Annotated in this window: 50 protein-coding genes (1 of these 50 cut by a window edge); 22 read left to right on the top strand and 28 right to left on the bottom strand. The window is 39.3% G+C overall.

Annotated features, from left to right (window positions below):
- The 3 genes in view from mfd to VUI23_RS09150 are tightly spaced (at most 2 nt apart) and all read left to right on the top strand, a layout consistent with a single transcriptional unit that may run on beyond the window.
- On the top strand, positions 1-17 hold the final stretch of the coding sequence (mfd, locus tag VUI23_RS09160) for a transcription-repair coupling factor (protein WP_216047285.1). 3,475 nt of this gene lie to the left of the window's left edge; the window shows 17 of its 3,492 coding nt (coding positions 3,476-3,492); its start codon lies off the left edge, out of view; the stop codon is at positions 15-17.
- A complete protein-coding gene (locus VUI23_RS09155) occupies positions 14-1,411 on the top strand; it encodes a CsiV family protein (RefSeq protein WP_342807960.1) in 1,398 nt (465 codons plus the stop codon). Before mfd ends, VUI23_RS09155 begins: the two co-directional genes overlap by 4 nt.
- A gap of 2 nt (positions 1,412-1,413) precedes the next feature.
- Positions 1,414-1,941, top strand: coding sequence for a cob(I)yrinic acid a,c-diamide adenosyltransferase (locus tag VUI23_RS09150; protein WP_216047287.1), 528 nt, complete (start codon positions 1,414-1,416; stop codon positions 1,939-1,941).
- A gap of 10 nt (positions 1,942-1,951) precedes the next feature.
- On the opposite strand, the gene VUI23_RS09145 is transcribed toward VUI23_RS09150, so the two are convergent.
- Complete coding sequence (locus VUI23_RS09145; protein WP_216047288.1) at positions 1,952-3,331, bottom strand: SLC13 family permease; 1,380 nt, start codon at positions 3,329-3,331, stop codon at positions 1,952-1,954.
- A complete protein-coding gene (nagZ, locus tag VUI23_RS09140; protein ID WP_342807958.1) occupies positions 3,321-4,334 on the bottom strand; it encodes a beta-N-acetylhexosaminidase in 1,014 nt (337 codons plus the stop codon). Before nagZ ends, VUI23_RS09145 begins: the two co-directional genes overlap by 11 nt.
- Before the next feature lie 199 nt (positions 4,335-4,533).
- On the opposite strand from nagZ, the gene VUI23_RS09135 reads away from it, so the two are divergent.
- Together VUI23_RS09135 and VUI23_RS09130 are read left to right on the top strand one after the other, a co-directional pair.
- A complete protein-coding gene (locus VUI23_RS09135; RefSeq protein ID WP_342807956.1) occupies positions 4,534-5,970 on the top strand; it encodes an MFS transporter in 1,437 nt (478 codons plus the stop codon).
- Between the two features lie 397 nt (positions 5,971-6,367).
- Complete coding sequence (locus tag VUI23_RS09130) at positions 6,368-8,986, top strand: EAL domain-containing protein (RefSeq protein ID WP_342807954.1); 2,619 nt, start codon at positions 6,368-6,370, stop codon at positions 8,984-8,986.
- 40 nt (positions 8,987-9,026) lie between these two features.
- Here the strand turns inward: VUI23_RS09130 and VUI23_RS09125 are convergent, their stop codons facing one another.
- The 10 genes from VUI23_RS09125 to thrS all read right to left on the bottom strand — a co-directional run bounded on the left by VUI23_RS09125 (position 9,027) and on the right by thrS (position 19,309).
- The gene (locus VUI23_RS09125) at positions 9,027-9,593 is read right to left on the bottom strand and encodes a hypothetical protein (RefSeq protein ID WP_342807952.1); all 567 of its coding nucleotides are present in this window, start codon (positions 9,591-9,593) and stop codon (positions 9,027-9,029) included.
- 128 nt (positions 9,594-9,721) lie between these two features.
- The gene (locus VUI23_RS09120; protein ID WP_216047293.1) at positions 9,722-10,021 is read right to left on the bottom strand and encodes an integration host factor subunit alpha; all 300 of its coding nucleotides are present in this window, start codon (positions 10,019-10,021) and stop codon (positions 9,722-9,724) included.
- Positions 10,022-10,025: 4 nt separating this feature from the next.
- Positions 10,026-12,413, bottom strand: a complete 2,388-nt coding sequence (gene pheT / locus VUI23_RS09115; protein ID WP_342807950.1) for a phenylalanine--tRNA ligase subunit beta — start codon at positions 12,411-12,413, stop codon at positions 10,026-10,028.
- 14 nt (positions 12,414-12,427) lie between these two features.
- Entirely contained in the window at positions 12,428-13,408 is a 981-nt protein-coding gene (gene pheS / locus VUI23_RS09110; protein ID WP_216047295.1) for a phenylalanine--tRNA ligase subunit alpha, read from the bottom strand.
- 328 nt (positions 13,409-13,736) lie between these two features.
- Entirely contained in the window at positions 13,737-15,590 is a 1,854-nt protein-coding gene (locus tag VUI23_RS09105; RefSeq protein ID WP_216047296.1) for a ferrous iron transporter B, read from the bottom strand.
- Between the two features lie 70 nt (positions 15,591-15,660).
- The gene (locus VUI23_RS09100) at positions 15,661-15,897 is read right to left on the bottom strand and encodes a FeoA family protein (protein ID WP_342807948.1); all 237 of its coding nucleotides are present in this window, start codon (positions 15,895-15,897) and stop codon (positions 15,661-15,663) included.
- A 222-nt stretch (positions 15,898-16,119) separates the two neighbouring features.
- Entirely contained in the window at positions 16,120-16,476 is a 357-nt protein-coding gene (gene rplT, locus VUI23_RS09095) for a 50S ribosomal protein L20 (protein ID WP_216047298.1), read from the bottom strand.
- A gap of 18 nt (positions 16,477-16,494) precedes the next feature.
- Positions 16,495-16,692: a 50S ribosomal protein L35 gene (gene rpmI / locus VUI23_RS09090; protein WP_216047299.1), complete on the bottom strand. Its 198-nt coding sequence runs from the start codon at positions 16,690-16,692 to the stop codon at positions 16,495-16,497.
- Between the two features lie 141 nt (positions 16,693-16,833).
- Positions 16,834-17,388 carry a translation initiation factor IF-3 gene (infC, locus tag VUI23_RS09085; RefSeq protein ID WP_216047300.1) on the bottom strand — a complete coding sequence of 185 codons (555 nt, stop codon included), beginning with the start codon at positions 17,386-17,388 and terminating at the stop codon, positions 16,834-16,836.
- A gap of 4 nt (positions 17,389-17,392) precedes the next feature.
- Positions 17,393-19,309: a threonine--tRNA ligase gene (thrS, locus tag VUI23_RS09080; RefSeq protein WP_216047301.1), complete on the bottom strand. Its 1,917-nt coding sequence runs from the start codon at positions 19,307-19,309 to the stop codon at positions 17,393-17,395.
- A 183-nt stretch (positions 19,310-19,492) separates the two neighbouring features.
- Between thrS and VUI23_RS09075 the strand changes: the two genes are divergently transcribed.
- From VUI23_RS09075 to VUI23_RS09050, 6 genes are all read left to right on the top strand, one after another.
- A complete protein-coding gene (locus VUI23_RS09075) occupies positions 19,493-20,164 on the top strand; it encodes an START domain-containing protein (RefSeq protein ID WP_216047302.1) in 672 nt (223 codons plus the stop codon).
- A gap of 103 nt (positions 20,165-20,267) precedes the next feature.
- Positions 20,268-21,128, top strand: a complete 861-nt coding sequence (locus VUI23_RS09070; protein WP_216047303.1) for a fructosamine kinase family protein — start codon at positions 20,268-20,270, stop codon at positions 21,126-21,128.
- Positions 21,129-21,223: 95 nt separating this feature from the next.
- Positions 21,224-21,967: a pteridine reductase gene (locus tag VUI23_RS09065; protein WP_342807946.1), complete on the top strand. Its 744-nt coding sequence runs from the start codon at positions 21,224-21,226 to the stop codon at positions 21,965-21,967.
- Between the two features lie 8 nt (positions 21,968-21,975).
- Positions 21,976-22,188, top strand: a complete 213-nt coding sequence (locus VUI23_RS09060; RefSeq protein WP_216047305.1) for a CPXCG motif-containing cysteine-rich protein — start codon at positions 21,976-21,978, stop codon at positions 22,186-22,188.
- A gap of 96 nt (positions 22,189-22,284) precedes the next feature.
- Positions 22,285-23,289, top strand: a complete 1,005-nt coding sequence (locus tag VUI23_RS09055) for a DUF3080 family protein (RefSeq protein WP_342807944.1) — start codon at positions 22,285-22,287, stop codon at positions 23,287-23,289.
- Positions 23,290-23,826: 537 nt separating this feature from the next.
- On the top strand, positions 23,827-23,964 hold the full coding sequence (locus tag VUI23_RS09050) for an entericidin A/B family lipoprotein (RefSeq protein ID WP_216047307.1): 138 nt from the start codon (positions 23,827-23,829) through the stop codon (positions 23,962-23,964).
- 99 nt (positions 23,965-24,063) lie between these two features.
- Here VUI23_RS09050 and VUI23_RS09045 read toward each other — a convergent pair whose 3' ends face one another.
- On the bottom strand, positions 24,064-24,984 hold the full coding sequence (locus tag VUI23_RS09045) for an alpha-E domain-containing protein (protein WP_342807942.1): 921 nt from the start codon (positions 24,982-24,984) through the stop codon (positions 24,064-24,066).
- 1 nt (position 24,985) lies between these two features.
- A complete protein-coding gene (locus VUI23_RS09040) occupies positions 24,986-26,440 on the bottom strand; it encodes a circularly permuted type 2 ATP-grasp protein (protein ID WP_216047309.1) in 1,455 nt (484 codons plus the stop codon).
- A gap of 194 nt (positions 26,441-26,634) precedes the next feature.
- On the opposite strand from VUI23_RS09040, the gene VUI23_RS09035 reads away from it, so the two are divergent.
- Entirely contained in the window at positions 26,635-27,369 is a 735-nt protein-coding gene (locus VUI23_RS09035) for a peptidase (protein WP_216047310.1), read from the top strand.
- Positions 27,370-27,456: 87 nt separating this feature from the next.
- On the opposite strand, the gene VUI23_RS09030 is transcribed toward VUI23_RS09035, so the two are convergent.
- The 3 genes from VUI23_RS09030 to VUI23_RS09020 all read right to left on the bottom strand — a co-directional run bounded on the left by VUI23_RS09030 (position 27,457) and on the right by VUI23_RS09020 (position 29,746).
- Positions 27,457-28,566, bottom strand: coding sequence for a putative zinc-binding metallopeptidase (locus VUI23_RS09030; protein WP_216047311.1), 1,110 nt, complete (start codon positions 28,564-28,566; stop codon positions 27,457-27,459).
- 296 nt (positions 28,567-28,862) lie between these two features.
- Positions 28,863-29,318, bottom strand: coding sequence for a hypothetical protein (locus VUI23_RS09025; RefSeq protein WP_216047312.1), 456 nt, complete (start codon positions 29,316-29,318; stop codon positions 28,863-28,865).
- Between the two features lie 23 nt (positions 29,319-29,341).
- Entirely contained in the window at positions 29,342-29,746 is a 405-nt protein-coding gene (locus VUI23_RS09020) for a hypothetical protein (protein WP_342807940.1), read from the bottom strand.
- A 964-nt stretch (positions 29,747-30,710) separates the two neighbouring features.
- On the opposite strand from VUI23_RS09020, the gene VUI23_RS09015 reads away from it, so the two are divergent.
- The 3 genes from VUI23_RS09015 to kduD all read left to right on the top strand — a co-directional run bounded on the left by VUI23_RS09015 (position 30,711) and on the right by kduD (position 33,429).
- Positions 30,711-31,508: a DeoR/GlpR family DNA-binding transcription regulator gene (locus VUI23_RS09015; protein ID WP_342807938.1), complete on the top strand. Its 798-nt coding sequence runs from the start codon at positions 30,711-30,713 to the stop codon at positions 31,506-31,508.
- Between the two features lie 311 nt (positions 31,509-31,819).
- Positions 31,820-32,650 (top strand): 5-dehydro-4-deoxy-D-glucuronate isomerase, encoded by an 831-nt coding sequence (kduI, locus tag VUI23_RS09010; RefSeq protein WP_342807936.1) that lies wholly within the window; start codon positions 31,820-31,822, stop codon positions 32,648-32,650.
- Between the two features lie 14 nt (positions 32,651-32,664).
- Positions 32,665-33,429: a 2-dehydro-3-deoxy-D-gluconate 5-dehydrogenase KduD gene (gene kduD / locus VUI23_RS09005; protein WP_342807934.1), complete on the top strand. Its 765-nt coding sequence runs from the start codon at positions 32,665-32,667 to the stop codon at positions 33,427-33,429.
- Between the two features lie 234 nt (positions 33,430-33,663).
- Here the strand turns inward: kduD and VUI23_RS09000 are convergent, their stop codons facing one another.
- Genes VUI23_RS09000 through VUI23_RS08990 form a run of 3 tightly spaced genes read right to left on the bottom strand, consistent with a single transcriptional unit; the run spans position 33,664 to position 36,484 of the window.
- The gene (locus tag VUI23_RS09000) at positions 33,664-34,956 is read right to left on the bottom strand and encodes a TRAP transporter large permease (RefSeq protein WP_342807932.1); all 1,293 of its coding nucleotides are present in this window, start codon (positions 34,954-34,956) and stop codon (positions 33,664-33,666) included.
- Positions 34,957-34,985: 29 nt separating this feature from the next.
- Positions 34,986-35,483, bottom strand: coding sequence for a TRAP transporter small permease (locus VUI23_RS08995; protein ID WP_342807930.1), 498 nt, complete (start codon positions 35,481-35,483; stop codon positions 34,986-34,988).
- Positions 35,480-36,484: a TRAP transporter substrate-binding protein gene (locus VUI23_RS08990; protein ID WP_342807928.1), complete on the bottom strand. Its 1,005-nt coding sequence runs from the start codon at positions 36,482-36,484 to the stop codon at positions 35,480-35,482. Before VUI23_RS08990 ends, VUI23_RS08995 begins: the two co-directional genes overlap by 4 nt.
- A gap of 309 nt (positions 36,485-36,793) precedes the next feature.
- Here VUI23_RS08990 and VUI23_RS08985 point away from each other — a divergent pair, with 309 nt between their 5' ends.
- From VUI23_RS08985 to VUI23_RS08975, 3 genes are all read left to right on the top strand, one after another.
- Positions 36,794-37,591 carry a DeoR/GlpR family DNA-binding transcription regulator gene (locus VUI23_RS08985; RefSeq protein ID WP_342807926.1) on the top strand — a complete coding sequence of 266 codons (798 nt, stop codon included), beginning with the start codon at positions 36,794-36,796 and terminating at the stop codon, positions 37,589-37,591.
- Between the two features lie 131 nt (positions 37,592-37,722).
- A complete protein-coding gene (locus tag VUI23_RS08980) occupies positions 37,723-40,779 on the top strand; it encodes a TonB-dependent receptor (RefSeq protein ID WP_342807925.1) in 3,057 nt (1,018 codons plus the stop codon).
- A 374-nt stretch (positions 40,780-41,153) separates the two neighbouring features.
- On the top strand, positions 41,154-42,551 hold the full coding sequence (locus VUI23_RS08975; RefSeq protein ID WP_342807924.1) for an FGGY family carbohydrate kinase: 1,398 nt from the start codon (positions 41,154-41,156) through the stop codon (positions 42,549-42,551).
- Between the two features lie 164 nt (positions 42,552-42,715).
- Here VUI23_RS08975 and VUI23_RS08970 read toward each other — a convergent pair whose 3' ends face one another.
- From VUI23_RS08970 to VUI23_RS08960, 3 genes are read right to left on the bottom strand one after another with little or no spacing between them, the layout of a single operon-like run.
- On the bottom strand, positions 42,716-44,089 hold the full coding sequence (locus VUI23_RS08970; RefSeq protein WP_342808267.1) for an NAD(P)(+) transhydrogenase (Re/Si-specific) subunit beta: 1,374 nt from the start codon (positions 44,087-44,089) through the stop codon (positions 42,716-42,718).
- A gap of 18 nt (positions 44,090-44,107) precedes the next feature.
- Entirely contained in the window at positions 44,108-44,383 is a 276-nt protein-coding gene (locus tag VUI23_RS08965) for an NAD(P) transhydrogenase subunit alpha (RefSeq protein ID WP_342807923.1), read from the bottom strand.
- The gene (locus tag VUI23_RS08960; RefSeq protein WP_342807921.1) at positions 44,383-45,531 is read right to left on the bottom strand and encodes an NAD(P) transhydrogenase subunit alpha; all 1,149 of its coding nucleotides are present in this window, start codon (positions 45,529-45,531) and stop codon (positions 44,383-44,385) included. The genes VUI23_RS08965 and VUI23_RS08960 overlap by 1 nt, the downstream gene beginning before the upstream one ends.
- 707 nt (positions 45,532-46,238) lie before the next feature.
- Here VUI23_RS08960 and VUI23_RS08955 point away from each other — a divergent pair.
- Positions 46,239-47,909: a glycosyl hydrolase family 28-related protein gene (locus tag VUI23_RS08955; RefSeq protein ID WP_342807918.1), complete on the top strand. Its 1,671-nt coding sequence runs from the start codon at positions 46,239-46,241 to the stop codon at positions 47,907-47,909.
- 80 nt (positions 47,910-47,989) lie between these two features.
- On the opposite strand, the gene VUI23_RS08950 is transcribed toward VUI23_RS08955, so the two are convergent.
- Entirely contained in the window at positions 47,990-48,628 is a 639-nt protein-coding gene (locus VUI23_RS08950; protein WP_342807916.1) for an RpiB/LacA/LacB family sugar-phosphate isomerase, read from the bottom strand.
- A 236-nt stretch (positions 48,629-48,864) separates the two neighbouring features.
- Positions 48,865-50,235: a BNR repeat-containing protein gene (locus VUI23_RS08945; RefSeq protein WP_342807914.1), complete on the bottom strand. Its 1,371-nt coding sequence runs from the start codon at positions 50,233-50,235 to the stop codon at positions 48,865-48,867.
- A 239-nt stretch (positions 50,236-50,474) separates the two neighbouring features.
- Between VUI23_RS08945 and VUI23_RS08940 the strand changes: the two genes are divergently transcribed.
- The 3 genes from VUI23_RS08940 (at position 50,475) to VUI23_RS08930 (ending at position 53,284) form a co-directional block, all read left to right on the top strand.
- Positions 50,475-51,404: a hypothetical protein gene (locus VUI23_RS08940; protein ID WP_342807912.1), complete on the top strand. Its 930-nt coding sequence runs from the start codon at positions 50,475-50,477 to the stop codon at positions 51,402-51,404.
- Between the two features lie 24 nt (positions 51,405-51,428).
- Positions 51,429-52,598, top strand: a complete 1,170-nt coding sequence (locus VUI23_RS08935) for a hypothetical protein (protein ID WP_342807910.1) — start codon at positions 51,429-51,431, stop codon at positions 52,596-52,598.
- Between the two features lie 188 nt (positions 52,599-52,786).
- Positions 52,787-53,284, top strand: a complete 498-nt coding sequence (locus VUI23_RS08930; RefSeq protein WP_342807908.1) for a YgjV family protein — start codon at positions 52,787-52,789, stop codon at positions 53,282-53,284.
- A 79-nt stretch (positions 53,285-53,363) separates the two neighbouring features.
- Here the strand turns inward: VUI23_RS08930 and VUI23_RS08925 are convergent, their stop codons facing one another.
- The 3 genes from VUI23_RS08925 to VUI23_RS08915 all read right to left on the bottom strand — a co-directional run bounded on the left by VUI23_RS08925 (position 53,364) and on the right by VUI23_RS08915 (position 57,587).
- A complete protein-coding gene (locus VUI23_RS08925) occupies positions 53,364-54,836 on the bottom strand; it encodes a sulfatase (RefSeq protein ID WP_342807906.1) in 1,473 nt (490 codons plus the stop codon).
- Positions 54,837-54,914: 78 nt separating this feature from the next.
- On the bottom strand, positions 54,915-56,330 hold the full coding sequence (locus VUI23_RS08920; protein ID WP_342807904.1) for a cellulase family glycosylhydrolase: 1,416 nt from the start codon (positions 56,328-56,330) through the stop codon (positions 54,915-54,917).
- 111 nt (positions 56,331-56,441) lie between these two features.
- The gene (locus VUI23_RS08915) at positions 56,442-57,587 is read right to left on the bottom strand and encodes an alpha-hydroxy acid oxidase (protein ID WP_342807902.1); all 1,146 of its coding nucleotides are present in this window, start codon (positions 57,585-57,587) and stop codon (positions 56,442-56,444) included.
- Positions 57,588-57,671: the final 84 nt, after the last annotated feature.

Raw genomic sequence — 57,671 nt, 5'->3', positions numbered from 1 at the left:
AGGTAAAAGCCGCATGAAAGGTAAACTAAATCTGTTCTCTGTACAAAAGCGTTTTAATCTAGGCAAATCTTCTGGGCGTCTAGTAATCTTAACTTGGCTTTTTATGTCGATGAGTTTTGTCGCCAATAGCCAAGAAAAAGAATGGTGGTTCGACGTTGAAGTCATCATCTATAAACGCAATATAGACCCAGCATCCATTGTTGAAAAATTTCCAGGCAAGTTGCTAAAAGGAACATCTAATCACGGGTTTGAAAACTTGTATGACTATTTATATCCTGATTTAGAAGGAATTTTTACTGGTCTTCCCTTATGCTTCTCTGATTCGCAGCAACAGCAAGAAATTAGTTCAAAAATCATAATGGATGATAGTTTTGGACAATTCGAAGCATTTGATAAAACTCAGTTCACACTTTCCAGCGATGAGACTGCAAATGATACTGTGGTTGATGCAAACCCAGGGTTAGACGGCTCAAATGCCACTGGCTCTTTAGCTTATTTGGATGTTTGGCAATTAGATTTCCAGTTAGAGCCGATACATTTACCAGAAAAACTATTGTGTCGATTGCCTGATGAAAAACCGCTTAAACCTTTTATTGAAAAAGTACCTACCCTAATCAGTAATAGTGAAGATCCCAGTTTACGCCATACCCAATTATTGTCTGCGGACAGTTTTCAATTAAATGAGTTGGCAAGAGACATAAACCGACAGAGAGGATTAACCACTTTGTTGCATATGGGATGGCGGCAACAAACGCTTTTTGGCCAAGATAATGGACTTGCACTTCACCTATTTGCTGGCAAAAATTACGGCAAAGAATATGATCCTTCAACGGGAAATCGACTTCCGGATGAAAATTTAGACGCATCTTCAATCAATATGCTGACATCATCACTAACAGAGCAAGACAGCAATCTAAGCACTGCTGATTTAACCTCCATTGATCTTGCACAAACGAGTCAGCAAGCAGACTTAATTGAACAAATAAAACTAGCGTTAAATAATGAAAATTTTGAATTTAACGAGCCGACTATTGACATCCTCGACGAACCCTCCGTTGAAGATATAAATACGCCAACTAATGTGAACGATATCTGGGAACTAGATGGTACGGTAAAAGTGTTTTTACGCTATATTCAGCGTACTCCGTATCTGCATATCGATAGCAATATAGATTTTCGTGCTCCCGTTTTTGATTCTCCTGCTTACCTTAGAGAACAAGCGGCCGCAAAACAGGTACAGGAATCGTTACCAAAACCGGATCGTTTACAAAGTTATCCGTTTAACCAATTACGTCGTGTGATTAGTAATCAAGTGCACTATTTTGACCATCCAATGTTCGGAATGATTATTCAAATAAGACGTTATGATTTACCCGCTTCTTTTGATAAGCAAAAAACTACAGAGCAATAAACTTGAAAATATATACTAAAACAGGTGACACCGGTAAAACCCAAATTTATGCAGACAAAGTGGTTCGTTTAGATAAGAGTGATGAGGTATTAGAATGTTACGGCACTTTAGATGAGCTGAATGCGCATATAGGGATGTTGATAAGCAACACTATGTGCCCTGTCATCACTGCGCAAACTGAGCTGTTAACGGATATTCAGAAAAACCTGTTTCAAATCGGTTTCGCTATTTCAGCCAATGCAACTTTAACAGATAAAGATGTGCAGGCAATAGAAACCAATATTGACAGTTTGCAAGCTGAACTCCCCCCTCAAACCCACTTTATTTTGCCAGGTGGTCATCCAGTCGCTGCACAAGCTCAAATATGTCGAACGGTAACCAGAAGAGCAGAAAGACGCATGGTTGGGTTACTTTCAAATTACCCCGTACCTGAAGCGTGCTTGCAATATCTGAATCGCTTATCTGACTATTTATTTGTCCTGGCCAGGGCCGTCAACCACCACTATGTAATAGACGAAATAAAGGTTTAGTCAGGTTAACTTAGAAAGTAAAAACAGTTACACCCGTGATGACCAAAGCAGCAATAATATTTAGCATCACTCCTTCTCTGGCCATGGTTTTAATACTGAACTTTCCGGTACCATAAACAATAGCATTGGGAGCTGTGGCCACCGGAAGCATAAATGCGCAACTTGCACTCATTGCAGCTGGCATCATCAATAATGCTGGATCTATGCCTGCAGCTACTCCTGCGGTAGCTAAAATAGGCATCAATAGTGTTGCCGTAGCTGTATTCGAGGTTATCTCGGTTAAAAATGTCACAAAAAGACACACCGACAGAACCAACAATGGAACTGGCAATTGTGACAAACCATTCAACCAGCCGCCCATAACCTCACTCAATCCTGATGCGGAAAATGCTTTAGCAATACAAATCCCGCCAGCAAACAACAGTAACATTCCCCATGGAATATCATTCGCTGTGGGCCAATCCAAAAGCGTTTCTTTTTTACCTTGTTTATCCAAGTTGCCATTAGGAACTAGGAACATTAATACAACGCCAAAAAGGGCAATACTGCTATCGCCAACATAAGGCATATTAAACCAATCTGTCCAATAAGGTCTTAAGACCCAAGCCAGAGCAACAATCGAAAATACAATTAACACGCGTTTTTCGGCTACCTGCCAGCTTCCTACTTTAGGTAAATGGCAATCATCCATGGTCTTAAGGCCTCGAGTTAACCATAAAGCCATCAAGGGTATAGCGATTATTACAACAGGCACCCCAGTCTTCATCCATTGAAGGAAATCAATTTCATGTCCTTGTACTTCTGAATAGACGCTCATGAAAATAATATTAGGGGGTGTACCAATCGGCGTGCCTACCCCTCCCAAACTTGCGGAATAGGCAATTCCCAACAACAAGGCGACAACAATCTTTTGTTGTTTAATATGGGGAACGATGGCTAAAACAATGGGTAACAACATTAAGGTTGTGGCCGTGTTTGAAATCCACATACTTAGAATAGCTGCCGTTAGCATAAAACCAAGAACTAAACGTCGCGGACTTTGACTGCCCGTCATCCTCAACATATACAGTGCAAGTCGGCTATGAACGTTAGATCGCTCTAACGATTTAGACAACATGAATGCTCCCATCAATAATAAAATGACATGGCTGCCCAGAGCAGATGCAGCGTCTTTATGGGTAATCACCCCCGCCATAGGGAAAGCAAAAAAAGGAATAAGTGATGTTGCCGGAATTGGCAGTGCCTCTGATACCCACAAAGTAGCAATGAATAAGGTTATAGATGCAGTAATGGCAATAATGTGGCTTTGTTGTAATGAAAAGTATAAACCCGCATAGACTGCAATAGATACAACAAATGCAGCACCAATAACCGGATAATTAACTTTCATTAAATTGACCTAAGGTTTTTAATGCCATTTGGTATTTCGCCGTTTTTTGTAACTCAGAAAAACCTGGAAAAGGCCCCTTACGCATACTTTTCACTCGCCCTGTTGATTGGTAATCACTGGGTAAACCATCGATGACTTGGGCTGCTTCATTAGGACTGTTACACACCAATGTCATATCACAGCCTGCATTTAAACCGGCTTGCGCACGCTCTACGATTGAGCCCAATTGCACCGCACCTTGCATCGATAAATCATCAGTGAACACTACGCCGTTAAAGCCAAGTTGTTGACGTAAAATTTGCCCAACCCAAATAGGAGAAAAGCCAGCAGGTAAAGCATCTACCGCAGGATAGATAACGTGGGCTGGCATCACCGCATCTAGCAAACCTTGTTGATGTAACTTATCAAAAACAGTCATATCAAGCTGAAATATCTGTTCTTTACTGCGTTTATCTACCGGCATTGCAATATGTGAATCTTCCTTAACATTGCCATGGCCTGGAAAATGTTTTCCAGTGCACTTCATACCAGCACTGTGCATGCCATGAATAAAGGCGCTGGCAAGTGAGACAATATGTGTTGGATCTTGATGAAAACTGCGATTTCCGATGACATCAGATACGCCATGAATATCTAAAACTGGTGCAAAACTAATATCGATATCAAATGCAAGTAACTCAGCAGCCATTAGCCAACCAAAGGTATTTGCTTGTGTCAGCATCAACTCAGAGATCTTGGCGTCAGCCGCACAAAAGCTGCCCATTGCCGGTATCGCACTGAAACCTTCACGAAAGCGTTGTACCCTGCCCCCTTCATGATCAACAGCAATTAACAGGTCGTTACGCGCATTTTTTCGTAGCTCACTAACCAACTCTTTAAGTTGTTTCTGATCATGGTAATTTCGTGAAAATAGTATGATTCCGCCTACCAGCGGATGATCTAAGATGTCTTTTTCTTCGGGTGATATTTCATACCCACTGACATCCAGCATTATTGGTCCCATTGGGCTCTCATTAATAATTCAATTGGATGAACAAAACTATATAAGAATGAATGACATAACTAAAGTGAAAATCACTTTTCTTGTGTTATGCCGCTATTTTGAGTTTTGCATACGTATGTTTCTATCAAAAGCAAACGCTTAGGTTACAATAATGTTAACAGCAGAGTTTTATCTCAAATAATAAAAATAAGAGAATAGTATGCTAGCGGCACAAAAAAATCTTAGTAATGGTTTTTACACCCTCCTTAGTTTACCAGCAAGTGCTATGGGGTTTGCACTATCAGTGCAAATAGCCGCGTTAAGTTGGATATTAACAACCCAGTATGGTTTAGATTTACACGATGTTGGATTTGTCTGGGCAGCAGGGCCAATTGCAGGGATCCTAGGGCAAGTAGTCGTTGGCGCAATTAGCGATAACATATGGTTCTGGGGAGGCCGAAGACGGCCATTTATCATCATTGGTGGTGTACTTGCCTCTTTAAGTTTATTAGCTTTACCCAATATCGGTATTATTTCTGCTGCACTCAATATTGAAGCCATTTTAGGTATTGCCGTTCTTATAGCGTTGACACTAGATTTATCAATCAACATAAGCTTCAACCCTACTCGCTCCATAATCGCGGACGTAACTCCTAAAGGACATGAGCGCACTAAAGGCTATACATGGATGCAAACCGTATCCGGTTCATTCGGTGTTTTGGCCTATGTGATAGGTACATTTTGGAATAATTACGCGCTAATTTATGTGGGCGTTGGCTTAGTATTAGTGATGTCTATTTTGCCACCGCTGTTTGTTACCGAATCCCGTTCTTTACAGCAAACTGAATCAGCCACTCCTCACCCAAAATTAGGCTTTTGGAATGGCTGTAAAGTGATTGAGCCGCTATGGGGGTTTATTCTTTACTCGGTGTACGCGTTTACAGTAAAAATCGCTAATATAGATATTCATCACTATTGGATAGAAGCAATCTGCTTAGTGATAACCTTGGCATTAATTTTAAAAACCCTCATCAGTAAAGAAGTCCAGAATCCCGATGGCACCAGTGAACAGGGATTTAAAAAAGTGTTGGCCGCTCATGCGTTCACATGGCTGGGGGTACAGTCGATGTTTATCTATATTATTGGCTTTATTAAACAGAACCTACCGGAATTAACAGATAACCAAACAGGTCAGGTTATCAGCGCAGGCTTTCTTATTTTAAGTGTGGTTTCAGCAATTTTACCGGCGTTATTGTTAGAGCCATTGGCTAAAAAATTAGGCCGAGTGAAAATACATACTTACTGCATTGCATCGATGTCTTTAGCATATTTTGTGCTGTCTCAAGTTGGCGAAAGCAAATTAAGTATTTATATAATGATGGCGTTTTTAGGGATCGGATGGGCCGCAACTATCAGCCTGCCTTTCGCAATAATGTCGCAAAAAGTACATGCTGCAAAAATGGGCTTGTTCATGGGTTTATTTAATCTATCAGTGGTTCTCCCTCAATTAGTTTCCAGTTTAGGAATAGGAAAATATATAAATCAAGTGGACAACAAAGACTCACTATTTGTGATTTGCGGTGTTTGTCTTCTAATTTCCGCTTTAGCTTGGCTATTTATTAAGGACGATTTACCCCAAGATTTAAAGATAAAGTAAATTAAAAAACCTTAATGGAACTAATGCCCTTGCTCTTGAGAGAGGTATCCTCAATCGCCTGAATCTCAACCTCGCGAACGTGATTTTTCTATCAAGTAGAGTTCGAGAATATCTATTTCCTATCGCTTATGCTAATTTTTATAGAACCAATGTATAATTACTAAAATTTCGATGGCAGTTATAATTGTAAAGAGAATCAATTATTCGTAAACCCTGTCGATTTATTTTTAACTTTATAAATATGCTCACGGACAATATCACTTCGAAATTATTGAGAAAGACTCAAATCAAATTCAAATTGAGCAATCGAAGCCAAAACTATTGTTAAATCGTTATACAGGTCAGCAGAACTAAACAGGCATCTCTTGTTAAAATTGTCTGACTAGGAGTTTGTAACATGACATCGAAAAATAGTAAAAAGGCACCTCCTTTAAGTAAATTTTTTGAAAAACCCAGTGAGATTGAAAAGTATTTTAATGCTGCTTTCAATATCACTGGAGATCCCATTTTCGTTAAAGATGAAGAGTGCAGATTGTTACTTGTGAATGATGCATTTTGTAAAATATTCGGGGTAACAAGAAAAGAAGCTTTGGGTAAAACCCTTGCAGAAAAAGTAACAGCAAAAGAACGCCAACACTTTTTAGCCGTCGACAAAAAAGTATTACTAACTGGGGATGAAATTCTATGCGAAGAAACGTTAACAATATTGGGGGCCGAAGAAAAAACCGTACTGACTAAAAAAAACCGATTTACCGACTCTCAGGGCAAACATTTTTTAGTCGGTATCATTCACGATATCAGTCAACGAAAACAGGCTGAATTGCGGGTCAAGTCAAGTCGTCACGTGTTAGAGCTGATTTCTCGAGGTAAACCTTTAAGCGAAATACTGCACGCTATAGTACAGGTCGTTGAACAAGAAAATCCCAATATGCTTTGTAGTGTTCTGTTATTAGATGAATCACAAAAACATTTAGTTATTGGCACTGCAAATGGCCTACCTCAATTTTACAATGACGCTATTAACGGCATAGAGATAGGTATTGGAGTGGGTTCTTGTGGAACCGCAGCGTTTACCAACAAACGGGTGGTAGTAGATGATATTAATTGCCATCCATATTGGGCTCCCTATAAAGAACTCGCAAAAGAAGCTGGATTAGGCGCATGTTGGTCAGAGCCCATACGTTCAACTACTGGAACAGTGCTAGGTACATTTGCCATTTATCATCATGCTCCACACCAACCGACTGACGCAGATCTTTTGCTGATTGAGCAAACCGCGAGTTTGGCAAGTATCGCCATTGAGAAAAAACAAGCCGAAGAAAAGCTGGAACGAGCAGCCAGCGTATTTACCCATGCCCAAGAAGGCATCATGATCACCGATGCCAATGTTAAAATTATTGAAATTAACGAAGCATTTACGCACATTACCGGATATACACTTCAGGATGTGCAAGGAAAGGAGCCCAGTATTTTGCGCTCTAATCGCCACTCTACGGAGTTTTACGATGAAATGTGGGAAACCATTGAAACTCAAGGTCATTGGCGTGGCGAAATTTGGAGTCAACGTAAAAATGGCGACATATATCCAGAATTAGTGACCATTAGTGCGGTAAAAAACTCCACAGGCAATGTTCAGCATTACGTATCTTTATCCACCGATATTACGCCAATGAAAGCATATCAAGGACAACTAGAACGTATTGCCCACTATGATGCTTTGACGAATCTTCCAAATCGCGTATTACTTGCAGATAGATTGAGCCAAGCGACCATGCAGTGCGAACGACGCAACCAATCGTTAGCCGTAGCATTTATGGATTTAGATGGTTTCAAAGCCATCAATGACACCTACGGACACAATGTAGGAGATGAACTGCTTATCGCCGTTTCCCAACGTATGAAAGAAGCCTTGCGCGAGGGAGATACTCTGGCTCGAATCGGAGGAGATGAATTTATTGCAGTGATGGTTGATTTACAGAAATTTGAAGATACTGAACTGATTTTAAAACGTCTTTTGAAAGCGGCATCAGATCCTGTAAATGTAGGCGATGCGTTGATGCAAGTTTCAGCCAGTATTGGCGTCACCCTTTATCCCCACGACAATGTAGATTCCGATCAACTCATTCGTCATGCCGACCAAGCTATGTATATCGCCAAACAAGCAGGTAAAAATCGATTTCATTTGTTTGATACAGCAGAAGATATTGCACTCAACACACAACGCGAAAGTATTGAAAATGTTCATATCGCTTTGCAAAAAGACGAATTCGTACTGCATTATCAACCAAAGGTCAACATGCGAACCGGTGAGGTTATTGGAGCTGAAGCATTAATACGTTGGCAACACCGAGTGAATGGTTTGATACCGCCTTTAGCATTCTTACCTTTAATAGAAGGTCATGTAATTAGTTTAAAATTGGGGGAATGGGTTATCGACAGCGCTTTGTCGCAAATACACCAATGGCAAAAAATAGGCTTAGATATTCCGATAAGTGTAAACATTAGTGCTTATCAATTACAACAAAATAATTTCACAACTCGTTTAGCTGCATTGTTGAGCGCCCACCCAGAAGTCAATCCAAATCGATTAGAACTGGAGATACTTGAAACCAGCGCTTTACACGATACTAGCCTCGTATCCACAACAATGAATACATGCCAAGAACTAGGCGTCCGATTTGCGATTGACGACTTCGGCACTGGATACTCTTCACTTACCTATCTCAAGCGATTACCAGCATATTTAATCAAAATAGATCAAAGTTTTGTACGAGATATGTTGGAGGACACTGATGACTTAGCGATTGTTCAAGGCGTGGTAGGTTTAGCGAATGCTTTCCAACGAAAAGTGATCGCCGAAGGTGTAGAAAGCATTGAGCATGGAAAGGCCCTTGTAAAACTGGGTTGCGAACTAGCTCAAGGTTACGGTATAGCTAAACCCATGGTAGCTGAAAAGATACCGGATTGGATTTCAAAATGGCAATCAGAAAACGCTTGGCATCTTAAAGTTAACTAGCATTCTTCCATCACGCTAATTAAGCAATGGTTTTCTGCGCTTATTGCCGGGCAATCCACTGTTCTTTAGCCAATTGTAAATACAATTCAACATCCCCACTCTCGCCTGCTAACTGTTCAGCTAATGCATGAATTTGACTATCTCGAGTTTCAATTAGATTATCTGAACGCTCAAACAAGTCTTGCGCTTCTGGGTAATCGAGTTTCAACTGTTGGATATCTTGAAATGAAAGATAATGTTGTTGGAATTTTTTCACAAAAATTTGTCTACTGGCTAAAAACTGCATAAATCGCAATCCATTATCACCAGAGATTAAGGATACTTCAGTTGCAGGCAAATTAGCGGCTACTGCGATTTCAATGGCTTTTTCCTGTAGCGTTTTAGCAAGCTCAATGTCATTATTTTCAACAGCTTGTTGCATCCCCAGTTTAAACTCATCATTGTTTAAAATATCTTTGTATGAGTATTGTTTAATATCTTCCGACTGATTCTGAGATGGATGATTAGGTAAATCAGCCCTTAAAACAGTTTCAGGTTGATTTAACTGCGTTAAGGCGATAACTGCCGCAACAATTAACGCTGCAACCAGTAAGAGTTTTTTGGCCATTTAAATTACTATTTAGATTAAGTGATCAGATTCAGTAAATTCCAGATTTTAACCAGCTTTTTAGGAGGTTTATCCGGTAATGAAACTGTCTCACACCCTTATAAAAATAAGGGTGTGAAATACTCGATTTAAGAGTTTGAAGGTTCCGTATTTTCCACACGACTTTTGAGTTTTTGACCTGGTCTGAAGGTCACTACTCTGCGTGCTTTAATGGGAATATCTTCCCCGGTTTTAGGGTTTCTACCAGGACGTTCATTTTTTTCACGTAAATCAAAGTTACCGAAGCCGGACAATTTTACTTGCTCTCCGTCTTCAAGTGCTTCTCTTACTTCCTCAAAAAATGATTCAACAAGATCTTTAGCATCCCGCTTATTAATTCCCAATTTTTCGAACAAATGCTCAGCCATTTCAGCTTTGGTTAACGCCATAAAGTCAATCCCTCAATGATGCCCCGAACTTTTCTGCTAACTGGGACAGAATGTCTTCAACTACCGCTTGAATATCATTTTCTTCAAGCGTTCTTGTTTGGTCCTGTAGAGTAAGAGAGATTGCCAAGCTTTTATAACCGGCCTCTATTCCCTTGCCTCTGTACACATCGAATAAGTTTAGGCCAACTAGTTGATTTCCGCCAAATTTTTCGATGTAAGAAATTATTTCACCTACAACTTTATCTTCCTCTACAACGATAGCAATGTCACGCCTATTAGCAGGAAATTTTGAAATTTCTTCAGCTAATGGCAGTTTTTTGCCTCCAATTGCATTGAAATCAAGCTCGAAAACGAACGTTTTGCCGTTTAACCCCAATATTTTGGTAAATTTAGGATGCACAGCACCGACATATCCGACCAACTCTTGATCACGATAAATTTGTGCACATTGGCCTGGGTGAAGAGCTGAATGCTGGGCCGCTTTAAAACTAAACTCAGAAAGATTAGCTGTAGTTTGCAACAAAGCTTCTACATCCGCTTTAACATCGTAGAAGTCAACAGCACGGTCTTCCATATTCCAATGTTCATTGTTGCGATTACCACATATCACACCACCAACAACAACTTCTTGTCTTACACCGGTTTTCTCATTCTCATCAGGTACGAATCTCAAACCTGTTTCAAATAATCTGACACGACTTTGTTGACGTTTTTGGTTGTAAGACACAGACTGCAATAGTCCTGTCCACAAACTAACACGCATTGCAGACATATCAGCAGAAATAGGATGAGGCAACTGCATACCTAAGGCGTCAGGGAATAAAGCACTTTGCACTTTAGGATCCACGAATGAATAGGTTATCGCTTCTTGGTAATCTCGCTCTACCAACGTTTGTTTTAGTCTGTCTAAAGTAAGGTTTTGTTCCTTATGGACCGACATTTTTAACTTAGCAGTAGGCGCTATTGTTGGAATACTATTGTATCCATAGACTCTGGCAATCTCTTCAATCAGATCTTCTTCGATGCTGATATCAAATCGATAAGCAGGTACAACAACCGTCCACTTATTATCGGAGAAGCTAACGTCTAAACCTAAACGAGTTAGGATATCGGTCACCTTCGCGTCTTCTACATGGATTCCAAGAATACGCGTCAGACGCGATGCTCGCAGTTGAATAGTCTTTTGTGTTGGAAGATGCTCTTGGCTAACAGACTCAGTTATTGGTCCAGCTTCACCACCAACAATATCCAAAAGAAGTTGGGTCGCTCGCTCCATTGCCACTCTTTGTAGCTGTGGATCTACGCCACGCTCGTAGCGGTGTGATGCATCAGTATGCAAACCGTATTGACGGGCTTTGCCCATAATCGCGTCAGGCGCAAAAAATGCACTTTCTAAAAATATATTCTTAGACTCATTTGTGACACCGGATTCTAAACCACCGAAAATCCCAGCCATTGCTAATGCTTTACGTTGATCAGCAATCACCAGTGTATTGGTTTTTAGCTTAGTTTCGTTGCCATCCAGAAGCGTTAATTTTTCATTTTCACTGGCAAAACGGACAACAATATCACCATCCAATTTATCCAAATCAAACGCGTGCATTGGGTGACCCAGTTCAAGTAAAACGTAATTTGTTACGTCTACCACGGGATCAATACTACGAATACCGCTACGTCTAAGTTTCTCTTGCATCCACAAAGGTGACTTTGCTGCAAGGTTTATGTTTTTTAATACCCGGCCTAAATATCTTGGGCACGCTTCAGGTGCGACAAGTTGGATTTCTCGAGTATCCTCAATTTTACTATCAACGCCTTCTATTTTTGGTGCGTTCACTTCAACCTGATTCAACACACCTACTTCCCGCGCTACCCCTCTGATACCAAGGCAATCCGCTCGGTTAGGTGTTAAATCGACTTCAATAGTGACATCGTCCAATTGTAGATAGTCACGAATATCCTGACCAATTGGCGCATCACTAGGAAGCTCTACAATACCGTCATGATCATCGCTAATACCTAACTCAGAAAAACTACAAAGCATACCAAACGAAGGCTCACCTCGTAATTTCGCCTTTTTAATTTTAAAGTTACCTGGTAGTACGGCGCCAACAGTTGCTACAGCAACTTTGATGCCCTGTCGACAATTCGGTGCACCACAAACGATATCAATTAACTCGTCTTCTCCGATGTTAATTTTTGTCACTCGTAACTTGTCTGCATTAGGGTGTTGTCCACACTCAACAACTTCGCCCACTAATACACCTGAAAACTCGCCTGCAACCGGGTCAACTGCATCAACTTCTAAACCGGCCATACTAAGTTGTTCTGATAATTGTTGTGTTGATATTGCTGGATTAACCCACTCTCTCAACCACTTTTCACTGAATTTCATTTTATCGAGTCCCCTTAATTAAACTGCTTGAGGAAACGAAGATCGTTCTCAAAAAAGGCACGAAGATCGTTCACACCGTAACGCAACATGGTAAGACGTTCGACTCCCATGCCAAAAGCAAATCCAGTGTATTCTTCTGGGTCTATGTTAACCGCTCTAAGTACATTTGGATGAACCATGCCGCAACCCAGTACTTCTAACCATTTGCCGTTTTGTCCCATCACATCAACTTCCGCTGAAGGCTCTGTAAAAGGAAAATAAGAAGGACGGAAACGCACCTGTAAATCGGCTTCAAAGAAATTATTTAAAAAGTCATGAAGTACACCTTTAAGTTCCGCAAAACTGACATTTTTATCCACCATTAACCCTTCCACCTGATGAAACATAGGCGTATGAGTTTGATCGTAATCATTACGATATACACGACCTGGAGAGATAATACGTAGCGGTGGCTTTTCTACTTCCATGGTACGAATTTGCACACCTGATGTTTGCGTACGCAGCATTACATCAGGATTAAAATAGAAGGTATCATGATCAGCACGAGCTGGATGATTAGCGGGTATATTCAAAGCATCAAAATTATGGAAACCGTCTTCCACTTCGGGCCCTGATTTCACGGTGAAACCTAGTTCTCCAAAGAAACTTTCAATTCGGCGTATAGTTCTGCTTACTGGGTGCAGCCCGCCGAGATTTTCAGTTCTGCCTGGTAGAGTGACATCAATTGTTTCACCGGCTAATTTAGCGTTCAGCTCAGCATCTCGCAAGTATTCGCCGCGAACTGAAATAAGCCCTTGAATCTTTTGCTTAGCTAAGTTTATTTTTTGTCCGGCAATTGGACGCTCTTCAGCTGATAACTTACCAAGTCCTTTGAGCAAATCGGTCATATGACCCTTTTTACCCATAAACTCTACTCGCACTGCGTCTAATGTTGCCGCATCTTGTGCATCGTTAATTTTAATTTGTGCCTGTTCAATTATGGCGTCGAGATCCATAGCTTCCTCGAATTGGAATTTTACTTAATAAATTAAAGGCCTATCTTCACAAACCTGCTAATGGTACTTCAAAAAAAGAACCGGCAATTCTACACGAAATCAGCCCCTTATAGCTAGAGTCTGGCTGTGATTGATCAACAAATTTTTATTAATTTTGAAAAATGCTAAGTAAATATGCATCAGAGAAGCCCGTTGGGGCAATGAAAGAGTTTTGAATGGGAAAATGTTACTAATAAGTGACTGGTGATCAGACTCTTTTTTAACTTCTAAACCCCACAAAGATTCACTAAATAAGCGTCACTTTGTGAGGTAATGTAAATTTACAGTTTTAGAAAATGTTATATACGATAAACGCCATCAAATATGCGAGGGCTCCATAACCCACAACTAAACCCCAAGCGATCTTTTGACTGCCAGTTTCGGCTTTAATAGTTGCAACAGTGGCAACACATTGCAGTGCAATAACGTAAAACATTAACAGCCCCATGCCTGCGGCAAAGGTTAGCCCATCGTTTTGGATGTTGGCAGCTAAGCCAGCAATATTCTCATCTGCCCCTTCAATACCAAACAATGTTCCTAAGGTACCAACAAATACTTCACGGGCAAGAAATGACATCAAAATAGCCACGCCATATCGCCAATCGATACCAAGAGGTTCAAATAAAGGCTCAATAAAATGACCTATATGGCCTAAGTATGAATTTTCTAAACCGCCCTCATGAATAGGGAAATACCCCAAAATCCAAATCCCCACCGAAACCATGAAAATCACGGGTGCTGCGCGTCGAATAAAATACTTAGCGCTATTTAGCACGCGATACATCAGTGGTTTCCAGTGCGGCAAACGATAACTTGGTAACTCCAAGATAAAAGGCATTTCGCTTTTATCACTGTCGGCGAAATGCATTTTATCCATCACAAAACTTACGATTAATGCCGTCACTATGCCAGTCATGTAAAGACCAAAGAACACCATCCCTTGAGTATTTACCAATCCGCCAAGATATTGGACTTGCGGGATAAATACTGCGATTAATAAAGCATACACGGGCAAACGAGCTGAACAGGACATTAAAGGAATGGTCATCATCGTAATTAGACGCTTACGTGGTGACTCAATTGTTCGAGCGGCCATTATTGCAGGGATGGCACAGGCATGTCCCGATAAGTAAGGAATAAAACTTCGACCTGATAAACCAAAGAAGCTTAAGGGTTTATGACAAATCAATGCCGCACGGGCTAAATATCCACTGTCTTCTAACAACCCAATAATAAAGGTTAACACCATAATTTGTGGAACAAAAACTAAGAAAGAGCCTACCCCACCAAATATAGCGTCATTTAAGAAGTCATTAAAAATACCTTCAGGCAGCATCTCACTGACAAAACTGGCAAGGATTCCTATACCACTTTCAACCGCGTCCATAAGTGGTGTTGCCCAAGTAAAGATACTTTGGAATAACAAAAACATAATTGCCATGAAAGCAACACCGCCTAACCAATTATGTAATAGAAATTGATCTATCTGGTTCTGTTGTTTCAGCACTACGTTGGCATTCATGCCGAACTTATAAGCTAGCTGACGGCTTCGCTTGATAACGTCATCATGATTATCATTTACTATTTTCGGTATCGTGCTCTGGTGTTTTTCAACTAGTTCAGGTAACGCTTGTTGAAACTCAGACAGTCCAATCAATGTTTTCGCAGATAATGCAAAAACCGGTGAGCCTAGCTCTGTTGATAGACCTTGCACATCGATTTCATGTCCAAAACGCAATGCGTCGTCGATCATGTTGATGACAAATACAAAACCTTTGTTGTGCTTTTTTGCTAAAGCTTGAATTTGCAGTCCAAATACCAAGCTGCGCTCTAGTCTAGAGGCATCTAAGACACACACAATTAAACTAGTTTCATCGCTATCGAGAGCTTTATAAATCGCATCTACTGCCACTTGCTCGTCTTGAGAGAAACTATGTAGTGAATAAGTTCCAGGGAAATCTACAATCGTTAGATCTTTCATCTTACCTGATTTCAGCTCTACTGTGACGCCAGGAAAGTTAGCCACTTTTTGCTGCAATCCCGTTAATTGGTTGAACAGTAAGCTTTTACCGCTATTTGGTCGTCCAATTAAAACAACTTTCTGTTGAGCATTATTAATATTATCTGAAACAGTTGAAGACACTACGGGTACCTGTTTAGTGAGAATTTAGTAAAGTAGAAAATAACGAGCTAACGAGTTAGACGAAATTGAGCTATATTTTAATTTTAATATTTTGCGCTATTTCTTTATCAATTGACAAGATTGCACCACCCAATTCCACAACTTTTGGACCGTTAAATGGACATTGCTTTAAACATACGATTATCTCACCGTCACAAAAGCCCATTTCTTTAAGCCTATTACTCATAGCAACCGAAAGACCACTTTGTAATCCAACGATTTCGGCGTTTTTTTTAGTAGGAAGTTCCCACACTGTATTTTGCAACATGACTTACTGACCACAAATGAGAATTATTTTCATTTATTATCTTATAAAGTACTAGTAAAAGGCAAGGTTTGAATAGCCTGCTTTGAGATTTTTTAAGCGATAAAGTGCATATCTAATTATTAACCCGAATAATCAGTACAATTTATATTCAGCCAAAACGAAAAAAGGCGAACCATCCTGGTTCGCCTTTTCCCGAAAGAACTTAAACTTAATTGTTAAAAATTAAGCCAATGCGCCTTTTGCTGCATCAACCAATGCAGTAAATGCGCCTTTATCATGCACAGCGATGTCAGCAAGGATCTTACGATCGATTTCGACAGACGCTTTCTTCAGACCGTTAATGAAACGGCTGTAAGACATGCCATTTTGACGTGCCGCAGCATTAATACGTGCAATCCATAATTGACGGAATTGACGCTTACGCTGACGACGGTCACGGTATGCATATTGACCTGCTTTTGTTACTGCCTGGACAGCAACGCGATAAACTCGACTACGAGCTCCGTAATAACCTTTGGCTTGCTTTAGTACCTTCTTATGACGGGCACGGGCAACTACACCACGTTTTACTCTTGCCATTTTTTAGTCTCCTGTGCTTTAAACGTAAGGTAACATGCGTTGAATCAACGCAGTGTCAGCTGAATGGGCTAATTTCTTGCCACGCAAGTGACGTTTACGCTTAGAGCTCTTCTTGGTCAAAATGTGACGCAAGTGAGACTGCTTACTTTTGAAACGACCTGAAGCGGTTTTTTTAAAACGCTTGGCTGCTCCACTATTGGATTTCATTTTAGGCATTGCTAAAACTCCGCATTGTTAAGACCACACTTGAGGACATGCATTGCATGACTACTCTGGGGTCGTTGTTTCAACATAGCAGCAAGGTGAACTTAAGGTGCAGATCCGATTTTACGGTCCTTAGTTACTTGTAAACCTTTACTACTTCTTAATTGGGGCGAGCACCATGATCATTTGACGACCTTCCACTCTATGAGGGAAAGATTCGCAATTAGCAATGTCTTCTAAATCCGCGCGCACGCGTTTTAGTTGTTCAATGCCGATCTCTTGGTGGGCCATTTCACGTCCGCGAAAACGAATCGTTACCTTGGCCTTATCACCTCCTTCTAGAAAGCGACGCAGGTTGCGCAGTTTTACCTGGTAGTCGCCTTCATCAGTGCCAGGGCGAAATTTAATCTCCTTGACCTGAATTTGCTTTTGTTTTTTCTTCTGCTCTTTTTGAGCTTTACTCTTCTCGAAAAGGAACTTTCCGTAATCCATTACCTTACATACAGGCGGCTCAGCGTTCGGACTTATCTCTACTAGATCCAAACTAGCTTGGTCGGCGAGAGTTTGAGCTTCTCCTAGAGATACTATCCCTAGCTGTTCACCTTCTTTACCAATTAAGCGAACTTCTGTCGCTGTGATTTCTTCATTGATGTTGGCTTTATCGCCTTGAGCCTTATTATTAGCGCCTTTAATATGTCGTTCCTCCACGAAATTAATCTAATTGCTTAGATGTGACCTGTTGATTAATCAACTCCATAAACCCTTCTATTGAGAATTTACCGAGGTCATCACCCTTGCGAGAGCGCACCGCTACTTCGTTTGCTTCCATTTCTTTGTCGCCTACGACTAATAAAAATGGAACACGTCTAAGAGTGTGCTCGCGGATTTTAAAGCCTATCTTCTCATTTCTCAAGTCCGACTTCGATCTAATTCCATTTTGTTGTAATTTTTTCGCTACATTTGCAGCATATTCACCCTGTTTATCGGTGATATTCATCACCACAACCTGAGTTGGAGCTAACCAAGTCGGATACAAGCCAGCATACTCTTCAGTCAAAATACCGATAAAACGTTCAAGTGAACCTAATGTTGCACGGTGAATCATGACAGGCACTTTACGTTCCCCATCTTCGGCAACATAAGTAGCACCTAAACGACCAGGCATTGAGAAATCAAGTTGCACGGTACCACATTGCCAAGCACGGTCTAAGCAATCATGTAAGGTAAATTCAATTTTGGGGCCGTAAAAAGCACCTTCACCTGGTAAATACTGAAAATCGATATTCTTTGAGGTCAATGCATCGGCAAGCTTTTGTTCGGCTTTATCCCAAACTTCGTCTGAGCCCACGCGTTTTTCAGGACGTGTGGATAATTTCACTACAATTTTATCAAAGCCAAAGACTTTGTAAACTTCGTAAATCATATCAATACAACTTGCCACTTCGGCCTGTATCTGATCTTCGGTGCAGAAAATATGTGCGTCATCTTGGGTGAATCCACGTACGCGCATCAGGCCGTGTAAAGCACCAGATGGTTCGTTACGGTGACAACAACCAAATTCAGCCATACGCAAAGGTAGGTCACGGTATGATTTCAAACCTTGATTAAATATTTGTACGTGTCCCGGGCAGTTCATCGGCTTGATAGCATATTCACGCTTCTCAGACTCTGTGGTAAACATATGCTCAGAGTATTTTTCCCAATGACCAGATTTTTCCCACAAAACGCGGTCCATCATCAGTGGGCCTTTTACTTCACCAAAACCATATTCACGTTGTTTTATGCGAATATATTTTTCTAGCTCAGTGTAAATACTCCAACCATCGTTGTGCCAGAACACCATTCCAGGCGCTTCTTCTTGCCAATGGAACAAATCTAATGCTTTACCAATTTTACGGTGATCACGCTTTTCAGCTTCTTCTAAACGATTGAGGTAAGCTTTCAGTTGTTTTTTATCAGCCCAAGCTGTGCCATAAATGCGCTGCAACATTTTATTGTCACTATTACCACGCCAATAAGCTCCAGCCACTTTCATTAACTTGAAATGTTGACAAAAACGCATGTTAGGTACATGAGGACCGCGACACATATCGACATATTCTTCGTGATGGTATAGTCCTGGACTGTCATCTTTGCTGATGTTTTCATCCAAGATTTCTATTTTATAAGTCTCACCACGAGCTTCAAAGGTATCTCTTGCTTGCTGCCAACTTACTTTCTTCTTAACCACGTCATAACTGGTTTTCGCCAGCTCTAACATACGCTTTTCCAGCTTGACTAGATCGTCATCATTTAATGAATGTTCCATGTCGATATCGTAATAAAAACCGTTATCGATTGTTGGACCTATGGCCATTTTGACGTCAGGATAGAGCTGTTTGATGGCGTGACCAATCAAATGTGCACAAGAGTGACGGATGATTTCTAATCCCTCTTCGTCTCTGGCAGTAATAATCTGTAGACTGGCATCTTCAGTGATCATGTCGACGGCGTCCACCAGCTCGCCATTTATTTTTCCAGCAATAGTAGCTTTCGCTAGCCCTGGTCCAATATCATTGGCTACATCTAATACAGAAACGGAATTTTCGAACTGGCGTTGACTGCCATCAGGAAGAGTAATTGTTAGCATTGAATAATCCTTTACACAGTGGTGACACCTACCAAGCGCCACGTGTGAATTATAAAGTTATTTTTCGGTTCTAAGTGTATAAACAATAAAAAACACCCAGCGGAGGGTGTTTAAACAACTTAAACCGAAAAATGAATAAGTTAATAAAAAATCAACCCTGCTACGATCAGGGAGAAGGAACACATGATACCTAAAATGTTACTGCCGATGCAATCAGTACGGACATATAATGCATGTATAAAATACGCATTACTGTGTTTATCATTGTTGCTGCATGTTCAAACCTTTGCCAAGCCATCAAGGGAAAATTGGTTGTTAGCAAAACAAACAGAGCATATCAAGATTCACACTGTTGAAGATGTCAGCGGTTACGTTTGGCTCAAAGCAACGATTACAGTCAAGGGCGTGCCCGAAGATTTTTTAACACTTCTGGATAATACCGCAATCGCCGCTAGCTGGATTGATAATTGCGAAAAAGTCGAACTTCTTGCCTCCCCCTCGCCTGTAGAGAAAATCGTCAAAACGACTTTCAACGCACCTTGGCCAGCCAAAGACCGTGAAATGATAACCAAGTCATTTACCGAAATTGATTCAGCAACTCACACAATAAGGATTCAAGTACAAGACTACTCTGAATATTATCCGCCCAACAACACACTTGTTCGGATACAAAATGTGCGCGGTAATTGGCGAATAACCGCAACATCAAAAAATACTATGCAAATTGAATACATCGGATATGGTGAACCCTCTGGAAATCTCCCTATCTGGCTAGCAAATAAGTTAGTTGTATCTTCGATGTTTAAAACTTTTCATAATCTGGGGGAAATATTCGGTGCGCCTACAAGGTTTTAACATTACAAAAAGTTATAACGTGTACTTTTTAATAATGAAAAATACCTTCAATTATTTGCAAGTGATCCATACTCAGGTTTTATAGCTAAATTAAGTCAAACTTATGTGGCATTTTGTTAGCGATCAAATTAGTCAAATATTAAATCAAGAATTTATTTGTGACGATATCCGAGAGATCACTGAAGGAGACTCTCATAGCGCTTACCGCATTACAGATGGACACAAACGTTTTTTTGTTAAGCTCAATGATGAGGACAAAATATCGAATTTCAGTGCCGAAGCTGAAGGGCTAGAGCACCTTGCACAAGCCAATATTATTAAGGTGCCGAAAGTCATCTGTTTTGGTGTTTGTGAAAATAAAAGTTATCTGGTTTTAGAGTATCTTCGGTTAGTCGCAGGCAATGAAAAAAACTGGTTCGATTTAGGTTCAAAATTAGCCACCATGCATCAAACTCAAACACAAAAAATGTATGGTTGGCAGGAAGATAACTTTATAGGTTTAACTCCTCAACCGAATCGTTGGTCGAAAAAGTGGGCGCAATTTTTTGCCGAACAACGTATCGGTTATATGCTTCAACTTTTAGCAGAAAACGGTCATCACATTGCAGCCATCGATGATGTGGTTGAATCTGTCGAAAAATTGTTACACGGGCATAATCCTCCAGCCTCTATGCTACACGGCGACCTGTGGATTGGTAACACAGGCTTCCAGCATGATTCACCGGTGGTATTTGACCCAGCGTTCTATTTTGGCGATAGGGAGACAGATATTGCGATGACAGAATTATTTAATAAATTTCCAGTTACCTTTTATCAAGGCTATAACTCGATTTGGCCGCTTACGGAGCATTATGCTTACAGAAAGCAGGTTTACCAGTTGTATCATATTCTCAACCATGCATTGTTGTTTGGGGGAAATTATTTGCAAACCGCAAAATCACTGCTTAGGAATATGCAAGGATGAAGGACTTGCTTAAACTCAGAACTAAAACCGGACTTGTGTCAAAAATCTATCCCAGCTAGTCTTTGTTATCTTCATAAACGATTAAACTAGGTATCATGGAAAACAAAGTAGTATTTATCACTGGCAGTGCCAAACGTCTTGGGGCTTACACGGCTAAATTTCTGCATAATTTAGGCTATCGAATTGTGCTGCATTGCCATCATTCTGTGGAACAAGTTGAAGCATTGTCCAAGCAATTGAATAGCAAACGAGCAGATTCAGTAAAATGGGTACAAGGTAATTTGTGTGAACTGGAAGCGTTAAACAAAATTGCCCAGTCAGCTGTCGACGCTTTTGGTCGCATTGATGTGTTGATTAACAACGCATCCGCCTTCTACCCTACTCCCCTAGGAGACTTTGTAGCACAAGATTGGCAAGCTCTAATGGGCAGTAACGCTCAAGCCCCGCTATTCCTAATTCAAAAATTACAAAAACAACTTGCACAAAATCAAGGTGTTGTGATCAATATGGTGGATATTCATGCACAACGTCCATTGTCAGGCCATACTATATACTGCATGGCGAAAGCGGCTTTGGTGACGCTAACCCAATCACTTGCACAAGAATTAGCACCTGATGTTCGTATTAACGGTGTAGCCCCTGGGGCAATTTTGTGGCCGGACACGGCCCTCCCAGAAAACGAAAAAAATGCGATACTGTCTCAGATCCCATTAGGCCGTTTAGGTTGTGAAAAAGACATTTCTGAAGCAATCGCATTTCTAATTTCGGCTCCTTATATTACAGGCCAGATATTGGCAGTTGACGGAGGTCGAAGTATCGCGAACCCTAGTGTCGCATAGGAGAATGAATGACTACTGAAGTGTTTGAAACTGAACAAACTATTGCTTGTCCAGAGTGCGGTCATCACTTGCATATAAGTGTAGATTACAGCAATGGTGATCAGGACTTCTTTGAAGAGTGCCCCAACTGCTGTCACGAGTTTCACGTTAAGCTCCATATTGATGAGCTTAATCGCAAACTTCAAATCAATATCAATTCAGATGATGAGCAGTTGTATTGACCTCAATTATTAAATTAGGTTGAGGTTTTAATTTTTTAGAGGCCCATCAAATTTGCTGGGCTTAAATATACAAACAAACAGCAAAAGGTGGTTTATTTGTCATCAATACCCTTGCTGCCGCTATTTTGTAGCCTCATTTTGGTAAATGCATGCGGCCAGTCATCGATTCAATCGAGTTTTACTGAATATCAAAACCAAGTTGGCGAAGAGCTCAACATTTCAATTCTATTAAACACTGAAAACCCTAGTCTTCATTATCCATCATCGCAACAGATGAAATTAGATATTCCTGAGACGACAATGAATTTACGAGACTTTTATGCTTTGAAGCATTGTCCTGTATTCACCTTAATTGCACAACGAAACACAGCACTAGGTAAGGTTCAATTGCCATCCCAACGCTTCGCTTACGAAGTTAAATTAATTCAAGGGCTTAATGAATGTCTTCAGCAAACTGATGACGAACAACAACAGCAGCAGTTAACCCAGTGGCTTGAGGACAAATATCAAACACTACCAAAAGTGTGGGCGCAAATGGTCCTTAGCAGTGCTGAAATCAGACGCTCGTTGAGTACCAATTCAACGCTATTTACACAAATAAGTAACGAGCAACTGCGATCATATCAAGCTTCGCTAAGTTTAATAGTTAACTTATACTCCCCTACGATGACAGACATTGATGGATTAGAAGCAGCATTAAATACGCTACGACAACAACCACTGCCTGCACAAATTTGGTATACACAAAATCAACTGAGCTTTTGGCTTAACAATCTGGCTGATAGATTACAAAGTGAGTTTGCTAAGATATCTTGTCAATCCGCTTCCTCTGCTGAACAGATAGCAAATCTGAAGCTAATCTACGAGCAAAACTTCATCGCAGATATCCTCCCCGTTATAGGTCGTTTAGCGGAGGTTCACCACATGTTAGAACCTAACTTCAAGACTTTACGTAATAACCCAGTATTATTGGAGCCTTTCAAAAAATTTTTAATACAAAGAAAATTAGAATCAGAAAATTATCTCAATGCACGGCATAAACACGAGAAAGTCTGGCAAAATTTATTTATCAAATGCAATAGTACCAATCAAAAAGTCTAGCCCAACACAAACAACTGTATATAATCACAGTTATGATGACTCATAATATTCGATACTCAAAACGCACTTGCTTTATTTATAAACAGAATCAGTTGCTTGGTAAAATTCAATTTCAGCGAGATGCAAAAATCGGGATTTGGAGAGTGACTTATTTATCGGCAGATTTACCAGTGAATAGTGATGATCGACCATCTGATATTCATGCCAAACTGTGTAGCTTAGAACTGTCTTGGCGGTGGGGTAAAATTTATCACTGCTACAACCAATTACGATTTTAAGAATTTACCCCAATCAACTACTGGCAGATCATCGTTTTAGACTGAATTTCGATCTCATTTTTCATAATAAGCCTGTGTAAATTATTCCATAGAATAAGAATATTTGGCTAAAAGCAACTCTCCCAACCTAAATAAAATTGAGTAAATGACATTAAATTCAAATACTTACAAATTGGCATTAAACTCGCTTAGTTCAGTATAACGTAGTGCTTTAAATCCCATTTATAGACTTGTTATCAAAACACAGTGAGGCAACATTATGACTTTACAATCAAAAATTAAAATTATTCTTACCTTGACGTTAATGCTAGTGATGCTAACAGGTTGTGCAACTGTTGAAGGTGCAGGCAAAGATATAGAAAGTGCGGGTGATGCCATACAAGAGGCCGCCAATTAAAATTACCGAGACAAACGGCTCAACATTTTATCAATGTTGAGCCGTTTTTAAATCTAACCTTGCAACATCACTAATGCAGTAGTGCTTTAACTTCAATGCTTAAAAATAAGTTTCATCAATTTTGTTATACACATTAATCAAGCCTAATTGCATTTCATCAATAAATTCATGTAATTTATCCTGAATTAACAATTGCGGATTAGCTTCCAATAATTGCTTTTCAACCTTGGATATCATCTCCACACATTGCTCGTAATTAGGTAATTCTCGCAAACAATATTCGACTTGATTTAAGGTATGAATCAAGGCTCTGGGGAAACGATTTTCCAACATCAGGAATTTCAGCACATCAGGTCGTCGAATTTTGAGTCGAACCTCTCGACGATACATTTGATAAGCAGTAAGCGACTTTAATACACTCATCCACTGTAAATTCTCCAGTGCTGATTGCTCAGTTTCCATATCCTGAACTAAAGACGCAGAACGAACATCAATAATTCGAGTGGTCATATCAGCTCGCTCCAAATTACGTCCAATACGTAAAAATTGATATGCCTCATCTCGTGTCATCGTACTAACAAGAATCCCCGTGATCTTTTGATTGGATTCAATTATTTCCGTTAAATACTCATATCGAGAGCGTCGAGCTATGGCTTTTTGACGATTAGCATAGGCGAACAAGTAAAGTTCGTTAATCTGCTCCCAAGCCTCTCTAGGAATAATTTCACGAATCGTTCTTGCATTCTCTCTGGCGGCACTTAACGAGTTTACAATTGAGCCCAAATTTTTGCTATCACCTACCATAAAGTTCAAAACGTTTCGTTCGTTCGCTTCTTGGTACTTTGCGTAAAACTCTTCTCGGTTCGAGACAATATCAACAAGCGGTTCCCAGCCTAAAACAATGCTTTTGGGAAGATCTAAAAGTAGGTTAAAATTAACATTAATTAATCGTGCGGTGTTTTCTGCTCGCTCCAGATAACGCCCCATCCAGCATAAATTACTCGCGACACGTGACAACATATTAATTGCCCTCCATATCAACAATCCATGTATCTTTACTACCACCACCTTGTGATGAGTTCACCACAGTAGAGCCTTTAATCATGGCGACTCTGGTCAAGCCCCCCATGGTTACTTTGATATCTTGCCCACTTAATATAAAGGGTCTTAAATCTAAATGACGTCCTTCAGCTTTGTTATCTATCAAAGTAGGCGCAGTGGATAACAACAGCATTGGCTGAGCTACATAATTACGCGGATCTTTTTTGATTAATTGTCGGAATTTTTGATGCTCTCGTTTAGATGCATGTGGACCAATCAACATACCATATCCACCAGATTCATTGGCCGGTTTTACAACCATTTTTTCAATATTTTCTAACACATATTCACGTTCTTCTGGATTAACGCAACGATAGGTTGGCACATTCGGTAGCAGAGCGTCTTCATTAAGATAATATTTAATAATTTCAGGTACATAACTGTAGACAACTTTATCATCAGCGACCCCTGAACCCGGTGCGTTGGCCAAACCAACATTGCCTTTTTTCCAAGCTCGCATAATCCCAGGAATACCTAACGTTGAGTCAGGATGGAATACTTCTGGGTCAATATACCAGTCGTCAATTCGGCGATATATTACGTCCACACGATTTAATCCATTGATGGTTCGCATGTAGACGCAATCATCTTCTTTCACAACTAAATCATCACCCGTTACCAATTCAGCACCCATTTGTTGCGCCAAATAAGCATGTTCAAAATAGGCTGAATTATATATACCGGGAGTTAACACCACTATTTCCGGCTCTTTCACATCTCGTGGTGACAGACTGGCCAACATGTCATATAAATCTGAAGGGTAATTATCAATGGGAAGAATATTGTATTTTTCGAACATTTCTGGAAAAACGCGCTTCATAACTTGTCGATTTTCCAACATATAGGAAACACCAGAGGGAACACGAAGGTTGTCTTCTAACACATATACGGTTCCGTTGTGATCTCGCACCAGGTCTGAGCCACAAATATGCGCCCAAATGCCCTGCGGTGGCTTCACACCAATACAATCTTTCAAAAAGTTTTTAGATTTTTTTAATAAGTTCGCCGGAAAAACACCGTCTTTGATAATGTTTTGATCATTGTATAAGTCATCAATAAACATATTCAGTGCTTTTACACGTTGTTTAAGGCCTAGTTCAATTTGCTGCCATTCTTTGAGTTCAATTAGGCGAGGTATAATGTCGAAAGGCCATGCGCGGTCTATGGAACCCTCTTCATCGTTATAGATTCTAAACGTTATGCCCATAACCTGAATGGCAGAATCGGATGCGGCTTTATATTCTTTTAGTTCGTTATCAGACAACCCCTTGAGGTAGTCACACAAATCTTTCGCATACTCTCTCGGTTTAGATCGCCCCTGAATCAGCTCGTCATAAAATTGACCTATTGCATAGTTTCCCCATCTAATCGCCATAGATCCTCCAGACTTACTTATTATTGTTGTTTAATCTTAGTTTACTCACATAGTTAAGCTTTTGTCAGGTGTAAATTTAAAATTTTATTGTTTTTAAATTCGCCACAGTTCAAAATAACTGCGCTGCATTATATGAGCAAGTTTTTTCTCAATAACAAGATGTTTTAACGTTAAATAAATCAAAGAGAAGCCAATTGACTTACTGTTTAGCTATTGCCCTGAATAAAGGTTTAGTATTCGCCTCGGACTCCCGTACCAATGCTGGCGTCGATTATGTTGCCACTTACAGTAAGATGTCCAGCTTCGTATTTCCTGACAATCGAACAATCGTACTATTAACTTCAGGTAGCTTAGCCACATCTCAAGCGGTAATAAATGCCATAAAACGTGACTTATCAGATCCCAACGCTGATTTTGATATCAGTCAAGGGAACTACCTCCATGAAGTAGCTCAGTACATTGGAGATTTAAGTCAACAAGAACAAAAACGACATGCTGATGCCATGGAAAAGTCAAAAACCAGTAATGAATCAAGCTTTTTACTCGGTGGTCAAATCAAAGGTAAAAAGAGTGAAATATTTTTGATATATCCCCAAGGCAATTATATTTCGGCATCTGACGAAACCCCCTTTTTACAAATTGGCGAGAATAAATATGGGAAGCCAATATTAGATCGTATTATTACGCCCTCAACATCATTAGAAGATGCCGCTAGATGCGCTATCGTTTCACTAGATTCAACGATTCGCAGTAACATATCCGTTGGACCACCAATTGAATTAGCGATTCATCGAACAGACCAGATAGAAGAGCCTTATCACAACGTATTGACGACAAATAGTAACATGTACAGATCAGTACAAAAGCAGTGGAATGAAGGTTTAAAAAGAGCGTTCGAAAATCTTCCTCGCTTCGACTGGGAAAAATAACCATCAAAAGGCTCAATTAATCTTTCAAGCGAAGGTTAACTGCGTTTAACTAGGCTTTTAACCAACTAAGAGACAGACCACGATTGATTACGCAGCACCCTTGCTCAAACTGGTCATCTCAGAATCTAATACGACTTCATGGATGAAGCGTAATTTATCCAATGCCGAAATGGAAATCACAAAAGGATAAGCATCATCAAGACCCATGCTTCTATTCAAGGCGTTTAATACCTTGGTCAATTGACACCAATCGTTGAAAAGATGGGTGAATGAGGTAGAAGTATAAATTTGATCAATCACGCTATCCATGTTTGGAATTGGACTGGCAATTTTATTGCCAGAAATTGAGAAGTCATAATCGTTAGCGGTTTCTAACGTATCTAGCATATGTAAATAGTGCGCCCATGTTTCAGCCCAATCTTCCCAAGGGTGCATACTTGCATAAGCACTTATCCAAACATTTTGCCAGTTTTCGTTAGGCCCCTTTGCATAATAGGTTTCCATCGACTTCACGTAATCTAGACGTTCATCACCAAATAATCTTCGAAATTCATCTATTTTATCGCTGTCAGATATTAACCTATCCCAATAATAATGGCCTGATTCATGTCGGAAGTGACCAAGCAAAGTGCGATAGCGTTCATTCATTTTTTCACGCATATCAACGCGCGCACTATCATCGGCTTCATTAAGATTAATCGTAATCAAACCATTGGCATGACCTGTAGTAACAAAACTCTTTACGGTTAGTTCATTGCCAAATGAATCTTGAGTTTTATCACGCAAAAACGCAAACCCCAATCCATTTATTGGGTCTTTTGTACGATCAACGAGGGGTAAATTAAGTTTCAGCAAGGTATATAACAAACGCCTTTTTGCGAGCTCCATTTTTGCCCATAGCACTCTATTTTCTACATCATCCAGATCTGGAATCACTTCATTAAGTCGGCATGAAACACAATAATCATGCGAATCTTCAAGGGGAACCATCCAGTTGCAAACATTGTGCTCTGAATAATTTTTACACTTTTTAAATAACAAACCATTACTGGAAGCCTGCAAATTACCATACTGGTTAGTTGTAAAAGCGCTAAGTCTGTTGTCTTGTGGAATAAAACCTAGCATTAACCCGCACGATACGCACTGAACGTTCGCGAAATGCAAAGTATTACCACATTGGCATGTAAATGTTTTCAAAAAAGTGTCCTAGATATAACTTCAACCTAAACTGAATATTCAATTTTAGTACAATATCGATAGCCGAGTATTAGAACCCGCATGAGTCAGAATAGCAATCCCACAGAGCATAATGCAGCAGTCACTATCAATGACAAAAGGATATCCTTTAGAGTTGAAAATCTAGATAAAATTTAAACAAAGCAAAGTGTTATGTAGAATAGAAGAATTGCGTTTTAGTGAATAAAAGTGCCTGCAAAATTCATTGAAAGCACATTATTTATCTTCAACACGTTGAAACCTAAAAGGTTATTAAATTAATGTAATTGAGAAGCTGACATACTTGAAAAATAACTATGATTCTCGACTAAGTTCGAGTTGGCCTCTAATAATGCCGTTTCACAATGTTTGAAAAAGGCCACTTTTGCCCCGTAACCTTCTGCACAAGCAATTGCTCGATTGAGCTTTTGTCGAATTTTACGTAAAAATACACAAGCCTTATCGGTTTCCCCTAAAGCGGAATATGAAGAAGCTAACATAATGGCAATAGCGGTCATTTTTGTAGTCAATTGTGGAGACTCTAATCGGCTATCAAAAATAATTTCCGTTGTTTCTAGGGCTGTGCCTAAAAATGGAATCACGTTCTGATATTGTCCTCGGTGAAATAGACTCTCCGCGTAATCGGTTAATTCATTCACCTTTTGAAACGCTTCTTTAGGATGATCTTCCACCCATATTTGGTGACTCGGACAAACAAATTGGAAATTTGACATACTAAAACCCCTCTGGATTTTGCTTATTTTCGTGATGGATTAAAAGAAAAGATTTGAGAACCACTGGCTTTCGAAATGCTTGGGTCAGTGTTGTGCGTATACTCAATAAAATAATGATAAAGCGTAGAAATATCCGCCATTTTTCGCTGATATTGCTGCTTTTCTAATAATTCGAATAACAAAGGTTTGAGACGTTGGATCATACGAAAACAATATTTACGCCATGCTATGCTTAGCAAAGTATCACAAACCACATTTAATAAAGTATCAACAATGCGTAAATGCGCAGCTTTAGTCTCCTTGCTATCAGACATTGCTTTCGCCCTTTCCAATCCTGCATGAACATATCGATTTATAATTTCAAACTCAGCATCTTCAGAAGGTTTTGTCACTGCCATTTCTAAACACGAAAAAGTAAAACAATACATACCCACAAACCTTATTGATAATCATTATCATTTAGGTTAAGGTATTTATAGGAAGCAGTCAACGTCAATCAGCAAAAAACCAACTTTTCAGTAAGTAAACTCACTTAACAAATTGATTTTTTTTGAGAATAATAATTTTAAAAAATTAAAGGCATAATAAATACATTAGATTTAAAAGTAGTTTCGACTTGTATTTTGAGCCCCTCACTTAGCATCAACAAAGCTCAAAGCTCAGCTAAACAACTCGTTAGTACATGTCATCAGTCAATCATAATTTCTAACCTTTCCGATAACATCAGAAGTAAGTATCGGAATTGCTCACTACCCATCACATCCAGATGTTATAGAAAACTAATTATTAAAGCGGTTTATGCTATGTAAAGCTAAATATCATTTGGGGTGGCAGTAATTAACCAAAATTAATACCGAAGCTTTATATTTGATATTCTAACTAATCCAAAACAGCAGGCCATTGTATGCGCAATTTTGACCTTATCTAAATTGTAAATTTGTAGCTGAAGGAAGTGAAAAAAAACAGGCTAACAGCGTAATCCCGCGCAGATCTAGAAAACGACTAATCGATAAACAACCTCAATTACAAAGGTGCGCCCGCATAGACTCAAACTCCCCCAGCCATATCAAAGGATAATATATTGGGCTCATTGTCTTTGCTAGTCACTGTGAATGGTTAAAATGTAACTAAAAAAAAGAGGAGGATAAGTAAAGGCAAAGCAAATACAAAAGAATTTGAACAGAGCTTGTTTAAATTCTCTCAAAAATTTGAATACGGATGATGGTTATTTGTTTAAATCGTACTTATATCAAAAGTAACAAATAGCAACCAAACAAATAATTATCATAATTTTAGAAAGTTTGTTCGCATATATAAAAAATATTTTCACTTTATGTCATTAACTGTCAAACTAGGTTAACATATGGATATTTAGATACAAAGGTTAACAAAATGCTTGAAAAACAAAGACATCATTTGCTCATTGAATTGCTAGCTGAAATGGGCTACGCATCTGTTCCTGTTCTATCTAGTAAATTAAAAGCCTCTGAAGCAACTATCCGTCGCGATATAACCAAACTTTCAAAAAGAAAAGCATTAACTAAAATCAGAGGTGGTGCTCAGTCGAATAATGTTTCGTCACATTCCCATGAGCGTAGGCACCTTAAGGGCTCTGTATTTCTCGCAGACACTGAGCAAAACAAAGAAATTAAAGCGCTTATTGCTGATAAGGCAGTATCATTGTGTGAAGAAGGTGAATCGATCATAATTAATGGTGGAAGTAGCACCTTCATGATGAAAAATGCGCTTGCTACGCGCCATTTAAATATTCTGACGAACTCTTTTGCTTTAGCTCATGAGTTAGCCGAAAATTCTGACAACCAAGTAACCCTGCCTGGTGGTGAGTTATATAGAAAACAAAGTATCATTTTAAGTTCGTTTGAGAACGATGGAATTTCTAATTATCACGGTAGTAAAATGTTCATGGGTACGCCTGCTATAGGTGAGTTTGGCTTGATGGAAACAGACCCCATGCTAGTGCTTTCAGAACAGAAGCTATTAAAGCAAGCCGATCAACTGATTGTTTTAGCGGATAGTTCTAAGATTGGTAAACGAAGTTCTTTGATTTTATGTTCTCTTGATAAAGTTGATGTTCTTATTACGGATAGCAACGTTGAACCTCGATTCTTAGAGTTATTTGAAAAGCATGAAATTCAAGTAATTACAGTTTCTGTGCCAAAGAACAAATAGTAGCATTTGACTGTTCAAACCAATCCTCTACACGTTGTTTTGATGATTACAGTTTTGATCATCCAAAAGCTTAGTTAACAGCTCTCACCAATAGTGCTTTAAGTAGCACTTTCAAGGATTTAATATCCTCACCACCTCAAATGACACACTTTGCTTTAAATTAATCACATATGACTGTATATTAACAGTATTGACCTAGGTGCAACCGTGTTACTTTGAGATTGAATATTGACTAGCCAATATTAGCTAATTGTAAAAGAGCAACACGAATTTCCACTATTTTAAATGCTTTAAATATACGAGGAGTTGATATGGACTTAAGAGTTTCAGCAGACAATATCAGATATAAACGGATGACTAGTAGTGAACTAAGAAGTAGTTTTTTAGTCGACAACTTATTTAAAATTGATGAAGTCCCAATGACTTACTCAGACATTGACAGAGGTGTTGTGGCATCAGCCGTGCCAGTTAACAAGAAGCTAGAGCTCCCTGTGCATAAAGAGCTGGCGTGCAGCTACTTCACACAAAGAAGAGAGATTGGCGTTTTAAATATTGGTGGTGCAGGAAAAATAATCATCAATGAAAAAGAATATAAACTAGCATTTGAGGATAGTTTATATATTGGTCGAGGGAATGAGAACATCACGTTTGAAAGTGAAGATAGTAGTCAACCTGCAAAATTCTATATTGTCAGTTACCCAGCACACAAGGCTTATCCGACTAAACTTATTACCAAGTCCATGGCAAAAAAAATCGATATGGGATCTCTCGAAGAATCAAATAAACGCACAATTTATCAGGCGATTAGCCCTGACAACGTTGACACTTGCCAAATTGTGATGGGCTTTACGAGTCTGGATCCCGGTAGTGTATGGAATACTATGGCTCCGCACACACACAGAAGAAGAAGCGAATATTACATGTACTATACACTGAGCCCAGAAAGTATCGTTTTCCACTTTATGGGCGAGGCTGATAATGTGCGTCCTTTGGTCATGCGAAACGAGCAAGTAGCTTTATCTCCGAGCTGGTCAATTCATAGTGGTTGTGGAACAAATGCATATACATTTTGTTGGTCGATGGGAGGAGAGAACCAAGAGTTTACCGACATGGATCACCTCACTGTGAATGAAATTTTTTAATTGGAGTTAGTTTGATGAGTAATATGTTTGATTTAAGCGGCAAGGTTGCATTGGTTACTGGAGCTAGTAGAGGTTTAGGACAGGCTATTGCACTTGGCTTAGCAAAAGCCGGTGCTGATATTATTGCGGTAGCCTCAAAAAAAGAAAATGTAGCAGACACATTAGCTGAAATCGAAAAGCTAGGTACCTGCAAAGTCGTTGCATTGGGATGTGAACAAGATAAACCAGAGCAAGTTAAAAAACTTGTAGATGATGCTATCGCTGCTTTTGGTAAAGTTGACATTTTAGTCAATAATGCTGGCACGATAAGACGAGCACCAGCAGAAGATTTTTCAGATGAGGATTGGGATTTGGTAATGGAAGCAAACATTAACGGTGTGTTTAGACTTTCTAGAGGCATAGGCAAACATATGTTGGCAAATGGTAGTGGAAAAATCATCAATATTGCATCTTTACTCAGTTTTTCTGGCGGCATTACGGTCCCGGCATATAGCGCCTCTAAAGGAGCGGTAATGCAACTGACTAAAGCGCTGGCAAATGAATGGGCCGCAAAAGGACTTAACGTGAATGCTATAGCCCCTGGGTATTTTGCAACAGACAATACCTCCGCTTTAAGAGCTGACAAAGAGCGTAATGAAGCAATATCAGCTAGGATCCCTGCAGGACGATGGGGAGAGCCTGAAGATTTAGCAGGTGCAGCAATATTTTTAGCCTCGTCTGCATCGGATTACGTAAATGGTCATACACTGTTAGTCGATGGCGGTTGGATGGCTCGGTAAAAGATCATCTGCTAATGTTTAGCTTTGTATGTTTGTTACCAAAACAAACATACAAAGCGCTATGACCTTCCCTATGTGTTTAAACTTCCCAACCCGTAAACTTAGTTACCTAACCTTAAGTCATTGCGAAATAACCCCTTATGAAGCGGATTGAAAAACTGAACTAATGCACTTTCATATGTAATTAATTCAGTGTCTGTTACCCATCAATGATTAAATAATCAGTTGATTGTTCTAAATTAGGCCAAGAAGTTTAGGTAAGAATTCACTAATGGATGGGAAGATAGTCACAAGCACAAGTGCTGCAATCATAGCCAAATAAAGAGGAATAATAGGCCGTATTATTTCGGTGATGTTCACTTTGGCAATACTACAACCGATAAATAAAACACTACCCACCGGCGGAGAGCATAATCCAATTGATAAGTTTAATATCATCATAATGCCAAAATGCAATGGTGATATCCCGAGGTTTTCAACAACGGGCAGTAAAATAGGTGTGAATATTAGTACCGCAGGAGTCATGTCCATAAAAGTACCAATAACGAGAAGAATTAAGTTAATGATCAACAAAACGATTAAAGGATTATCTGACAAAGTTAACAATAATTGGCTTATATTTTGGGGAATGGATTCATAGGTCATTAACCAAGACATTGCCGACGATGAGCCAATTAGTAGCATGACAATTGAAGTGGTAATTACCGACTTAATCAAAATAGGATATAAATCACTTATCTTTAGTTCCCGATAAATAACCACAGACAAAATCAACGAATATAGAACTGCGACGACACCTGCTTCGGTTGGCGTAAATACCCCTCCAATAATTCCACCAATAATCACAAAAACAAGCAACAAACTGGGCAATGCCCCCATAAAAGATGGCCAAAAAGGATCAATTGCTTCTTTTTCTAATGGCTTAATTTTGTTACGTTTAACATAGAGTGCACACGCCAGCATTAGCAATAAGGCGACAAGTATTCCGGGTAAATATCCGGCGATGAACAAAGCAGCAATTGAAACTCCACCACTGGCTAATGAGTATATAATCAATATATTACTTGGCGGGATTAACATACCCGTGGTGGCCGCAGTAACAGTGACGGCAGCACTAAATGGGCGGTTATAGCCCTCCTTTTCCATTGCCGGGATCATAAAACCTCCTACGGCTGAAGTCGCAGCAACAGAAGATCCCGAAATAGAACCAAATAAGGCACAAGAAATAACGTTTACATAGGCAAGTCCACCAGGCAATCTACCTACTAAGGTTTTGGCAAAGTTAACTAACCTAGCTGCAATCCCCCCCTGCCCCATCAAATATCCGGATAAGATAAAATATGGAATTGCAAGCAATGCAAAACTGTCAATGCCCACAGCCAAACGCTGAGCTATTGTAGTAATGGCGGGTAATGTATCGATTGTAAACAGCATAGTGACGAGCGTCGCAAAAATAATCGCCAGAGCAATCGGTAGATTGATAATAAGTAGAATCGTAAATACTAAGAATAAAATTAAGCTAATCACTTTGGTTTTCCCTAAAAACGATCAAATTATTATTGCGCATCATCAACTTTGGTATCAGTTGGTGCAAAAATAAAAGAGATACTGTAAATAAAAAATATCAGCCCACTGAGAGGGATTGCGACGTAGACATAGGCCATTGGCATGTTCAACACTGGCGATTGCTGACCTAACACCCAAGTCAGCCAAACCAAGTGACTTCCACCACAAATTAAGATCACAACGGAGAATATAGCCACCAAAAAACAGTTAAAGCGAAAAACTCTTAACGCGTTCTTTGCAGATAACTTGCGAACCAGAATATCGAGCCCTAAATGCGCGTGCAGTTTATAGGCATAGGCCGCCCCCAATAAACTGAGCCAAATAAGTAAAAACCTTGCAACCTCTTCGGTAAAAGAACTCGGTTTTGGCAATATAAAACGAGTAATTACCTGCCATGCGACATCGACAACCAATATCACCATAATAAAAGCCAATAACCTGCTTAGTAAATAATCAAGCTTTTCAAGCACAAAATTTACTTGCATCATGGCAGTTCCCCTATCAACTTGATTTCATCTACTAATTTAATTATTTCTACATCTTTTAAGTTATCGTAGATGGGTTTAACACTCTCTTGAAAAGGCTTCTTATCAGCGACAATAATTTCTACCCCAGCATCTTTTACCGCTTTCAACGATTGTTCCGTAGATTCCTTCCATAAAACCCGTTGATAATCCGTTGCTTCACTCATTGCTTGGGACAACCATCCCTGTTGTTGGCTATTTAAGTTATTCCAAATGTGAGTACCAATAATAATTACATCCGGTATGGAGGTATGTTCGTCCAATAAATAGTATTTACTGACTTCGAAATGTTTTGAAAAGTAAAAGCTAGGCGGATTATTTTCTGCACCATCCACAACCCCTTGTTGAAGCGCGGTGTATAATTCACCGAAACTGACCGGAGTTGCCGAACCACCAATCGTATTCACCATATCTACTGCAGATTGACTGTTCATTACTCTAATTTTCATACCATTCAGGTCAGTTGGCGTTTTTATTAATTTATCAGAAGAATAGAAACTCCTGCTTCCAGCATCAAAATATCCCAGGCCTTTAATGCGGAACGCTGTACCTTCATTTAATAAACGTTTGCCTACTTCACTATTTAAAGTATCCCAATAATGTTTATTATCATTAAACAGATACGGTAAGCTAAAAACCTTCATTTTAGGTACAAATGCTTCGAGAGGACTGGCCGATACTTTTGTCATGCCCAAACTTCCAATTTGAACCAACTCAAGTATTTCTCTCTCTGTACCTAATTGGCCGGAAGGAAAAATTTTGAGTTTCATTTCACCTGAAGATAACTCCTGCAACCTTTCATCCATATGGATAAGCGCAAGATGAACTGGATGATTAACATCTAATGTATGAGCAAGAGGAATGACTGTTGTGGAATCGTATAGTTTTGAACACGACGAAATCATCAGCAACACAGGCACCAACAAACTAAAACATTTGTAATTAATTGCCCTTTTTCTAGGCATGTAATACCCCTTCATACAGATAACTCAAATGGTATTGTCTGCAACTTCATATTGATTAGGTTGCAAATCAATCAACTAATTTCATTAAAATCATTGGTCAAAATGATGGTTAATATTAGTTTAATGACAAAATACACGATTGTAAATGACTTGTTACTTCCATATTTGAATTAGTTTGACTATATTTGATTTTAATAGGTGAGATTTTCCTTAACGTTACTGACGGATTACACGTTGTAATTAGACGTTAAGCGCTATTTTTAAACTTAATAATTAACCGATGTTGGGACACAGTGGGATATTAGACGAATGTTAGAAAAACACAGGCAGCAACTCATAAAAGAGGTTTTAGCAAAACAACAATTTGTGAGTGTAAAAAACCTAACGCAACAATTACAGGTTTCAGAGGCAACTATCAGGAGAGATATAAATAAGCTATCTAAAACCGGAGTAGTAAAAAAGATTCAGGGAGGTGTGGAATCCATAGAGCACTTATATGACAAACAAGTATTAGGACCGTCCAGCTTTTCAGCCGCTAAAGAGAAAAGAACCTTAGCAAAAAAACAGATAGCAAAAAAAGCAGCGCAACTGTGTAAAAATGGCGACTCATTAATAATTAGTGGCGGTCTCTCAACACACATGATGGCTGAGTTTCTTATTGATTTGAGACTCAACATATTAACGAATTCATTAGAATTGGCTAATTACCTGACTACAAATAGTGAAAGCCGAATTTCCCTACCAAGTGGGGAAATATATAGAGAGCAAGGAATTTTATTAAGCTCGTACGAGAATGATGGGTCTGAATATTATCACGGCAGTATGATGTTTATGGGTACATCGGGCATAGGAAAATACGGCGTGATGGAATCTGATCCCTTATTAATCAGGTCTGAGCAAAAATTAAAAAAGCGTACTGAAAAGCTCATTGTGCTTGCCGACAGTGATAAAATAGGTAAAAGATCAAAATATATTTTATGCCCATTAACAGAAGTAGATATTTTGATAACAGATTCTGGTATCGATAAAGAACTAATTTCCTTTTTTGAATCCTTTGGAATTGAAGTACTCATTGCTGAAAGCACTAATAAGAACGTAAAAGGTTAGTAACTTCAAATAACCGTAAGCAACAAATGACGACCTAATATGATCTAATTGTATTTAATTTGTTTGTTATTTGTTATTTTTGTGCATATATTTATTGCTCCACCAACGTTAATGCTAAAACGGAGCGAAAAATGGAAGCAAACACGCACAAAAAGAAATTGGGTATTGCACTTGCTGTCGCATCAGCACTATATGGAACGTCGATAACATCGATAGCACAAACTACTGGCACAGAAACAGAAAAATCAGATGACTCAGAGACTGAAATAATAGAAGTTTCTGGTATCAGAAGCGCATTGGCGAGTGCGCTTTACGAGAAAAGAAATGCCGCTAACCTAAAAGAAGTGATTCAGGCTGATGATATAGGCAAACTCCCAGATAATAATCTTGCTGAAGTACTTGAAAATATTACAGGTGTGCAAATTGATAGAACAAATGGTGTTGGTACGGGAGTACAGATACGCGGAACTAACGCAAACCGTGTAGAAATTAATGGCGTATCTACGGTTACTTCAGGCAGTGGACGAACGGGTATTAGTTTTGATGATTTACCTGCCGCACTTATCGCGTCTTTAGAAGTAACTAAAGCGTCAACAGCGAAAACAGTTGAAGGCTCAGTGGGCGGGACTATTAACTTACGCACATTAAGAGGGAACAGCCTAAAAAAACGCTTAATGCAATTTAGAATACAAGCAGAAAATAGTGATTTGGCAGATAGCACGGTACCCAGAATTTCCGGAACATTTGGCAACAATTGGGAGACCGATTTTGGTAAAGTGGGTATTGTTCTAACTGGTAGCTATGCCGAGCAAGATGTTGCTTCCGCAAACCCACGATTTGACCGCGACAGAGTAGTATTATCAGATTCAGGATTAGCAAGTGCTGAATCATTTCCATTTTTAAGAACCCAGTTCCTAGACCAGCCACTTAATGCGGCTGATTATGAAACCAAAAACTTAACCGCATCCTTTGAGCTTGAAAAATCATCTAACTTAAAATTTTATTTTGATGCAACCCTAAACGACCAAGAACGTGCACAAAAGAACTCGCGCGCTTTCTTTTCAGGTACGGGTGGTAATCCAGTTATTAATGCAACTACAAATACTGGTTTCGAGAGTATAGATTTAGGTAGCGTTGATGGCCGTTACGGCACTTTAGATCTTGGTACAGTACAGGTGGTTACCAGTGGGATTTTGGGTGTAGGCTCTGAACAAGTCGGCGGTTTAGAGCGAATAGATCCAAATTTGCGCACGAGTAACCAGAATTCTACTCGTCTTACAGAAAGCACTGTGTTTGCATTGGGAAGTGAGTGGACCGGAGACATGTATACACTTGTCGCAGAAGTATCATATTCAGATTCAGAAACACATAGTCCTTCGCTCAATTCTGAGCTCGATTTTATTAACCCACATAGCACCCAGCCTGGACCTGATACCTTTAACGATAATGGTACACCTGCAATATTTAATATTGCTAACAATACCTTTGAATTCGGCATTGCACCAGGTTTAGCCGAAACGCCTTCAAGCGCCGAACTACTAGATCCTAGTAATTACGCAATACGCAGCATTGGCCAAGGTTTGGGCGGACGTAAAGGAAGTGAAGGGGCTGCTCGAATTGATTTCACTTACGATGTATCTGAAATAAATTCATTTTTTTATGATGTTGATTTGGGAGTTCGCTGGAACAAAACTTCCAACTCGAATAATAGCATATCGTCAAGTAACAGCTTCGGTAACTGGAATCGTCCAAGAGCTGATTTGTTTGCAGATATTGTGCTTCCAGGCGCAAATAACTTTAATGATGCAGATGGTCGAACCCTATTTATACCTGATTACTTAATTATAGATAACGATGTATCGTTTAATAATCCTCAATTAGTACTCGATACTATAAACCAAGCGATTACTGCCAATAACGCATTATATGGTGAGGAAGTTAACCCGCAATTAGCCACACCACAAATACAGATATCGTCATTTTTTGATATAGAGGAAACAACGACAGCTTTATATGCTCAAGGCAACTACAACCTTGAATTAGGTGACACTATTTTAAGAGGGAATGTTGGTTTGCGCTATGTAACTACTGATATTGAATCACGTGGAACAAGTGAAATAAATGGTGAAGTAGTGCCTAGTACTGAATCGACGAGCTACAACTTTCTACTTCCAAGAATAAACCTAGCAGCTGAATTAACTGAGCAACTCGTTGTACGAGCTGGAATAGGTAAAGATATACGTCGACCAGACTTTGATTCATTATCAACATCTACTACTTTTGGCACAAGTGCATCTGGGATTGTTAACGTAGGCAACCCAGCACTGGAGCCTGAACAAATTTGGTCATACGACTTATCTATGGAGTATTATTTTACAAATTCTAGTTTTGTAAGTATTGGTGCATTTCATAAAGAGCGTGAAAACCTAATTACCAGTATTCAAGATCAGCCTGCAGAACCGATAGGGGAAACTGGACAAATTGAACGTGATGTAACTGCTCCTTGTGAAGGAGGCGGAATTTTCAATCCAAACGTACCGGCTGAAAACTATAACGTATTTTCCAGTCGAACCGACACAACCGGTATTTGTGTAATCAAGCGTAGCCAAATTAATGCTAGTGGCACAGAGACACAATCTGGAATTGAAATTGCCGGTCAATTTGATTTGAGCGGATATGAAGATGAATTAGGATGGGCTTCGGGTTTTGGTATAATCGCCAACTATACGTATCAGAAATCAGGTGAAGCTCTTGATGAGTTCCGTGATGCAACCAATCCGATCAACCAATTATTAGGTAGAACCGATACCAATAACAGCACTGCAACATTAGCTGATGACGTAGTGACAGAGCGCATTACTTTAGATAATTTATCTGAAAATGCGTACAACATTACAGCATTTTATGACAAATACGGTTTAAATGTACGTATGCGGTATACTTGGAGAGATGCATTTACGCAGTCTGAAAATGTCATGCGATTTAACCTTCCTCCGGTAATAGGTGCTCGAGGTCAACTTAATATGAGTGTCAATTACGATATCAACGAAATGATCTCTGTGGGTGTTGAAGGGGTCAATTTAACTCGCGAGGATCGTACAAAATGGTGTTTTAACGAAGATACCTTATTGTGCGAACAAAGCTTAACCGACCGCCGAGTTACTCTCGGGATGACGGTAAAACTCTAAACACCAACGTTAGATCATCCGTTGTAATAAAAGACTTAATTGCTTAATGGCTCTTAAGTCTTTTTTGTATTTAAAACGACAAATCAATATTAACTTAAAGTGATTTATAAAGTTAACTAAGTAATCAATACGCTAATCTTACTCCACTACCTTAACCACTGTTTATATATTGAGGCTACACAAACGCCATCGCATTTTGCCACTCCAACACCTCCAAAAACAATCAAATTATTGCAAAACAAATCACCTAGAGTTAACATGTTGTACAATTGAATGAGTGATTTCGCTATTAAGTATTACACAATTGTTAAAAATTAATAATTGACCATAAAATCGCTTATATATAACAAGTAAAATAGAAACGGAAAATTGATATGTATTACAGCTTAATTCTCGACATTGGGAAGACAAACGTTAAATTGCACCTTCTCGATGAGAACCGAAAATCCGTATTTAGTGAATCTAGAGCTAATAATATATTGTCAAAAGGTAAGTTTCCGCATGCAGATGTTGATGGTATTTTTGATTGGATGGCGTCAGTTTGTCAGCGATTGACAGCCCAATTCGAAATTACCGCATTCTCAGTCACTACACATGGAGCAACAGCTGCACTGATTGATAGAAATAGCGAGGCATCATCTAATGGTTTAGTTTTACCTGTTCTTGATTACGAATATTCAGGTATTGGTTATGCTGAATACGATGATTTAAGACCTGAATTTTCTGAAAGTTTATCGCCAAAACTCCCTGCAGGTTTAAATCTAGGTAAACAATTATTTTGGCTACAAAAAAGATACCCAGATGCATTTAGCAAATGCACTGATATTTTAATGTATCCACAATATTGGGTTTGGAGATTAACCGGGCAGCGATGCACTGAAGTTACATCCTTGGGTTGCCATACCGATTTATGGGCACCATTAGCCAACGACTATTCAAGTTTAGTGAAAAAAATGAAGTGGCAAACGCTCTTTCCTGAGATTGTTCCAGCCTGGCAAAATATCGGAAAAGTTAGCCCTTCCGCAGCAAAACTAACAGGTCTTAGTACATCCTGTGAAGTTTTCGCAGGTATCCATGATAGTAACGCAAGCTTTTTACGCTACAAAATACGTCAAAACGATAAACCTTTCACGGTTATATCAACCGGCACGTGGACAGTGTTGATGAGCTCAGGAACCTCTACCTCTTGTTTATCCGCAAAACGCGATATGCTTGGTAATGTGGATGCAATGTCGTCCCCTATTCCATGTGCTCGATTTATGGGTGGACGAGAGTTTGAAAAAATCTGCGCCATGTTAGGTGGCGCTTTTGGTGATCCTGTAGAGTCTTCGGTGTTGCAAGAGCTAATCAATAAAGAAGTTATGGCAATTCCTGACTTTAGTGGAGGAAGCGGTCCATTTGGTGGGCATACCCCGGCCTTTATAGGTGAAATTGAACCAAAGCAAGGAACCGAAACGGCTACGTTATATTGTGCACTAATGATCGATTTTCAATTAGACTTATTGCAATCAAAAAGCGATATTTATATTGAAGGAGCCTTTCTACAAAACCCATTGCTGTGCTCGATAATAGCGCAGTTGCGCCCAGGACAACCTGTTTGGCTTTCTGCAGATAACACCGGAACCGTGCAAGGTTGTGCTTCATTAATTGACTGGCAGAAAATATCCAGCAACTCACCGTTAAAAATAGACCTAAAACCGGCAGTTCCAACACGATTGACGAATTTGAAAAACTATAGAGATCTTTGGCGAGAGCGAGTTCAAAATAGTTAACAGACTAACCTTCATTTTAGTAAGTCTACCTTAACCATTTAATAATTATGAGGTAAAGGGTATAAGCAACGTTATACCCTAATCTCCTCAGCGCGTGGTTACTAATTTTTTTATTATTAATATCCATTCATATGTCACAAAACATAAATACATAGTCGTGACGCCTAGTCGGAAAACTGTCTGATAATCGTATTAATAGTATCTTTTGCATCACCAAATATCATACGTGCATTGGATTTGAAGAATAATGGATTATCTACACCAGCAAAACCCGAAGACATTCCTCGTTTCAGGATAAAAACATTTTTTGCTAAATCTGCATTTATTACAGGCATTCCGTAAATAGGGCTCCCTTCCATATCTCTTGCTGCAGGATTAACTACATCATTCGCGCCAATAACAATAGCGACATCAAAGTTTTCCATACGAGCGTTTACTTCATCCATTTCCAATAACACTTCGTAAGGCACATCGGCCTCGGCGAGTAATACATTCATGTGCCCAGGCATGCGTCCGGCAACGGGGTGAATGCCATATACAACTTCAGCATCGTTTTCTTCTAACAATACCTGAAGTTCTTTCATAGCATGTTGAGCTTGAGCAACCGCCATACCATATCCAGGTATAACCAAAATTGACTGTGCAGCCTCCAACACGAAGAATGCATCTTCGGCCACAATGGGGGTCACTTCACCTTCAATTTCAATTTTATTTGATGCGTTGTTTTTAAAACCAGAGAATAAAACATTGCTTAAAGACCTATTCATTGCTTTACACATTATACTTGTCAAAATTATACCACTTGCACCAACCAACGCCCCAGCAACAATGAGTAAGTTGTTATTAATTGCCAATCCAGCTGCACATGCAGCCAACCCTGAATAACTATTGAGTAAAGAAATAACTACTGGCATATCAGCGCCACCAATTGGCAACACCAACATTACTCCGAGTACGAGACAAAGAATTGAAAAGCAGATAACAAACTCAATGTTTTCTGGCGCGACCACAACTACGCCTGCCAATGCACATATACTGACTAAAATAAGAACATTAATAATTGCTTGTCCTTTGAAAACAGTAGCACCACTGCTTACAAGCTTAGGTATTTCACCACTTAGCTTTGCCCAAGCGATAATACTTCCGCTAAAGGTAATACTGCCAATCGCGACTGCTATTAACATAATGGCCAAAATATAGGTTTCTATCTTTTCTCCAGCCCAAAAAACGGCTAATGCGACTAATAAACTAGCCATCCCCCCCACTCCATTGAGTATTGATACCATTTCCGGCATTTTGGTCATTTCAACGCGCTTTGCCATAACTGCACCAATTAAACTTCCTAAAATGAGCGATACTGCTATCCACTCGTAGGAGATAATTTGCTGATCCAATAGAGTCGCAACAATAGCAACTAACATTCCTAAAGCTGACAATGTATTCCCTTTTCTTGCCGACGAAGGATGACTTAATAGTTTTAGGCCAAATACAAATAAGACCACACAAGCAATGTAGATTGCGTTTATCATAAATTCCATACTTTCCACGATGCGTCCTTATTTACCTTTAAACATTGCTAACATACGGTCTGTTACCATATAACCGCCAACAACATTAATTGTTGCCAGCATTACTGATACACACGCGAAAACTTTAGTAACAATCGTAAACTCACCTCCGGCATATGCTAATGCCCCCACTAAAGTAATACCTGAAATTGCGTTAGCGCCTGACATTAAAGGGGTATGTAAAGTTGCTGGAACTTTACGAATAAGCTCAAATCCTAAAAATATGGCGAGTACTAAAATGGTCGATAAATATATAAGTGACATTAGTTGCACTCCTGTGTAAGTAAGGCTTTTATACTTGGATTAATTAATTGGCCTTTATGAGTGATTAGTGCTGTTTGCAGAATCTCATCACTTAAGTCGAGTACTGGCCGTTTTTCCTCCTCGTTCCAGAATTCCATCAATAGCGCTTGTAAGTTATTGGCATACATTTGACTCGCATGGAAGGCTACGTTGCTACTCCAGTTCCCCATACCAATTATAGTAACCCCCTCATAAACAACGTTTTCTCCTGCGACAGTTCCCTCAACGTTTCCGCCAGATTCCGCAGCCATATCAACAATGACACTACCGGCTCTCATTTGACGAATAACGTCTTTTTTAATTAGTAAAGGCGGTTTTCGTCCAAATAGCTGTGCGGTAGTGATAACGACATCGGCGTCTTTAATGCAGTCGGCTTGTGCTTTTTGTTGTAATTCAATCTGCTGTTGGCTTAGGGCATTTGCATAACCTTGTTCGTTCTGGCCAGTTTCACCTAAATCTATTTCTAGAAATTTGGCACCTAATGAACGAACCTGTTCTGCAACAGTTTCACGAGTATCATAAGCAATAACAGACGCACCCAATCTTTTTGCTGTAGCAATGGCTTGTAAGCCTGCAACTCCAGCGCCAATAACAAATACTTTTGTAGGTTTAATCGTGCCTGAGGGTGTCATCATCATAGGAAAGACTTTAGGTAAAGCAAACATTGCTTGGGCAACCATTACATAACCAGCTAAACTGGCTTGTGAGCTCAATGCATCCATTTTCTGACACCGACTACTTCTAGGTATAAGCTCCATACTCAGCGCTGAGCGTCCCGATTTTTGTAGCCAAGTGATATGATCCAAGGCGTTAAAGGGATCTAGAAAGCTAATACAGCATGCACTAGTTTTACTTAGCTCCAACTCTTCCTTCATTAAAGGATGTATCGAAAGTATAAAATCAGCATCGTTAAAAAGCCGTGCTCTATCAGTCTCAACTTTTGCTCCAACCTCAGCGTATTCAGCATCAGAAATATGGAGTTTTTCACCAATTCCGCTCTCAACACAAACATTCATACCGAGCTTTACAAACGCTTTAACATTACTGGGTAAACAACTACATCGCTTCTCGTTATCTACCTGTTCTTTAACAAACACTACCGTGCTCATCGCGTCTCCTTAGTTAACTATTAACTGTAATTTATATGTTTACTCGCTTTACAGGCACGAGCCGACCTCCTGACCGTAGCCAAGATTCTCTGTCGGAGTATTTAGTTGTTAGAAATTTTATTTATTTCTTTTGTTATTAGTCATTGTTAATTTTCAAGCAACTGCTTGCTGAAAACTTTAAGTAAAAGTTGACACTCAAGCTCTACTGTCATCTTTCAAGCATTAGACAATAAACCTAAATGACTCGAAATGCAATATTTTGACTGAATATGATAGATTAACATATTCTAATTTTCTCACTCAGTTTTGGAAATCTATAACAAGAATATTGCTGATAAGTTAATCAAAAAGTAGAGAAGACCATTAGATTTGCATAGAATTTAACGGTTAACTTAGTGGAAAATAAAATTTAATAGGAATAAAGCAGAGAGTTTTTCAAAGTTTGAATTAGTTAAATTAGTCCCTCCCCCCCTTCTTCATACTATTCAAAGCGAATAAAAGATTGTTATTGACTACTATTGACTATAATCTATTGTGAACATTACGTTAACAAGATGTTTATAGATTAATGTTCTCTACTCCTAACTATCTTTCACCAAAAAATATCGCTGCAAAGCAGTTTCATAAGTAGTTGGCAGTACAAGTCCGAAAATGTGAATGTTTTATCGCTTTACTTAATGAATAGGCTGATGAAAAGGAACGATACAATGAAAGTTTATATTAATAAGATTTCGCCAATGATTATGGCGACTGTGTTACTTATCTTTTCAAATATAGTAACCGCTCAGACTATTCCTGAAATATTGAATAACTCTGAACATTTTTTACCTGATTTTTCTTATGCTGGTTATAAATTTGGTATGGAAGAAATTCCAAACACCACACCAGTGGTAATCCATGTTACTGACTATGGAGCGATAGCAGACGACGAATTGGACGATACCCACGCAATAATAAAGGCCATTGAGGCAGCAAATAATATTGAGAGCCCAGTAACCGTGCGGTTCCCTAAAGGAAAATTTATCATCACTGAAATTATCGAAATAACGCGTAGTGACTTTGTATTACAAGGAGCTGGGCGAGGAGATTCTGGAACCATTCTTTATTTTCCAAGACCTCTAAAAATGGTAGATGATGGCGGTAGACTGAATGAAATTCGAGAATACCTTGTCAAAAATAACAAACGTCAAATCGAAAAAAAACATAACCTCAACGTATTATATTCAGAATATTCATGGACAGCTGGCTTCATTTGGGTGGGTGAAAAAAACAGATTAGGATTCAACTATTTAGACGAGTATAGTGAAAAACCACCGGTTTCATTGTCGGCTGGACTTGAAGGACAACAAGGACAACGCGAAATAAGAGTAGAAGACGGTAAACAATTTAAGGTTGGACAACGTATTCAAGTCCTTTGGCATAACCGTCAAGGTAAAGATGGCGCGCTTATTAAGTCTTTATACAAAGATACAAAAGTTAAAATTGGCTCTCGTCATTGGACGAGGTCAGAATATCCGCTGGTACAGCAGCGAACTGTTATCGAACACGTAAATGGAAACTTAATTACTATAGCCGATACCTTGTTACACAATATCAACTCAACATTACCCACAAATATAGCTGCTTGGTCACCACTTGAAAATATTGGGATTGAAGATTTTAAATTTGAATTTCCGAATGCGCCGTATTTTGGCCATCATGTTGAACAAGGATACAACGGCATATATTTAGTAGGGTTAGCTGACAGTTGGGCACGTAATATACGCTTTATTAATGCCGATAGTGCGGTTATAACCTACGATAGTGCTAATTTAACGATCAGTGATATAGTTACTTCAGGAAAGCGCCAAGCTCACTATGCTGTGCATATGGGTAACGTACATAATGTTCTCGCCCAAAACATTCAAATATTTAATCCGGTAACTCACTCGTTAACCTTTAATACGCAATCTACACGTTGTGTATATAAGGATTCTGAGGTATTTGTACAACCAAATTTAGATCAACATGCCGGTGCTAACCACCAGAACTTGTTTGATAATATTACGATGCATATCAATGCTATTCCCGGAGAAAAGCATGCATCATATCCAGTATATGATGGTTCTGGTGCAGGATACTGGCAACCTGGACATGGTAGGTTTAATACCACGTGGAACCTTAAAATTGTGGTTGAAAGTGGTGCGCCTGGCATGCAAACACTGCATGTTGAAGGATTAGAAGAAGGTCCTGATGCTCGAATAGTGGGTCTTTCCGGTAATCGGCCAATTACCCTTGAATATGTGCCAACGCCCTATGTAGAAAGTTTAAATAAACGCATCGACTCTATCCCCTCGCTATATACTTTTCAGCTTACACAGCGAAAAAAGAGAAAGTAACCTCTCAAATATGTAACGATTAGATGTTTCGTAGGCAAGTAAGCCATTATTAAACTTACTTACCTACGTCATCGTTAGAATTAATTAATAAGTGATTTTACGTAGTCAGATAATTCTTGCTTTTTACAGTTCTCGAAAAAGCATTTCTGAAAACGTTCACCCGAAACAGCTGTTTTCATTAATGACTGGTCAATACTTTTAAGTGTTTCTAAAAAGTCAGATTTTAAAACAGCGGCTTTCACTTCTGCTAGAATCCCAGCATTTTTCACTTGCGGTTCTTTTCTTTCTTTTGGATAACCAGCTCCACGTTCACCTGTTAGCGCCTTTTCAAACATATAACGTAAGTTCAGTTCTGCCCCCCAACCAAATCCTTTAGCAAAAGCAAGCGCAAGGGCGTTACCATTATTGATTTGATTAAATAGGAAAGCATCTGATGGATCTAAACAGTAACCGCAATAAACACCTGGATGTAAGTTAAGCGACATCATCGCACCTTGACCGGTGCCACAACCCGCGACTACAAAGTCGACAGCTTTTGAATTAATTAATAGACTTGCCATTATTCCTAAGTGAATATAGGTAAGGTGGTGGTCATTTTCGCTATCCATACCCACGTTGAATACTTCATGCCCCAAAGGATCAGCTACTGTTTTTAACTCGTTTAAAACAACAGGGTTTTTACCTGCTTGACTATTTTCCATCAATAACGCAATTTTCATGTGGATATCCTGAAATTAGTTAGAATAAATATTGATACAGAATACTAACATTGATTAACTTTGAACTAAATTGATTTCTTATGGCAGAAGCCGAGCAAGAATCTACTGTATAGATAATTTCTTAAACTAAATAATCGACAACAGGCCTGAAATTTGAATTTATTGTTAGCAACTGGTTAGTTGTACTTACGCCAAACAATATTGGCGTAAGTCACTGTAATTATGCGAAGCGCTACTTATTTGGTCTCATGAAGCATCAAAACACTTGGAGCTGATATGATTACGTGCGCACGGTCTCTATTTCCTGGCTGACTAATCCAAGACAAATAATAACTTCCGCCAGACGGGCTTCCATCGCCCTTACCTTCAAAAACGTGTTGTTCCAGTGGAAGACTTGTTGAGTTTTCAAGTAAGCGATTAGAAGCTTGGCTAATTCCATCTATCTGAGGTGGATGCATATGCGACTTTTCAACGCGAATAGTATTAAGGGTTTTGCTATCTAAAATAAATCGGAATATATCGTCATTTTTGCGAACTTTCACGGCAAGTAAATTTTCATCTAACACTTCTGCAGCAAAAGGTTCGATTAAGAACTTGCCGAGTGATCCTGAGCCCCCAAACTCCCAACGAAAATCTGTCCAACTGCTTATTTGTTGGCTTTTCCATTCCCTCCCCTGTTTACGTGTTACGTAAATTTGAGTATTACCTTTTTCATCGTATTTATGGTAAGTCACAATAGGGTTTTGGTTCTGGTCAAAACCGATTTTTACGTTTCCGTTGATCATTCCGCCGAATGGTGGAACCGGCGCTATTATTTCGGTCTTATCAAGCGTTATTGGTAATGCTAAGGATTCATCATTTGAATCAGTCCAGCTAATTAAGTCTTTGCTTTTCGCGTAAGATAAACTGTGATTTGTTGCAGCATTAGGTGTATTTCGCCACACCCAAATTAGATGAAAGTCACCGTCTGGTCCTCTAACTGGGCCCTCGAAATAACCGCTCATTTTACCTTCACCATCTAAAAATTGGTTTTGATGAAGCTTTGACCATTTTTTCGATTCAGTATCATATATATTGTAAATTTCGTTACCATTACCACTTCCGCCATCTCGATATTTAACAATTAGTTCGCCTTCCTTGTTTAGCAAAAAAATAGGGTAAGTCATGCGCTCCTCTACAACTCTATCTACCATTACGTTGATACGTTGCAAACTTCTCACTTGAAAAGGTTTTGAGGTTCGAAAATATTCGATTGGGTCACCATGCATATTTCCCATTACATGCAAATGACCCGACTTGTCTAATTCCATCGTAACGTAGTTATGGCTATCCCAACCTAAATAACTATCTACTTTGTAGAATCGCCAGGGTTTCCCGAGCATTCGATGGGCTACCGTCATTTGCCGATTTGCGTCAAAATACGCAACAAATTGATGCTCACCTCGAGTCAATAGAAAGGGTTTAATTCGGTGTGCAGACCATACTGTATCTATGGCTTCAGAATGTATTACCTCATCAGATGCGTGGGATTTAAATGCATTGATTATTAGTAATAGGCAAATCAAAAATGCAGTTCGAAGAGTCTTGAAAGGAATTAATGCGTTCATTTATTTTAATCTCTTAAAAAATTTAGTGATGATTTGTTAAATTGTTAAAACTCATTTACAATCATATTAATTCATTTTAGGTCAGATAAATATCATTTTTATCAATCGGTTTTCTATTAGCCTAAATAAGTGGATTAAAAAGGGCAAAACACTTGGTTTACTGCGCCATGTCCATGCAATTGCGTTAACTAATAGTTAGAAGAGTTAGCATTTAATTTTTTAAGATTGAGAAAAGTATTATGAAACAAATTTTGATGCCTATTATTCTGCTATGCGCATTATTAAGCGTCTCTTGTGGTCAAGCTGACCCTAAGCTTGGTGGTGATTCAAAAGATTTATCTGTAAACCAGTTTGAAAATCAACTTAAAAATATCAATCCTCCGAGTGGCCGTTTAGCCATAGTCATTGATGGCAATTCTCCCGATCCGGACGATATCGGAGCGACTCCCGTTATGTTGGCATTACTTCAGAAAACGGGATTGTCATCTAACTTAGTTCACTTATCTCACTCTTGTGACTTGGACCCCTTTAGAAATAAAGCTCGATTTCAGATTGATTCTAAAAACGAGCTTCGCCGGCAAAATAAGCTAGATGAACTTAGTAAAAAAGGTCTGGAATTATTTGGGCCATTTACAAATTTGCGGAATGTTTATAATTGTCGTCAAGATCAAGTTGGGGCAACCCAAGACCTAGTTGATGCAATCAATTCGTCATCCCAAAATGATCCGCTATGGATCGTTGAAGCAGGAGAACCTGACCTCATTGGCTATGCGCTTGAATCTGCGCAAGCAAGCAAGCGGCAATATGTTCACGTGGTTTCTCACCACCCTGCAAATGATAATAGTGGCGATTATTTTACTTGGCAGCAAATTTTGGATTTTGGCGTCCGCGAGCATCAAATAGGTGATCAAAATGTTGGTTTACAGGGACCTACTACAGACTGGGATTGGGCTAAAAATCATTCAGATGAAGGTATTGATTTTATTTGGGAAATGATGGCCTATGCTGAAAAAGACGGCGTTGTTCCCTTTCAAAGTAATAAATTCGATTGCTCTGATGCAGGAATGATTTATTGGTGGATAACTGGAGCGAACAAAGGCGGCAATAAACACGCCACTCCAGCTGAAATAAAAGACATTCTACAAATAGACACGATGAATAAAGATTAGTAGCACTTAGGTCATTTACTGAAAATGAAATTAAGACTTTTTTACCTATTTATAGTTAATGCTATTTTTGCAACAGGCATCAATGCAGCACAATCTCATCGCGAGCATTCAGGCTTGTTAATTGTGGAAGCAGAAAACTTTGCGTCTCAACACTTAGATAGCAAAAGACGATGGATTGTGTTCTCCAAAAACACTCCAACGCATAACTATTCCGATGCTGACCAAACTCATTATCATGATGCTAGCAATGGTAGTTATATTGAATTGCTCCCTGACACACGGAGTAATCATCACGAAGAACTAATTAGGAACGAAAATTTCACGAACCAAGCCGGCACTATGGCTGTGCTTAGTTATCCAGTTTATTTTGAAACACCCGGAAAATATTATGTTTGGGCAAGAGCATATAGCACAGGTAGCGAAGACAATGGTATACATATCGGTTTAAATGGCTCATGGCCAGAATCGTCACAGCGATTGCAATTATGCCAAGGAAAACATGCTTGGACATGGTCGTCTGCTCAAAGAAGAGACACAAATCATTGCGGTACTCCAAATACAATTATCATCGAAGTACCGCATAAAGGTGTGCATACCCTAATGGTATCTATGCGCGAAGATGGGTTTGAACTCGACAAGCTACTCCTGACACAAGATAAAAACTATCAACCTAATGGCAAAGATAAAGCGGAAACGCTTGCCTTTTACAGCTCATTGCCAGAAAAAACGGAGCTATTGGAGATCAAAGAATATACACGAATTCTGTATGCCAAAGACGACTTCACAATAGAAAACACGGGAGAAATTCCCTACTACCGACATAAGGCAGAAAATGCGTTAGCGATAAATGCGGTTAATGCGGCTTTTCGCAATAAATTCGCTCATGCCGAATATAAGGTGCAAGCTAAAGAGGATGGCAAGTATACACTTACCTTAGTGACACTTGCCGAAACAGACGGAGAATCATCCTATTCTGTTTCAATAAATAATAAAGTAATAGGCCAGTTTACCAACCCCGAAACGGAAGAAGATTATCAAGAAATCTACTTCGATATGGATGGAGTAGAGCTACAAAAAGGCGATACAATAAGAGTATCTTCTAAAGCCGTAACAAATGGAAAAATACCAGAAAATGGCGGTACGGCTTTCGCTAGGGGCAGATGGCGCGCTTTAGTGATAAACAGAGATGATTAGTAAAATATGTTGACCTAGAATGCCCTAATTACAGTAAGCTGAGGTCAAATTATTTTCACATTACTTATCAATTTGTATACTGCGTTTTTACGATATGTTAAAGCGTAAAAAATTCTACAGAAAAATGGTCCGACTACATTATCCCGTCGAACACACTGGTTAATCCCTTCATTAAGGTCATGTGAAATTTGGACACGCATATAGTAGGACAACTAATTGGCGGGATAAGCTTTCTGTTAGCAATCCTTGCTTATTATCAGAAAAAAGATGTTACGTTAAAAGCATTATTAGCGATGTTCTTTTTGGTACATGCTTCCCACTTTTATTTATTGGACGCTACAGTTCCTGCGCTCCTTTGTTTACTGAGCATGGTAAGATCTATTGTTGCAATTTATACCCGCTCTTATACCACTGCATTCGCATTTATTTTTATTACGATAGTCGTTGGTTTATACAACTATCAATCTTATTTGGATTTTCTTGTCATACTAGCTAATGTGATTGGCGTATATTCTTTGTTCTGTTTGCATGGTGTAAATATGCGATTAGGCATCATAGCAGGCGCATCTCTGTGGCTAATCAATAATATGTTGATTGGTAGTATCGGTGGTACCTTGATGGAGGTTTTTGTGATAACAACAAACATTACAACAATACATAGAATCAAAAACTCTAAGCTAGCGTAGTTAAAGTAACCATGTTGTTGTACCTAACGAATCGCACAAAGGTTAATGACTATCGGAACCGAATGATGTTCAATAAAATTTAATCATGAGCGGTTTCTTGCCAGCCTGCTTCTTTGGTCTTCTGGCTAAAATAGTCATTACTTGTATAGGTTGAGTACTTAGTCCACTTTTCATTAACTTTGGGTAATCGTTTGGCAAGTTCGATCTTTACATTTTGATACGCCGGTTCATCAATGACATTACGCCATTCTTCTTTATCTACTTGATGATCATAAAGCTCTTCTGAGCCATCTTCGTAACGAATATAACGAAAACGTTCGGTTTTAATTGCATGGTTATTTTCACCGTAAGTGGTGATTGCGACATGCTGCCACTTTGTATTTGGATTGTTCAGTAAGGGAGTTAAATCATTGCCTTCATTTTGCGGATTAGCTGGCAAGCCACTCATTTTTACTAAAGTTGGATATAAATCTAATAGGCTAACGGGTTTGTTGCTGACTTGTTTACCGATTGATTTTGGCGGCTTAATAATTAGCGGAGTGCGGGTTGCGCGCTCCCATAAAGTCATTTTCGCAAATTTTTCTTTTTCACCTAAATGATAACCATGATCACCCCACAACACGACAGCTGTATTATTGGCATATTGGCTGTTTTCTAAAGCCTCCAAAACAATACCAACCATAGAATCAACAAACGACACACTGGCTAAATAGGCCTGTACAATATTTCGGAATTCGCCATTCTTTAAAGCCCACTTAGTGGTTGGCATCATTGGATGGTCAGTAATTAAGCGAGCTATCTCTGGCGTGTCTAAGAGGTCATCTTTCATATAAGGCGGAAGATATAAGTCTTTTGACGGATGCATATCGAACCATTTTTGAGGCACATGCCAAGGAACATGAGGGCGCAAAAATCCACATGCCATAAAAAAGGGTTTGTTGTGTTGTTCTTTTAGTTTATTAGCGATCCAATGGGCAGAGTCATAATCTGGCATTTGCTCATCACGCTCAGGGAAAGCCCCCCAATCAGTGTTGGTTTTCGGATTATCCCACTTAAAGTTCTTCTCTGGTGATGGCCCAAAGCCTTTGTAGCGTCCACCAAAATCATCGAAGCTGCCATCTGCAATTGCTTCATGAAAGATCTTACCAACCGCGGCCGTGTAATAACCATGCTTTCTAAAATATTCACTTAAAAAAATGGAATGAGCTGTTTTGTCATTCACTTTACGAATATCGTTATCACGTATATGACCGTAAATACCCGTTGTTGAAGGCGCAAGACCACTCATAATACTGGCACGAGATGGACCACATAATGGCGCTGGGGCATGTGCATTGGTAAACAAAGTTCCTTTGTCAGCCAATTTATCTATGTTAGGAGTTTTGGCATTGGGGTGCCCTCCCATCGCGCCAACCCAATCATTTAAATCATCTACAATGAGCATTAAAACATTAGGGTATTCTTTTTTTAATTGGCTACATACATGAAAAGGCGTCATCGTCGCGGTTGAACAGACGGCTGCACCTAGTATAAATTTTCGTCTGTTTATCATAAAACTTTACCAGGTGTCATATATTCAGCCTACATGCAGTGTTAAATAGCGCTTCATTGTTTAAATCAATGGTAAAAATTAATTGTTTTTAGCTTTAGGATCTTCAAATTCAAATATCCCGGGGCTGACCTTTACGTTTATTTCTGCATTATCTTTAGGCCAGGCGAGTACAACCAGTTGCTGTTTACTTTCATCCCAAATAAAGTTGCTTACATCAGTGTTTGACGAAGAGTGATGCACCGTAAATCCAAGTGCAAGAGGACTCTTACTCAAAATCAAATCATCACCTACATGCACCGAAAAACCATCCGGATAATGACGGTCTGCGGCTATAAATATTTTTGAAGCGCCACGTTTATTGTCGGTCCGTATATTTAAATCAAGCGTGCGTGTTGCAAAATGAAACATGAAACTTTGGATATCACCTGCAATTAATTGTGGATAAGGTCTTGCGATTATGTCGGTGATATATTTTCTTTCAACGGTACCTACTGCCTGTTTATCTGAAAAAATGGCCCAGGTAGATTCTCCACCAGGTAAAAAATTCTGATAGCTTCGATTTCCTAGAAACCATGCTTTTATCGCTCCTATTCCCATTTCATCGAAAATTTCCGCCGTTTTAATGTAAAACTCAATATAGTTAAGCTGTTCCTTTACAGAGCCGTCGGTGGTAACAAAAGTAGGGAAGCCCCATTCCCCGACCAAAATTGGCGCTTCTAACATATCCGCCTCTTTATCAAAACGCTGCATAGTCGGGCCGATATAATCGATATTTTCTTGATAGATATGTGGCGCAAATACAATATTTTTACGGTTTATTTTTTGTTTTATTTCGTGATATTGATTACGGTTAATCGCGTCTCCCTTATTCATAAATACAGTTTGAATTAGGAATTTTTTTTGATCACTATAAGGTAATGCAGCGTCTATTATTTTCTCGTAGAATGGCAGCAAGTACTTATTGGTTAAATCATCATAACTAATGTCCATTTCGAGTTTTCTAGGCTCATTGACCAGGTCATATCCTATTACATACTCGTCGTCTTTAAATGCTTCCCAAACATGACGCCATGCATCGATATAAATTTCTTGTTCGTTATTCTTATTCCGCCAAAGCGCTTCCCAACTAAAACCACCCGTGCCATAAACAGTTAATTTAAAGACAGTTTTTATGCCGGCTTCTCTAGCGAGTTTAGTGCCTCTTTTTAATCGCTCCATATAAGCTGGCTCAAAACTACCATTCCCGAAGCGACTTAATCGCCCCATCTCAAGTCGAATAACTTGAACATTCGCTCCCATACGCGACATTCTTAAATAGTCTTGTGGCTGAAAATCTACAGCACCTGCATGGTCATTTGTATTTGCAACAAAGCCCCGTGGAATCATATGGCGATCTTGAGCGTCTCTAAGTCCATGCTTAATAGTTGCACTGGTGCTAAAGCTAACAATTTGTAACAACAATACGATTAAAAATCCCAAAAGGTTAATGTACATATTTTTCCTTATCTTATTGATATTGCCTGCAATGCGCTGTACGAAAGGCTTATTATTTTGGTTAATTTTGAGCATCTGGAAGATGTGCTAATTGCGTAAAACTGAATCTCACTACCTAAACCTAACGTGGTCCCGATTTAAATCGCTTATTTTAGAACAGCCCATTAGCCGCATATCACGCTCAATTTCAGCTACAAGTAACGTCATGGCGCGTTCTACACCTGCTTGGCCTGCTGCGGCGAGCGCAAAAAGGTAGTAACGTCCTAAGCCCACTGCTTTAGCACCTAATGCTAACGCTTTGAGCACGTGTGTACCTCGTTGGACGCCACTATCAAAAACAACATCAATCTTGTCACCAACTGCATCAACTATTTCGGCTAAGTGGTCAAAAGAACTGCGAGAGCCATCGAGTTGACGCCCCCCGTGGTTTGAAATAACGATACCGGTACAACCAATATCGACGGCGCGCCTAGCATCTTCCACACTCATTACACCTTTCAAACAAAATTCACCATCCCAGAACTTCACCATTTCCTCTACATCTTTCCAGTTCATAGATGGGTCCAACATATTAGTAAAATAGTCGCCAATTGAGCTCACTCCCCCGCTCATATCTATGTGAGCATCAAGTTGCGGTAACGAGAACTTTTCATGTGTTAAATAGTTAATTCCCCACATAGGCCTACTCGCAAATTGCCAAAGCCCGCTTAAGTTAAGCCTAAATGGAATGGAAAACCCTGTACGTAAATCCCGCTCCCTGTTTCCACCAGTAATAGAATCTACGGTTAACATCATCACGTTGACGTTTGATTCTTTGGCTCTTTGCATCATGGCATTGTTAAGACCGCGATCTTTGTGGAAATAAAATTGATATATTTGAGGGCTGTTGTTTTGTTGCGAAATTTCTTCCATGCTCACTGTGCCAAGCGATGATACACCGAACATAGTGCCGAATTTTTCCGCTGCAGCAGCGGTGGCGCGCTCGCCCTGATGATGAAATAAACGCTGTAGCGCGGTCGGGGATAAATACACTGGCAAGTCAAGATGCTGCCCCATGACTTTAACACTTAAGTCAATATCTTTTACACCTTTCAAAACCCGCGGAATAAGGTCACAAGTCTGAAAAGCTTCAGAGTTGCGACGCATTGTAACTTCGTCGTCAGCGCCACCATCAATATAATTAAATATCGGTCCTGGCAGCCGACTTTTCGCTAACTTCCTTAAGTCATGGTAGTTGTGGCAGTTGCGTAACATCATATGCATTTATCTCATTTTTTGTATTTAGTTCTTATTTAAAAATATGCTTGTTCTATTACCCGTTACTTCCTTATCCATTCAAGA

Origin of the sequence: Alteromonas sp. M12, from assembly GCF_037478005.1 — a bacterium.
GTDB lineage: Bacteria > Pseudomonadota > Gammaproteobacteria > Enterobacterales > Alteromonadaceae > Aliiglaciecola > Aliiglaciecola lipolytica_A.
Note: the sequence above shows the minus strand (reverse complement) of the source record. Positions and strands in the feature narration are given on the sequence as shown.

Bases quoted from the DNA above. Each gene is read 5' to 3' on its own strand.
- VUI23_RS09155 (WP_342807960.1), top strand. From the start codon at position 14: ATGAAAGGTAAACTAAATCTGTTCTCTGTACAAAAGCGTTTTAATCTA.
- VUI23_RS09145 (WP_216047288.1), bottom strand. From the start codon at position 3,331: ATGAAAGTTAATTATCCGGTTATTGGTGCTGCATTTGTTGTATCTATT.
- nagZ (WP_342807958.1), bottom strand. From the start codon at position 4,334: ATGGGACCAATAATGCTGGATGTCAGTGGGTATGAAATATCACCCGAA.
- VUI23_RS09135 (WP_342807956.1), top strand. From the start codon at position 4,534: ATGCTAGCGGCACAAAAAAATCTTAGTAATGGTTTTTACACCCTCCTT.
- VUI23_RS09130 (WP_342807954.1), top strand. From the start codon at position 6,368: ATGACATCGAAAAATAGTAAAAAGGCACCTCCTTTAAGTAAATTTTTT.
- VUI23_RS09125 (WP_342807952.1), bottom strand. From the start codon at position 9,593: ATGGCCAAAAAACTCTTACTGGTTGCAGCGTTAATTGTTGCGGCAGTT.
- VUI23_RS09120 (WP_216047293.1), bottom strand. From the start codon at position 10,021: ATGGCGTTAACCAAAGCTGAAATGGCTGAGCATTTGTTCGAAAAATTG.
- pheT (WP_342807950.1), bottom strand. From the start codon at position 12,413: ATGAAATTCAGTGAAAAGTGGTTGAGAGAGTGGGTTAATCCAGCAATA.
- pheS (WP_216047295.1), bottom strand. From the start codon at position 13,408: ATGGATCTCGACGCCATAATTGAACAGGCACAAATTAAAATTAACGAT.
- VUI23_RS09100 (WP_342807948.1), bottom strand. From the start codon at position 15,897: ATGTTGCAAAATACAGTGTGGGAACTTCCTACTAAAAAAAACGCCGAA.
- rplT (WP_216047298.1), bottom strand. From the start codon at position 16,476: ATGGCAAGAGTAAAACGTGGTGTAGTTGCCCGTGCCCGTCATAAGAAG.
- rpmI (WP_216047299.1), bottom strand. From the start codon at position 16,692: ATGCCTAAAATGAAATCCAATAGTGGAGCAGCCAAGCGTTTTAAAAAA.
- thrS (WP_216047301.1), bottom strand. From the start codon at position 19,309: ATGCTAACAATTACTCTTCCTGATGGCAGTCAACGCCAGTTCGAAAAT.
- VUI23_RS09075 (WP_216047302.1), top strand. From the start codon at position 19,493: ATGATACCTAAAATGTTACTGCCGATGCAATCAGTACGGACATATAAT.
- VUI23_RS09070 (WP_216047303.1), top strand. From the start codon at position 20,268: ATGTGGCATTTTGTTAGCGATCAAATTAGTCAAATATTAAATCAAGAA.
- VUI23_RS09065 (WP_342807946.1), top strand. From the start codon at position 21,224: ATGGAAAACAAAGTAGTATTTATCACTGGCAGTGCCAAACGTCTTGGG.
- VUI23_RS09060 (WP_216047305.1), top strand. From the start codon at position 21,976: ATGACTACTGAAGTGTTTGAAACTGAACAAACTATTGCTTGTCCAGAG.
- VUI23_RS09050 (WP_216047307.1), top strand. From the start codon at position 23,827: ATGACTTTACAATCAAAAATTAAAATTATTCTTACCTTGACGTTAATG.
- VUI23_RS09045 (WP_342807942.1), bottom strand. From the start codon at position 24,984: ATGTTGTCACGTGTCGCGAGTAATTTATGCTGGATGGGGCGTTATCTG.
- VUI23_RS09040 (WP_216047309.1), bottom strand. From the start codon at position 26,440: ATGGCGATTAGATGGGGAAACTATGCAATAGGTCAATTTTATGACGAG.
- VUI23_RS09025 (WP_216047312.1), bottom strand. From the start codon at position 29,318: ATGTCAAATTTCCAATTTGTTTGTCCGAGTCACCAAATATGGGTGGAA.
- VUI23_RS09020 (WP_342807940.1), bottom strand. From the start codon at position 29,746: ATGTATTGTTTTACTTTTTCGTGTTTAGAAATGGCAGTGACAAAACCT.
- VUI23_RS09015 (WP_342807938.1), top strand. From the start codon at position 30,711: ATGCTTGAAAAACAAAGACATCATTTGCTCATTGAATTGCTAGCTGAA.
- kduI (WP_342807936.1), top strand. From the start codon at position 31,820: ATGGACTTAAGAGTTTCAGCAGACAATATCAGATATAAACGGATGACT.
- kduD (WP_342807934.1), top strand. From the start codon at position 32,665: ATGAGTAATATGTTTGATTTAAGCGGCAAGGTTGCATTGGTTACTGGA.
- VUI23_RS08995 (WP_342807930.1), bottom strand. From the start codon at position 35,483: ATGATGCAAGTAAATTTTGTGCTTGAAAAGCTTGATTATTTACTAAGC.
- VUI23_RS08990 (WP_342807928.1), bottom strand. From the start codon at position 36,484: ATGCCTAGAAAAAGGGCAATTAATTACAAATGTTTTAGTTTGTTGGTG.
- VUI23_RS08985 (WP_342807926.1), top strand. From the start codon at position 36,794: ATGTTAGAAAAACACAGGCAGCAACTCATAAAAGAGGTTTTAGCAAAA.
- VUI23_RS08980 (WP_342807925.1), top strand. From the start codon at position 37,723: ATGGAAGCAAACACGCACAAAAAGAAATTGGGTATTGCACTTGCTGTC.
- VUI23_RS08975 (WP_342807924.1), top strand. From the start codon at position 41,154: ATGTATTACAGCTTAATTCTCGACATTGGGAAGACAAACGTTAAATTG.
- VUI23_RS08970 (WP_342808267.1), bottom strand. From the start codon at position 44,089: ATGGAATTTATGATAAACGCAATCTACATTGCTTGTGTGGTCTTATTT.
- VUI23_RS08965 (WP_342807923.1), bottom strand. From the start codon at position 44,383: ATGTCACTTATATATTTATCGACCATTTTAGTACTCGCCATATTTTTA.
- VUI23_RS08960 (WP_342807921.1), bottom strand. From the start codon at position 45,531: ATGAGCACGGTAGTGTTTGTTAAAGAACAGGTAGATAACGAGAAGCGA.
- VUI23_RS08955 (WP_342807918.1), top strand. From the start codon at position 46,239: ATGAAAGTTTATATTAATAAGATTTCGCCAATGATTATGGCGACTGTG.
- VUI23_RS08950 (WP_342807916.1), bottom strand. From the start codon at position 48,628: ATGAAAATTGCGTTATTGATGGAAAATAGTCAAGCAGGTAAAAACCCT.
- VUI23_RS08945 (WP_342807914.1), bottom strand. From the start codon at position 50,235: ATGAACGCATTAATTCCTTTCAAGACTCTTCGAACTGCATTTTTGATT.
- VUI23_RS08940 (WP_342807912.1), top strand. From the start codon at position 50,475: ATGAAACAAATTTTGATGCCTATTATTCTGCTATGCGCATTATTAAGC.
- VUI23_RS08935 (WP_342807910.1), top strand. From the start codon at position 51,429: ATGAAATTAAGACTTTTTTACCTATTTATAGTTAATGCTATTTTTGCA.
- VUI23_RS08925 (WP_342807906.1), bottom strand. From the start codon at position 54,836: ATGATAAACAGACGAAAATTTATACTAGGTGCAGCCGTCTGTTCAACC.
- VUI23_RS08920 (WP_342807904.1), bottom strand. From the start codon at position 56,330: ATGTACATTAACCTTTTGGGATTTTTAATCGTATTGTTGTTACAAATT.
- VUI23_RS08915 (WP_342807902.1), bottom strand. From the start codon at position 57,587: ATGATGTTACGCAACTGCCACAACTACCATGACTTAAGGAAGTTAGCG.